General features: G+C 71.7%; 37 protein-coding genes, 2 tRNA genes and 1 rRNA gene. 30 read left to right on the forward strand and 10 right to left on the reverse strand.

Translation table 11 applies throughout. The features are described from left to right. The first annotated feature begins 59 nt into the window (after positions 1–59). The 6 genes from HHX31_RS14695 to HHX31_RS14720 all read left to right on the forward strand — a co-directional run bounded on the left by HHX31_RS14695 (position 60) and on the right by HHX31_RS14720 (position 4,766). Complete coding sequence (locus HHX31_RS14695) at positions 60–2,159, forward strand: ATP-dependent DNA helicase UvrD2 (RefSeq protein ID WP_169948804.1); 2,100 nt, start codon at positions 60–62, stop codon at positions 2,157–2,159. Between the two features lie 24 nt (positions 2,160–2,183). Continuing rightward, positions 2,184–3,080 carry an acyl-CoA thioesterase II gene (locus HHX31_RS14700; RefSeq protein ID WP_169948880.1) on the forward strand — a complete coding sequence of 299 codons (897 nt, stop codon included), beginning with the start codon at positions 2,184–2,186 and terminating at the stop codon, positions 3,078–3,080. Between the two features lie 112 nt (positions 3,081–3,192). Beyond that, complete coding sequence (locus HHX31_RS14705) at positions 3,193–3,483, forward strand: hypothetical protein (protein WP_169948805.1); 291 nt, start codon at positions 3,193–3,195, stop codon at positions 3,481–3,483. A gap of 120 nt (positions 3,484–3,603) precedes the next feature. Beyond that, positions 3,604–3,867 carry a WhiB family transcriptional regulator gene (locus HHX31_RS14710; RefSeq protein ID WP_169948806.1) on the forward strand — a complete coding sequence of 88 codons (264 nt, stop codon included), beginning with the start codon at positions 3,604–3,606 and terminating at the stop codon, positions 3,865–3,867. A gap of 38 nt (positions 3,868–3,905) precedes the next feature. Beyond that, on the forward strand, positions 3,906–4,088 hold the full coding sequence (locus HHX31_RS14715) for a hypothetical protein (RefSeq protein ID WP_169948807.1): 183 nt from the start codon (positions 3,906–3,908) through the stop codon (positions 4,086–4,088). Between the two features lie 264 nt (positions 4,089–4,352). Then, positions 4,353–4,766, forward strand: coding sequence for a hypothetical protein (locus HHX31_RS14720; protein ID WP_169948808.1), 414 nt, complete (start codon positions 4,353–4,355; stop codon positions 4,764–4,766). A 30-nt stretch (positions 4,767–4,796) separates the two neighbouring features. Here the strand turns inward: HHX31_RS14720 and HHX31_RS14725 are convergent, their stop codons facing one another. Continuing rightward, positions 4,797–6,140, reverse strand: coding sequence for an AarF/ABC1/UbiB kinase family protein (locus HHX31_RS14725; RefSeq protein WP_169948809.1), 1,344 nt, complete (start codon positions 6,138–6,140; stop codon positions 4,797–4,799). A 131-nt stretch (positions 6,141–6,271) separates the two neighbouring features. Continuing rightward, on the reverse strand, positions 6,272–7,330 hold the full coding sequence (locus HHX31_RS14730; protein ID WP_169948810.1) for a ThiF family adenylyltransferase: 1,059 nt from the start codon (positions 7,328–7,330) through the stop codon (positions 6,272–6,274). Positions 7,331–7,530: 200 nt separating this feature from the next. On the opposite strand from HHX31_RS14730, the gene HHX31_RS14735 reads away from it, so the two are divergent. Next, the gene (locus HHX31_RS14735) at positions 7,531–8,046 is read left to right on the forward strand and encodes a M48 family metallopeptidase (RefSeq protein ID WP_169948881.1); all 516 of its coding nucleotides are present in this window, start codon (positions 7,531–7,533) and stop codon (positions 8,044–8,046) included. Continuing rightward, entirely contained in the window at positions 8,043–8,618 is a 576-nt protein-coding gene (locus HHX31_RS14740) for a hypothetical protein (RefSeq protein WP_211589674.1), read from the forward strand. The genes HHX31_RS14735 and HHX31_RS14740 overlap by 4 nt, the downstream gene beginning before the upstream one ends. A gap of 1 nt (position 8,619) precedes the next feature. On the opposite strand, the gene HHX31_RS14745 is transcribed toward HHX31_RS14740, so the two are convergent. From HHX31_RS14745 to HHX31_RS14755, 3 genes are read right to left on the reverse strand one after another with little or no spacing between them, the layout of a single operon-like run. After that, entirely contained in the window at positions 8,620–9,615 is a 996-nt protein-coding gene (locus tag HHX31_RS14745) for an endonuclease/exonuclease/phosphatase family protein (RefSeq protein ID WP_169948811.1), read from the reverse strand. Between the two features lie 43 nt (positions 9,616–9,658). Then, positions 9,659–10,201: an NUDIX hydrolase gene (locus tag HHX31_RS14750; protein ID WP_169948812.1), complete on the reverse strand. Its 543-nt coding sequence runs from the start codon at positions 10,199–10,201 to the stop codon at positions 9,659–9,661. Between the two features lie 23 nt (positions 10,202–10,224). Next, positions 10,225–11,448, reverse strand: coding sequence for a zinc-dependent metalloprotease (locus HHX31_RS14755; RefSeq protein ID WP_169948813.1), 1,224 nt, complete (start codon positions 11,446–11,448; stop codon positions 10,225–10,227). Between the two features lie 133 nt (positions 11,449–11,581). Here HHX31_RS14755 and HHX31_RS14760 point away from each other — a divergent pair, with 133 nt between their 5' ends. The 6 genes from HHX31_RS14760 (at position 11,582) to HHX31_RS14785 (ending at position 18,381) form a co-directional block, all read left to right on the forward strand. Continuing rightward, positions 11,582–12,652, forward strand: coding sequence for an NAD-dependent epimerase/dehydratase family protein (locus tag HHX31_RS14760; RefSeq protein WP_311931788.1), 1,071 nt, complete (start codon positions 11,582–11,584; stop codon positions 12,650–12,652). A 26-nt stretch (positions 12,653–12,678) separates the two neighbouring features. Then, positions 12,679–13,104 carry a molybdenum cofactor biosynthesis protein MoaE gene (locus tag HHX31_RS14765; RefSeq protein ID WP_169948814.1) on the forward strand — a complete coding sequence of 142 codons (426 nt, stop codon included), beginning with the start codon at positions 12,679–12,681 and terminating at the stop codon, positions 13,102–13,104. Positions 13,105–13,132: 28 nt separating this feature from the next. Then, on the forward strand, positions 13,133–14,179 hold the full coding sequence (locus tag HHX31_RS14770) for a PDZ domain-containing protein (RefSeq protein ID WP_169948815.1): 1,047 nt from the start codon (positions 13,133–13,135) through the stop codon (positions 14,177–14,179). 205 nt (positions 14,180–14,384) lie between these two features. Beyond that, entirely contained in the window at positions 14,385–17,363 is a 2,979-nt protein-coding gene (locus HHX31_RS14775) for a UPF0182 family protein (RefSeq protein WP_311931789.1), read from the forward strand. An 83-nt stretch (positions 17,364–17,446) separates the two neighbouring features. After that, positions 17,447–17,523 (forward strand) — tRNA-Met (locus HHX31_RS14780). 225 nt (positions 17,524–17,748) lie between these two features. Next, positions 17,749–18,381 carry a DUF433 domain-containing protein gene (locus HHX31_RS14785; RefSeq protein WP_169948817.1) on the forward strand — a complete coding sequence of 211 codons (633 nt, stop codon included), beginning with the start codon at positions 17,749–17,751 and terminating at the stop codon, positions 18,379–18,381. A gap of 90 nt (positions 18,382–18,471) precedes the next feature. Here the strand turns inward: HHX31_RS14785 and HHX31_RS14790 are convergent, their stop codons facing one another. Both HHX31_RS14790 and HHX31_RS14795 read right to left on the reverse strand, forming a co-directional pair. Then, positions 18,472–18,678 (reverse strand): DUF397 domain-containing protein, encoded by a 207-nt coding sequence (locus tag HHX31_RS14790; RefSeq protein ID WP_169948818.1) that lies wholly within the window; start codon positions 18,676–18,678, stop codon positions 18,472–18,474. Beyond that, entirely contained in the window at positions 18,669–19,496 is an 828-nt protein-coding gene (locus HHX31_RS14795) for a helix-turn-helix transcriptional regulator (protein ID WP_169948819.1), read from the reverse strand. The genes HHX31_RS14790 and HHX31_RS14795 overlap by 10 nt, the downstream gene beginning before the upstream one ends. A 281-nt stretch (positions 19,497–19,777) precedes the next feature. On the opposite strand from HHX31_RS14795, the gene HHX31_RS14800 reads away from it, so the two are divergent. From HHX31_RS14800 to HHX31_RS14865, 14 genes are all read left to right on the forward strand, one after another. Beyond that, the gene (locus HHX31_RS14800) at positions 19,778–20,209 is read left to right on the forward strand and encodes an ATP-binding protein (RefSeq protein WP_169948820.1); all 432 of its coding nucleotides are present in this window, start codon (positions 19,778–19,780) and stop codon (positions 20,207–20,209) included. A 97-nt stretch (positions 20,210–20,306) separates the two neighbouring features. Next, positions 20,307–20,383, forward strand: a tRNA-Met gene (locus tag HHX31_RS14805). Positions 20,384–20,493: 110 nt separating this feature from the next. Then, positions 20,494–22,023, forward strand: a complete 1,530-nt coding sequence (locus tag HHX31_RS14810; protein ID WP_169948821.1) for a CdaR family transcriptional regulator — start codon at positions 20,494–20,496, stop codon at positions 22,021–22,023. Positions 22,024–22,141: 118 nt separating this feature from the next. Further along, complete coding sequence (locus HHX31_RS14815) at positions 22,142–23,401, forward strand: FAD-binding oxidoreductase (RefSeq protein ID WP_169948822.1); 1,260 nt, start codon at positions 22,142–22,144, stop codon at positions 23,399–23,401. 87 nt (positions 23,402–23,488) lie between these two features. Continuing rightward, complete coding sequence (locus HHX31_RS14820) at positions 23,489–24,556, forward strand: DUF917 domain-containing protein (RefSeq protein WP_169948823.1); 1,068 nt, start codon at positions 23,489–23,491, stop codon at positions 24,554–24,556. Then, positions 24,553–26,100, forward strand: coding sequence for a hydantoinase/oxoprolinase N-terminal domain-containing protein (locus HHX31_RS14825; RefSeq protein ID WP_169948824.1), 1,548 nt, complete (start codon positions 24,553–24,555; stop codon positions 26,098–26,100). Before HHX31_RS14820 ends, HHX31_RS14825 begins: the two co-directional genes overlap by 4 nt. Positions 26,101–26,118: 18 nt before the next feature. After that, the gene (locus tag HHX31_RS14830) at positions 26,119–27,750 is read left to right on the forward strand and encodes an ABC transporter substrate-binding protein (RefSeq protein ID WP_169948825.1); all 1,632 of its coding nucleotides are present in this window, start codon (positions 26,119–26,121) and stop codon (positions 27,748–27,750) included. Between the two features lie 2 nt (positions 27,751–27,752). Then, positions 27,753–28,769, forward strand: a complete 1,017-nt coding sequence (locus HHX31_RS14835) for an ABC transporter permease (protein ID WP_169948826.1) — start codon at positions 27,753–27,755, stop codon at positions 28,767–28,769. Next, complete coding sequence (locus HHX31_RS14840) at positions 28,766–29,623, forward strand: ABC transporter permease (RefSeq protein ID WP_169948827.1); 858 nt, start codon at positions 28,766–28,768, stop codon at positions 29,621–29,623. Before HHX31_RS14835 ends, HHX31_RS14840 begins: the two co-directional genes overlap by 4 nt. Before the next feature lie 64 nt (positions 29,624–29,687). Further along, positions 29,688–30,464: an ATP-binding cassette domain-containing protein gene (locus HHX31_RS14845; RefSeq protein WP_211589676.1), complete on the forward strand. Its 777-nt coding sequence runs from the start codon at positions 29,688–29,690 to the stop codon at positions 30,462–30,464. Next, complete coding sequence (locus HHX31_RS14850) at positions 30,461–31,441, forward strand: ABC transporter ATP-binding protein (protein ID WP_169948829.1); 981 nt, start codon at positions 30,461–30,463, stop codon at positions 31,439–31,441. The genes HHX31_RS14845 and HHX31_RS14850 overlap by 4 nt, the downstream gene beginning before the upstream one ends. Further along, a complete protein-coding gene (locus HHX31_RS14855) occupies positions 31,425–32,882 on the forward strand; it encodes a helix-turn-helix domain-containing protein (protein ID WP_169948830.1) in 1,458 nt (485 codons plus the stop codon). The genes HHX31_RS14850 and HHX31_RS14855 overlap by 17 nt, the downstream gene beginning before the upstream one ends. A 43-nt stretch (positions 32,883–32,925) precedes the next feature. Continuing rightward, positions 32,926–34,926, forward strand: coding sequence for a hydantoinase/oxoprolinase family protein (locus tag HHX31_RS14860; protein WP_169948831.1), 2,001 nt, complete (start codon positions 32,926–32,928; stop codon positions 34,924–34,926). Beyond that, the gene (locus tag HHX31_RS14865) at positions 34,923–36,632 is read left to right on the forward strand and encodes a hydantoinase B/oxoprolinase family protein (protein WP_169948832.1); all 1,710 of its coding nucleotides are present in this window, start codon (positions 34,923–34,925) and stop codon (positions 36,630–36,632) included. Before HHX31_RS14860 ends, HHX31_RS14865 begins: the two co-directional genes overlap by 4 nt. Before the next feature lie 32 nt (positions 36,633–36,664). Here HHX31_RS14865 and HHX31_RS14870 read toward each other — a convergent pair whose 3' ends face one another. Both HHX31_RS14870 and HHX31_RS14875 read right to left on the reverse strand, forming a co-directional pair. Further along, the gene (locus tag HHX31_RS14870; RefSeq protein WP_311931790.1) at positions 36,665–37,036 is read right to left on the reverse strand and encodes a DUF742 domain-containing protein; all 372 of its coding nucleotides are present in this window, start codon (positions 37,034–37,036) and stop codon (positions 36,665–36,667) included. Then, entirely contained in the window at positions 37,033–39,045 is a 2,013-nt protein-coding gene (locus tag HHX31_RS14875; RefSeq protein ID WP_169948833.1) for a nitrate- and nitrite sensing domain-containing protein, read from the reverse strand. Before HHX31_RS14875 ends, HHX31_RS14870 begins: the two co-directional genes overlap by 4 nt. A gap of 175 nt (positions 39,046–39,220) precedes the next feature. Here HHX31_RS14875 and HHX31_RS14880 point away from each other — a divergent pair, with 175 nt between their 5' ends. Next, entirely contained in the window at positions 39,221–40,816 is a 1,596-nt protein-coding gene (locus HHX31_RS14880) for an ABC transporter substrate-binding protein (RefSeq protein ID WP_169948834.1), read from the forward strand. Positions 40,817–40,848: 32 nt separating this feature from the next. On the opposite strand, the gene HHX31_RS14885 is transcribed toward HHX31_RS14880, so the two are convergent. After that, positions 40,849–41,241 (reverse strand): hypothetical protein, encoded by a 393-nt coding sequence (locus tag HHX31_RS14885; RefSeq protein WP_169948835.1) that lies wholly within the window; start codon positions 41,239–41,241, stop codon positions 40,849–40,851. Positions 41,242–42,194: 953 nt separating this feature from the next. Here HHX31_RS14885 and HHX31_RS14890 point away from each other — a divergent pair. Beyond that, positions 42,195–42,279 (forward strand): 16S ribosomal RNA (locus HHX31_RS14890); the annotation flags it as partial.

Here is a 42,279-nt window from a genome sequence, read left to right on the forward strand (position 1 = left end):
ATGTAGCGTCGTGCGCCGACCGGTCGCCGGGACACGCCCGCTCGGCTGCTGGAAGGATGATGCCAGTAACAACGTCCGCAACGCATGTCAGGAGCCGCTCCTTGGACGTCCTGGACGGTCTGGATCCCGAGCAGCGCGAGGTCGCGCAGGCGGTGCGCGGACCGGTGTGCGTGCTCGCGGGGGCGGGGACGGGCAAGACCCGCGCCATCACGCACCGCGTCGCGTACGCCGTGCACACGGGGGTGGTCGAGCCGACGGGCGTGCTCGCCGTGACCTTCACGACCCGCGCGGCGGCCGAGCTGAAGCAGCGGCTGCGCGGCCTCGGGGCGCCCGGCGTGCAGGCCCGCACGTTCCACGCCGCGGCCCTGCGGCAGCTCAGCTACTTCTGGCCGAGGGTGATCGGCGGCGACCCGCCGCAGGTCGTCGAGTCGAAGCTGCCGCTGCTCGTGGAGGCGGCCAGGCGCCTGCGCAGGAACCCCGACCGCGGCGAGTTGCGCGACGTCGCGAGCGAGATCGAGTGGGCGAAGGTCACCCAGGTCGGCCCGGAGGACTACCCGGCAGCCGCCGCCAAGGCCCGCCGCACCCCGCCGATCGCGCCCGAGGAGGTGGCGCGGCTGTACGAGGGGTACGAGGCCCTGCGCCGCCAGCGGAACCTGATCGACTTCGAGACGATCCTGGAGCTCACGGCGGCGGTGATGACCGAGCACCGCGAGGTCGCGGCGCAGATCCGCCAGCAGTACCGCTACTTCGTGGTCGACGAGTTCCAGGACGTCAACCCGCTGCAGAAGCTGCTGCTCGACACCTGGCTCGGCGGGCGCGACGACGTGTGCGTGGTGGGCGACCCCAACCAGACCATCTACTCGTTCACCGGCGCGACCCCCCACTATCTGACCAACTTCGCCGTCGAGCACCCGTCGGCGGCCGTGATCAGGCTCGTGCGCGACTACCGCTCGACCCCGCAGGTGGTCTCGCTGGCCAACCGCGTCATGGCGCGCTCGCCCCACCGGCTGGAACTGGTTGCCCAGCGGCCGGAGGGGCCCGAGCCGGTCTTCACCGAGTACGACGACGAGCAGGCCGAGGCGCTCGGCGTCGCGCTCACGGTCAAGAAGCTCATGGCGGACGGCGTGCCCACCCGCGAGATCGCGGTGCTGTTCCGGATCAACGCCCAGTCGGAGGCGTACGAGCAGGCCTTCACCGACGCCGGCGTGCCGTACCTGCTGCGGGGGGTGGAGCGGTTCTTCGAGCGTCCCGAGGTGCGCCAGGCCGTGGTGCTGCTGCGCGGCGCGGCACGGTCGGCGGGCGACGAGCCGCTCGCGCCCGCCGTGCACGCGATCCTGTCGGGGATCGGGCTGACCGCGGAGCCTCCTGGGGGCGGCAAGGCCAGGGAGAAGTGGGAGTCGCTCAAGGCGCTCGCCGACCTGGCCGAGGACATGGCGGCGGAGGGCGCGGATCTCCCCCGGTTCGTCGCGGAGCTGGAGCGCCGGGCGATGGAGCAGCACGCGCCGCCGGTCGAGGGCGTGACGCTCGCGTCCCTGCACGCCGCCAAGGGCCTGGAGTGGGACGCGGTCTTCCTCGTCGGGCTCACCGACGGCATGGTCCCGATCGTCTACGCGGAGACGCCGGACCAGGTGGAGGAGGAGCGGCGGCTGATGTACGTGGGGATCACCCGGGCTCGTGAGCACCTGCACCTGTCGTGGGCGCTGGCCCGCTCGCCGGGGGGCCGCCGCGCCCGGAAGCCGTCGCGCTTCCTCGACGGGCTGTCCCCCCGCACTTCGGGCCCGGCCAGATCCGAGCGGCCAGCGGGAGGCTCGGGTGGACGGGCGAAGCGGTCGGCGGCGCCGCTGCACTGCCGGATCTGCGGCCGGACCCTCGCCGCCGCGGCGGAGCAGAAGCTGGGCCGCTGCGCGACCTGCCCGGCGGACTACGACGAGGCGCTGCTCGAACGGCTGAAGACCTGGCGCAGCGCGGCGGCGAAGGAGGCGAAGGTGCCGGCGTACGTCGTCTTCACCGACGTCACCCTCCAGGCCATCGCCGAGCGGGTGCCCACATCCGAGGAGGATCTCCTCTCGATCGCCGGGATCGGACGCGTCAAACTTGAGCGGTACGGCGACCCGGTCCTCGAACTCTGCCGTGGCGCCGATAGTGTTACCGACCAGTAATATCCGCCCGTGCTGGAGGCCCGCGTGAACTCGGCCCTGAAGGAGCTGCTGGACCTGCTCGACCTCGAGCAGATCGAGCTGGACATCTTCCGCGGGCGCAGCCCCGAGGAGCGCATCCAGCGGGTCTTCGGCGGACAGGTGGCGGCGCAGGCGCTCGTGGCGGCCGGCCGTACGGTGCCGTCCGACCGGATGGTCCACTCGCTGCACGCCTACTTCATCAGGCCGGGCGACCCTGCCGTCCCGATCGTCTACAACGTGGAGCGGGTGCGCGACGGGCGGTCGTTCGCCACCCGGCGGATCACGGCCATCCAGCACGGCAAGGCGATCTTCTCGATGTCCGCGTCGTTCCACGTCCAGGAGCCGGGCGTGAGCCACCAGGCCGCGCGCATGCCGGAGGTGCCGGACCCGGAGACGCTGCCGACCTTCCAGCGGCGCATGCTCGACGTCGTGGGCGAGGATCCGGGCTGGCGCGAACTGCTGTCCAGGCCGCGCCCGGTCGACGCGCGCTACGTGAACGCGCTAACCTGGGAGGCCGCACACGACCCCGCCCTGGTCAGCGCGGAGAACAACGTCTGGTTCCGGTACGACGCCGACCTGCCGGACGACCCGCTGCTGCACGTCGTGCTCGCGGCCTACGCCAGCGACTTCACGCTGGTGGACACGGTGCTCCTGGCCCACGGCCTCGCCTGGGGGTCTTCCGCGGTGTCCGGCGCGTCGCTGGACCATGCCATGTGGTTCCACCGGCCCTTCCGGGCGGACGAGTGGCTGCTCTACGCCCAGGAGTCGCCCTGGTCCGGAGCGGCGCGCGGGCTCGCCCGCGGGCAGATGTTCACCGCGGCCGGAGACCTGGCCGTCTCGGTGGTACAGGAATGCTTGGTCCGGGTGTCGCCCGCGCTCCACTCCGATGTCACGAAGTCGTGAAAATCGCAGGTAGAAAATAGGTTGCCCGCCCTGCCGCCGCGGTTTAGGGTCTTGCACAAGTCAGCCGGACGGTCAGGTCCGGCACGATCACGCTGAAACGGAGGTGAGTCCAGTGAGGAACAAGACGACGTCCCGCACGCTGTGGCTCGCTTCCGCACGCCCGGCCGCCATTGTCATGCCGGTCAAACTGCGGCGCGGCGAGGCCGCCCCGGCCCTGGCTCTGATCAACGGAGCCGCGGGCTCGGCCGCCTTCGGCGTGTCCACCCGCCCGGCCAACTACGGCCACCCCGCCCCTCGTCCGGTCCACGTGAACCGGCCGATGGGTGATGAGCAGCTCAGCACCGCCGCTCGCGGCGGTGCGCAGGGTCCGCACGATGCCCGGAGACGACCAGTCATACCCTGACCGGTCTCCATCTCCGGGCCGCGGATCCGCACCAGGATCCGCGGCCTTTCTGTTTGTCCGGCCACGAATCCACCCCACAACGAGGACAGCCAGACCAAACCATTCGAAGAGGTGACGCAGATGGCGGCCCCGGTCATGGACCTGATCGAAGCCGAAATCCCCTGTCGTACCGACCCAGACCTGTGGTTCGCCGAGTCCCCCGAGGACGTGGAGTTCGCCAAGGCGCTCTGCGGTGGCTGCCCGATCCAGAAGGCCTGCCTGGCCCGCGCGCTGGAGCGCGAGGAGCCGTGGGGCGTCTGGGGCGGGGAGCTCGTCCTGAGGGGGGTCGTCGTGCCCCGCAAGCGGCCGCGCGGGCGTCCCCGCAAGACTCCCGTCGCCGCCTGACCAAAGATCCAGAGTTTCTCCGGAAGGAACCGATCCAGATGAGCATCTCCCCGATCAGCGCCTTGTATCTGAACCAAGAACTGGCGCATGAGCGAATACGAACCCTGCACGAGGAGGCGGCGCAGGAGCGGCTGGCCGGCCGGATCAGGAGCGTGCGGAAGGCACGCCGGCAGGCCGAGCGCGCGTCCAGGCGACTGAGTGCCGCACTGGCGCGCGTGTGACGCGAGTCCACCGCGCCGATCGGCGCAGGTAGTGGCGATGGGCGGTCCCAGGCGGGGCCGCCCATCGTCGTCCGAGCCAGGGCGTCCTCGTAAAGAAGCGATCATCGGACGCACAGGAGATCGCCCGCGGCGGGAGACCACCGCGACCGCGGGGTATGAGCCGGAGCGCCCCGGCCGTACGCCCGGACGGGATGCAGGCGAAGCGACGCGTGAGCGGTGGGTGGGACTTGGATGGGCGACCGGACATCAGGTGCGCTTGATCTCGTGGCGGGTGCGCGAAGACTCGCCCTCACCGGGCTTGTCGCCGGGCTCGTCACCGGACTGTGGGGTCCGGTCGTGCCGCTGGCGGAGGCCGCGCAGGCGCCGACGGGACTTCTTGTCGCCCGGCACGGCCACGGCAACGGCGGCGGTCGCGGCGGGGGAGCGACCCAGGCGACCGGGGGGACCAACACCTCGAACTCGCCCACCATCCTGAGCCCGCCCAAGCAGATCTCCGCTGGGCGGCGCAACGTGAACGCCCCCGCTGCCAACAGCGCCGTCACGTTCGCCGGCATCCAGCAGATATCGAGCGTCAGCGTCTTCACCAACACCCTCAACGGCAACTGCAGGAGCGGGATCAACCGCTGCGTCATCAACCAGAACCTGCGGTCGGTCGAGAGCCGGGGCCGCGGCAGATAGCCCGCCCGCCTGGGCCCGCGCGTCCGCGGCTCAGGTCAGGGCGAGCGCGCTGTCCTCCGACTCGCCCGTCTCGTCGCCGAAGCCGGGCACCCAGCGCACGACCTCGGCGCGGAAGCGGGCGGTCGCGCCGAGCTGGCAGAGCACGCCGACGCCGGCCGCGTGCACCCGGTGGATCAGCACGTATGAGGCGGGCAGGTTGAGCTGGCGGACCACGTTGTTCTGCCGCAGGTCCGTGACGGTCGCCGCCTGCTCGCGCAGCCACTCCCTGCTGAAGGCGAACTCGTCGACCCGGGTCGGCTCGACGTACGGCGCGAGGAAGGCGCGCAGGGCGTCGGGGTCGATCTCGATGTGCGGGCGGATGAACCCCTCCGCGCGCAGTCCGCGGATGACCGTGTCCATGTCGCCCTGGTTGAAGATGCGCGTGAGCCTGCCGAAGACGAGGGGATAGCCGCCGGGCATCCGGTTGACCGCGCCGAAGTCCAGCACGCCGAGCCGCCCGTCCTCCATCAGCCGGAAGTTGCCGGGGTGGGGGTCGGCGTGCAGCATCCCGACCCGGGCCGGGGAGCAGAACAGGAAACGGACGAACAGCAGGCCGGCGTGGTTGCGCTCCTCCTGGGTGCCCTCCGCGATGATCCTGGACAGCGGGGTGCCGGTCAGCCACTCGGTGACCAGGACCTGCTCGTTGGCCGCGATCACGGCGGGCACGTGGAAGTCCGGATCGTCGCGGAACTCCTCGGCGAACGCGTGCTGGGCCTCGGCCTCCTTGAGGTAATCGAGCTCCTCCGCGACCCGCTCCTTCAGCTCGGCCAGGACCGGCTTGATGTCCAGGCCGGGCAGCATGGCGCCGAAGAGCTTGCCGAGCCGCGCGAGCTGGTTGAAGTCGGAGATCAGGGCCTTGCCCGCCCCCGGATACTGGATCTTCACGGCGACCGGCCTGCCGTCGTGCCAGATGGCGCGGTGCACCTGCCCGATGGAGGCCGCGGCGCTCGGCTTGTCGTCGAACTCCAGGAAGTTCTCCCGCCAGTCGTCGCCCAGCTGCTCGGTCAGGACCCGGTGGACCGTGGCGGTGGGAAGCGGCGGCGCGGCGTCCTGCAGACGCGTCAGCGTCGCCCGATAGGGCCCGGCGATCTCGGGCGGCAGCGCGGCCTCGAAGATCGACAAAGCCTGGCCGAGCTTCATGGCCCCGCCCTTGAGCTCACCGAGCACCTTGAAGATCTGGTCGGCCGTACGCCGCTGGATCTCCTGTGTGACGATCTCGGCGGAGGCGCCACCGAGCCGCTTGCCCAGTCCGAGCGCGGTGCGGCCGGCGAACCCCAGAGGGAGCGTGGCGAGCTTGGCCGAGCGGGTAACGGCGCGGTGGGGAAGGTCACTCACTCACCCATTCTTAGCGATGACGGGGGCTTTCGACCACAATTCACCGTTCCGATCCCCACGAGGTGGGCGGGGATGTCAACGGGAGCCGGGCATTGCGTCAAGTGTGTTCTTCCTCACACCACCGCCCGCCCTCACGCGGTGAGGCCGGACACGTCCCCTGGCAGGCAGCCGCACCGGTCGTGGGCGTCCAGGCGGCGGTGCCGCCAGCGCCAGCCTGGCGAGACTTCGAGCAGGCCCTCCGGCACGCGTCCCTCGTCGAGATAGGCCAGGGCCTGACCGGCCGCCTGCGCGGCCACCAGGCAGGACAACACGACGTCGCAGGCGATCTCGCCCGCCGGATAACCCCCGAGCCGGGCGCCCACGAGAGGCCAGGACGGGTCCCGGTCGCGGCGGGTGAGATCGAGGCAGCGCAGGCAGGGGGTGAGGCCCGGGACGACGAAGGGCCCCACGGAGCCGTGTCCCTCGAACGCGCAGACGAGCACGTGCGCCACGCCCTCGGTGACGATCTCGTGGACCAGCGTGGCGTCGAGCGGGGCGGTGGGCGCGAGGACCACGAGGTCCGGGCGCACGCCGCCGTCGGACAGGCGGGAGGCGGCGCGGCCTGGCCAGGCGTTGACGGCGGGCGAGATCCGCAGGGCCGCGAGCACGGCGGCCTCCTCGCGGGTCATCCCCGTCTCCGTACGGCCGATCCCGCCGGGAACCACGTCGCCCGCGGTGGCCGTGCCGGGATCGACCACGCAGATGTGGCCGACTCCTGCGGCGGCGAGCAGGCCGACGACCCGGGCGCCGACCCGGCCCGCGCCGTAGACGCGGACCCGCGCCGCCCTGCGCGCGGACAGGGCGGCCATGCCGCCGTCGGTGGCGGTCAGCGACAGCCTGTCCAGGTCGGGACGGAGGCGGTCCCGATCGGCCAGGGGCAGGTCCGCGATCGGCTCGGGACGGGCCGCGGCGTCCTCGATCAGGCCGTGCGCGGCGAGCCGGGCGACCACCTCCTGGGCCGCCGCCTCGTCGAGGCCGCTCCCGGCCACCGCCTGCCGGAGGGTGCGGGTGCCGTCCAGGCCGTCGATCAGGCGGCGCACCGGCGGCTCGACTCCGGTCAGCACGACGGCGCCGAGCGGATGGACGCCGAACTGCAGCGTGCGGCCGTCTCGTTCGACCCGGCGCAGGACCGGCTTCAGGCGAGGTCTCATAGTCGCCAGACCATGCCACACGCCGGCAGGCCGCGGCGTCGCAACCTGCGGGGCTGTGGATAATTACCGGGGTGATCGTGGTTGGTGAATATCCGCAACCCCGTAGTTTTCACGCCCGCAAGGTCACGTTCGCCCGATTGACCAGGGAGAACGTGTATCACCCCCTGTGGAATTCGGCGCGTGTCGGCTACCTTTCATATGTGCCCCCCGAGACAGTCGAGGTTCGTCGGAGCGCACGACGGCGGCGAACCGTTTCCGCGTACCGCGATGGAGACAAGACCATCGTGTTGCTTCCGGCTGGTCTGAGCACGACCGACGAGGAGCAATGGGTACGCCGCATGCTCGACCGCCTTGCCGCGAAGGAGCAGCGAAGACGCCCCAGCGACGACGATCTGCTAGAGCGGGCGATGGAGCTTTCCGCCCGCTATCTCGACGGCAGGGCCGTGCCCGTGAGCGTGCGCTGGGTGGAGAACCAGCTCCACAGATGGGGCTCGTGCACGCCCGACCAGGGCACGATCAGGCTGTCGGCCCGGCTGCGCGGCATGCCGGCCTGGGTCGTCGATTACGTCATCATGCACGAGCTCGTCCACCTGCTCGTGCCGAGTCACGGCCCGCGGTTCTGGGCCCTCGTCGAGCGCTATCCCCGGGCCGAACGCGCGAGAGGCTTCCTTGAGGGCTTCTCGATGGCGGCCAGCAGCGCCCCGGAGGAGTGTTGACCCGGATCGCCGCGGTGCTGGTCACGCCCGGCATGGCGGACGCGGCTCCGCCCGGCGTCGATCCCGCCGCGTTCCTGACGGCGGTCGCCGAGGACACCTACGAGATGGTCGCCGGGCTCGAACTCGTGCGGCCGGTGATCCTGTCGGCCGGTGTTCCGGGGCTCGACGACATCGCCTGGCCGGGCACGCCCGTCCTGACGATCGCCTCTCCCGCCGACGCCTTCGCGGCGCTTCCGCAGGGAGACGAGGCGGTGGTCGTCAGCGCAGACGCCCCCGACCTGCCGCCCCTGCTGATCGGGAAGCTGTTCAGAGAGCTCGGCCGGGCGCATCTCGCGGTCTGCCCGGCGGAGGGCGGCGGCGCCGTCGCCGTCGCGGCGCGGCTGCCGGTCCCCGGCTGGGCGGCGCCGGACCTCGACGAGCCCGACGTCGTCGCCGCGCTGCGCCGTCAGGCGCCCGGCCCCCGCATGGTCGCCACGGGCCCCGGCTGGCACCGGCTCAGGAAGCCGCAGGACGTGGCCCGCCTCGACCCCGGTCTCGAAGGCTGGGACAACACCCGGGCCCTGCTGACCTGACTCACCCGCGTCCCGGCAGGCGGAGCTCGGCGAACAACGCCAGATGATCGCTGCCGGGGACGGCGTGCACCCCGGTCCGCACGGCGGACGCCCTCCGGTCGTACAGCACGTGGTCGATCGTGATCAACGGGGGATGCCTCCGGCCCGCAGGCCAGGTGCTGGTCAGGCCGTCGCCGGTCGCGTCGGCCGCGTCCGCGTATCCCCGCCCGAGCACCGCGCGCAGCGCCGAATGGTCGAGACTTGCGTTGAAGTCGCCCGCCAGCACGCGTACGGCGCCGGGGGACGCGGCGGGGAGCGCCGCCAGTTCGGCGGTCCACTGGGAGACGTAGCCGGTGTTCAGCGGCGCGAGCGTGTGCACGTCGACGATCTCCACGGGCGGAGCGGACGGCAGCGCGAGACTGGCCCTCGGCATGTTGTGACCGCCCTCCGGCGCGAAGCCCGGCATTTCCGTCAGGGGATGGCGCGCGTAGATCCCGCTGCCCGAGGGCCCCGGTCCGTCCTCCAGATGCCGGTACGGCAGGAGCCTCCCCAGGCCGGCCGCGTCCAGCGCCTCGACGGCCTCGGGAGTGAGCTCCTGCGTGGTGAGCACGTCCGGTTCTAGCCGGCGTACGAGGTCCACCACGGCCGCGGGGTCGCCGCGGCCGTAGAAGAGGTTGACCGTGAGGATCCGCAGCGTAGGCCCGGTGGCCGTGGGGGCCGAGCCGACCGCGCGGGGCAGGACCACGGCCGCGAGGAGTGCCGACGACGCCGCCGCCACCGCGATCACGGCTGGCCTGCGGGCGGCCACCGCGACCAGGACCGCCACGAGCGACGCGGCCGCGACGTACGGCGTGCCCGTCGCCAGCGCGATGGCGACTCCTCCGGCGCGGTCGGCGCCGGCGAGCCTGCCCGCCGCCCAGACCGCGAACGGGGTCACCGCGATCCACGCCAGGCGTGGGGAGACCCGGAGCGTGCGGCGCGGGGGAGAGACGATCTCGCCGCCCACATCGGTCGTCATGGGGCGGCCCTGGCCTTCGCGTGCCCGGTCTCCGCGCGCCCGGTCAGGCGCCGCACAGGGAACGGGCGCGGCGGGCCAGGCGCCGGGTGGCCTCGTCGCTCAGCTCCGGGATCTCCTCCACCGGGAACCAGCGCAGGTCGAGAGACTCGTCGCTGATCACCGCCTCCGCCCCCGGCGGCGCGACCGCGCCGTACTCGACGTCGAGATGCCAGCTGTGCGGCGGGTGACACCAGACCTTGTGCCTGTCGAGGGCGAGCGGGCCGTCCAGCAGGACCAGGCCGGGGATGCCCGACTCCTCGGTGGCCTCCCGCAGGGCGGCCTGCGCGAGAGTGGCGTCGGATCTCTCGCAGTGCCCGCCCATGGGCAGCCACATCCCGGCCTTCGCGTGCAGGGTCAGCAGCACCCGTTCGCCGTCGTGCGACAGGACGGCCGTCGTCGCCGTGAGATGGCCGGGAACGCACTCCCGCCACATCGCGTCCTCGTGGCCCCGCAGGTGCGTCAGGAACTCCTCGCGGAGTCGCTCCTCCTCGGGGGTGGGCGCGACCCATCCGGACAGTACGGCATGCGCGTCACGGTGCAGGCTCACCGGCGCAGCCTACCGAAAAGCTCTTATCTGCCGGTCTCCCCGGTCTCCCCGGGCTCTTCCGGCTTGCGGGGCTCGTCCAGACCGGACAGGTCGAACTCGGCCTCGCCCTTCACGAACGACTCCGGGTTCTCCAGGTCGTCCGCCGTGGGCATCAGGTCGGGGTGACCCCAGATCGCGTCCCGGCCGTCGATCCCGCGCTCGCCGCCCAGGGCCTTCCACAGGGCGGCCGCCTCACGCAGCCGTCTCGGCCGCAGTTCGAGGCCCACCAGCGTGGCGAAGGTCCGCTCGGCCGGGCCGCCCGTGGCGCGACGCCGCCGCAGGGTCTCGGCCAGGGCCGAGGCGGACGGGAGCTTGCCCTCGGCCGCGGCGTCGACCACCGTGGACACCCAGCCCTCGACCAGCGCGAGCGCGGTCTCCAGGCGGACGAGCGCGGCCTTCTGCCGTTCGGTCTCCTCGGGCTTGAGCAGTTCGCCGCCGCCGAGGACCTCCTGGATCCGCTCCGGGTCGCTGAGATCGAGCCCCTGCAGCTTGTCCTGCAGGGCGGACACGTCGACGGTGATCCCCTGGGCGTACTCCTCGACCGCGCCGAGCAGGTGCGCCCGCAGCCACGGGACGTGCTGGAAGAGCCGGTGGTGCGCCGCCTCGCGCAGCGCCAGGTACAGCCGGATCTCGTCCGCCGGCGTCTCCAGGCCGCTGCTGAAGGCGGCGACGCCGCCGGGCAGCAGGGCTGCGGTGTCCGACAGGGGCAGGCCGATGTCGGAGGAGCCCACCACCTCACCGGCGAGAGAGCCGAGGGCCTGGCCGAGTTGCTGGCCGACCATCATGCTGCCCATCTGCCTGAGCATGCCCATGAGCGGCCCGGCCATCGCCTGCGCCTCGGGCGGCAGCCCCGACCCGCCGAGCGTGCCGCCCATCGTCTCCACCATCTGGGCGGCGACGGGATCGCACAGCTGCTTCCACACCGGGACCGTCTTCTCGATCCACTCCGACCGGCTCCAGGCCTGGGGGACCGTCACGCCGCCGGGCAGCGTGGTCACCTCGTTGAGCCACAGGTCGGCCAGGTTGAGGGCCTCGACGATCTGGCGCCGCTCGCCCTCCATGACGCTCGGGTCGCCCCCGGCGACCACGGCGTGCCGTGCGATGTTCTTCGCCATGTCCCAGTTGACCGGTCCGGCCTCCGGCGAGGAGGACAGCATGTCGGCGAACTGCCGCATGGCCGCGGCGATCTGCTCCGCGCTGCCGAACATGGCGAAAGGATTGTCGTTGGGGTCGTTTTCGCGACCTGGCAGGTCAGTCACCGCGCCACCTCGTGCAGGATGGAGGAGTCCACATCCGCCACGTTATCCGCCGTGGGGCGGATCAGTGCAAAGTGAGGACCTCGTGCCTACCTCGAAACGCCTGCGTCCCCCCGTCGTCGCCGTCACCGGCGCCGCCTCCGGTCTCGGCCGGGCGTTCCTCGCGAAGGTGGCCTCGTCTGCGGAATTCCGCCGTGTGGTGGCCATCGACGAGCAACGCGGCGACATCCCCGATGTCACCTGGCGAGTCCTCGACATCCGAGATCCGCTCTTGGCGAACCGGATCTCCGACGTGGACGTCCTGGTGCATCTCGGCACGGACGAGTCGCTCGACACCGATCCCGCCGAGCGCCGCCGCTACAACCTGCGCGCCGCCCAGACCGTGCTCACGGCCTGCGCCGCGGCCCGGGTGCGGCGGGTCGTGCTGGTGACGAGCGCGATGGTGTACGGCGCCGCCGCCGACAACCCGGTGCCCCTGCCCGAGGACGCCCCGGTGGCGGCCGAGCCGGACACCGGCCTGGTGGGCGACCACCTGGAGATCGAGGCCCTCGTACGGCGGTCGCTGCGGTCCCACCCCGGCCTGGAGGTGACCGTGCTACGGCCCGCCGCCCTGGTGGGGCCGGGCGTCGACACGGTCATCACGCGCCACTTCGAGGCGCCCAGGCTGCTCGTGGTGAAGGGCTGCCTGCCGCGCTGGCAGTTCTGCCACGTCGAGGACCTGGTCTCCGCGCTGGAGGTCGCCGCCCTCGGCAGGGTCGGCGGGGTCGTGGCGGTCGGCTCGGAGGGCTGGCTGGAGATGGAGCAGGTCGAGGAGATCTCCGGCCTGAAGCGGTTCGAGCTGCCGGCGGGTGTGACGTTCGGCACAGCCCAGAGGCTGCACCGGCTCGGCATCACGCCGACCGCCGCGACCGACCTGCACTACGTGGTCTACCCCTGGGTGGTCGACGGCGTGGCGCTGCGGGAGGCGGGCTGGAAACCGGCCTGGACCAACGACGCGGTCCTGCGTGAGCTGCTCGAACTGTCCGCGGGACGGCACGCCGTCGTCGGCCGCCGCCTCTCGGGCAAGGAGGCCACGATCACGGCCGCCGGCGCGACCGTCGCGGTCATCGGCACGGCCGCCATCGTCCGCGCCGCCCGGCGCAAGCGCCGCACCTGAGCGGGTCCAGGCACTAACCTCTGACCGTGGACGTCATCCGATTGCTGGGCATTCGCGACACCCCGCTGTCCGTGGACGAGGTGCTGCGCGCGGTCGAGGACCACGCCGCGGGCGGCACGGCGGTGTTCGTCGGCACGGTGCGCGAGCAGGACGGCGGCAGGCCGGTGACGCTGCTGTCGTACTCGGCGCACCCGTCCGCGGAGGAGCGGCTGCGCGGGGTCGCGGAGAAAGTGGCTGCCGACCACAAGGTGACCGCGCTGGCCGCCGTGCACAGGGTGGGCGACCTGCGCCTGGGGGAGATCGCGGTCGTCGTGGCGGCGGCCTGCCCGCACCGGGGCGAGGCGTTCGAGGCCTGCCGCAGGCTGATCGACGACCTCAAGCGCGAGGTGCCCATCTGGAAGCACCAGGTGTTCGCCGACGGGGACGCCGAGTGGGTCGGGGCCTGCGATTAGCGCCTCGCGGAACGCATAGAGTTCGTCCATGTCCCGACGCGCTCTGACCCTTCTGGTCGCGGGTTTCCTCGCGCTCGCGTTGGCCGTGATCGGTGCGATGCTCCCGGTGCCGTACGTCGTGCTGAGCCCGGGTCCCACCGAGAACACGATCGGGGACGTCAAGGGCAAACCGGTCATCGCGATCTCGGGTCACGAGACGTATCCCACGCAGGGCAGGCTGAGCCTGGTCACCGTGGCCTACCAGGGCGGGCCGGACAACCGCCTCGATCTGCTCACCGCGCTGCGCGGCTGGCTCGACCCGTCGATCGCCGTGGTGCCGGAGGAGACGCTCTTCCCGAAGTCGACCTCGGCCAAGCAGGTCGAGGAGCAGAACGTCCAGGAGATGACCGACTCCCAGCAGTCGGCCACCGCCGCCGCGCTGAACGCGCTGAAGATCCCCATCGAGAAGGTGGTCACGGTCGCGCAGACCGACAAGGGGACGCCGGCGGAAGGGAAGCTCAAGCCGGGAGACGAGATCACGGCGGTGGACGGCGCCGCGGTGGGCGAGCTCGGGTCCGTCGCCGCCGCCGTGCAGGGCCACAAGCCGGGAGAGCAGGTGACGTTCACCGTGCGGCGCGGCGGCACCTCGTCCGAGGTCCAGGTCGGCACGGTGGCGGGCAAGGACGGCAAGGCCAGGGTCGGCGTGCAGATGCGGTCGAGCTACCGGTTCCCGTTCAAGGTCGACATCAGCGTCGGCGAGGTCGGCGGGCCGAGCGCCGGGCTGATGTTCTCGCTCGGCATCTACGACAAGCTCACGCCGGGGGCGCTCACCGGAGGCATGTCGATCGCCGGCACCGGGACGATCGACCCGGCGGGCAACGTCGGCCCGATCGGCGGGATCGAGCAGAAGATGGTCGGCGCCCGCAAGGCCGGCGCCACGGTGTTCCTCACGCCCGCGGGCAACTGCTCGGCCGCCGTCAAGGCCGTGCCCGCCGGGTTGCGCTTGGTGCGGGTCGAGACGCTGGACGGAGCGATCAAGGCGATCGACTCCCTGCGCGGCAACTCGGGACAGGTCCCGTCCTGCCCGGCCGGCTGATCGTTCGCCGGGGGCGCGAGGCCCTTGACCTGCCGGTCTTCGCCTGAGCGGCAGCATGATAACGATCAGGCCCGGCACCACGACCACGCTCATCGCAGTGTAGGTTTCCTAGCACGGACCGTTGCCCTCTGACAATCCTGGCCCTAGACAATCCGAGACAAGGGGTTGAGCGTTGAGCTTCCGGAGCCCCGGAGCCGGACGGGCGGTGCGCTTGCCCCGACGGCCGCGCCTTCTGATACCCGTACTGATCGCCGTCGTGGCGATCGCCGTGTTACTACTGATCTTCTCGGGGATCTACACCGACTACCTCTGGTACGACTCGGTGAGCTTCTCCTCGGTGTTCTCCACGATGCTGCTCACCCAGGTGGTGCTGTTCGTCGTGGGCGCCGCCCTGATGATCGCCATCGTGGGCGGCAACATGGTGCTCGCGCACCGCACCCGGCCGATGTTCGGGCCGGGCATGTTCGGGGCGCCACAGGGCGCCGACCGCTACCGGGTCGCACTCGATCCCCACCGGCGGATGGTCTTCCTGGTCGGCATGGGCGTGCTGGCCCTGTTCACCGGGTCGTCCACGGCGGGGCAGTGGAAGACCTGGATGCTGTTCGTGAACCGCACGCCGTTCGGGCAGAAGGACGCGCAGTTCCACCTGGACCTGTCGTTCTTCATGTTCACGTATCCGTTCCTGCGGCTGATGCTGAACTTCCTGTTCACGGCCGTGGTGCTGTCGATCATCGCGGCCGTGATCGTGCACTACCTGTACGGCGGCTTCCGGATCTCCTCGCCCGGCGGGGTGCACGCCACCCGGGCCGCCCGGACCCACCTGTCGGTGCTGCTGGGCGTCTTCGTGCTGCTCAAGGCCCTGGCGTACTGGCTGGACATGTACGGCCTCGTCTTCTCCGACCGCGGCAAGGCGTTCGGCGCGTCGTACACCGACGTGCACGCCGTGCTCCCGGCCAAGGGCATCCTCGCGGTCATCTCCCTCATCTGCGCGCTGATCTTCTTCGCCGGCGTCATCCGCCCCGGCGGGATGTTCCCCGGCGTGGCGTTCGGGCTGCTCGTGCTGTCGGCCGTCCTGATCGGCACCGTGTATCCCTCGCTGGTCGAGCAGTTCCAGGTCAAGCCGAACCAGCAGAGCAAGGAGCAGGCGTACATCCAGCGCAACATCGACGCGACTCGAAAAGCGTACGGAGTCGATACGGCGAAGGTCACGGAGTACAGCGCCAAGACCGACGCCGACGCCTCCGTGCTGCAGACCGAGGCGTCGGCCATCCCCGGCATGCGCCTGCTCGACCCCAGCCTGCTGTCGCCGACGTTCCAGCAGAAGCAGCAGATCCGCGGCTACTACCAGTTCCCCGAGCAGCTCGACATCGACAGGTACCCCGTCGACGGCAAGCCGCGCGACACGGTGGTGGCGGTCCGCGAGATCGGCCGCCCGCCGGACGGGCAGCGCAACTGGATCAACGACCACCTGGTCTACACGCACGGCTTCGGCTTCGTCGCCGCGCCGGGCAACAAGGTGGACAACAGCGGCCTGCCGGAGTTCAGCGAGCGCGACATCCCGCCGGTCGGCGACCTCGGCGACTACGAGCCCCGCATCTACTTCGGTGAGAACTCGCCCGACTACTCGATCGTGGGCGGGCCCCAGTCGGCCAGGCCCATCGAGCTGGACTACCCCCAGCAGGGCCAGGCGGGCGCCGAGCAGCAGAACAACACCGGCCAGGTCAACAACACCTACGAGGGCAAGGGCGGCGTCTCCGTCGGGAACTTCTTCCGCCGGCTGCTCTACGCGGTGAAGTACGGCGAGACCAACCTGCTGCTGAACTCGAACATCAACGATGAGTCCCGCATCCTCTACAACCGCGAGCCGGTGCAGCGCATCCAGCAGGTCGCGCCGTTCCTCACGCTGGACCGCGACCCGTACCCGTCCGTGGTGGACGGGCGGATCGTGTGGATCGTGGACGCGTACACGACCTCCGACTCCTACCCCTACTCGGAGCGCAGGAGCCTCGAGTCGCTGACCACCGACATCCAGAGCAGCAGGCTCGGCATCCCGCAGGTGCCGAGGGATGAGGTCAACTACATCCGCAACTCGGTGAAGGCGACCGTGGACGCCTACGACGGCACGGTCACCCTGTACGCCTGGGACGAGTCCGACCCGGTGCTGAAGACCTGGCAGAAGGCCTTCGGCGGCATCGTCAAGCCGGCCTCGCAGATCAGCGAGGGGCTGCGCGACCACCTGCGCTACCCGGCCGACCTGTTCAAGGCGCAGCGGGAGATCCTCACCTCCTACCACGTCACCGACGCCAACGCGTTCTTCGGCGGCCAGGACTTCTGGAAGGTCCCGGAGGACCCGGCGACCGGCAAGAGCAAGCAGCCGCCGTACTACGTGACGATGAAGATGCCGGGCAGCGACACCGAGCGCTTCTCGCTCACGACCACGTTCGTGCCGAACCAGCGGCAGAACATGGCGGCGTTCATGGCGGTCGACGCGACGGCCACCACGCCGAACCCGCCACTGGAGATCCTCCAGTTGCCGAGCACGACAGCCATCCAGGGTCCGCCACAGGCGCAGAACCTGTTCGAGTCGAACACCACGGTGTCGACCGAGCTGAACCTGCTGCGCGGCGGCGGCACCGACGTGCTGTACGGCAACCTGCTCACGCTGCCCTTCGGCGGCGGTCTCCTGTACGTCGAGCCGGTCTACATCCAGCCGCGCGCTGAGACCTCGGGCAAGTACCCGACCCTGCGCCGGGTGCTCGTGCTGTACGGCGAGAAGGTCGGCTTCGGCGCGACGCTGAGCGACGCGCTGGAGCAGGTCTTCGGCGGCACCGTGGCCACGCCTCCGGAACAGAAGCCCGACCAGACGGCCAACCAGCCGCCGGAACAGGTGACGCCGCCGGAGAACACCACGGCGCTGACGTCGGCCCTCGACCGGGCACAGAAGGCGTACGAGGACTCGCAGAAGGCGCTGTCGGCGGACCCGCCGGACTGGAAGGCGTACGGCGACGCGCAGACCTCGCTCAAGAAGGCGCTGGACGACCTGGCGAAGGCGAAGGACCAGACCCCCGCCTCGTCGGCCTCCACCGGCCCGAGCGCGAGTCCGAGCGCGGGCGCCAGTCCGGGCGCGAGCCCGGGCGGGAGTCCACCTCCCAGTGCGAATCCCAGCCCCGCCCCGAGCGGCTGAGTGATCCAGGAGCTCCGCGCCACACCCGGCGCGGGGCTCCGGTTTGCCTCCCGTCCGATGCCGGGATAGTCTCGTAGAGCCGACGCGGGGTGGAGCAGCTCGGTAGCTCGCTGGGCTCATAACCCAGAGGTCGCAGGTTCAAATCCTGTCCCCGCTACCAATGCGGTGTCGCAAGACATCGAAAACCCTCGAACCTACGGGTTCGGGGGTTTTTTGTTTCCCGAAGCGGCCATCGGGCCGTGATGTCACACCGTTCACGGCCTCAACGCACTTGATCAGTCCCGCCTCGACGTCCCTTGCCCGGTGCCGAAAAGAGCATGAACGCCGAAGCGGCCTTTGCGAGCATGGCCGGGTCATGTGTGCCGCTGTGGAGGAGGTGAGGTGGATGTCCTACAGTCCGAAGCTCGCCGCGGCGCTGTCGGGTGCCACGCTTCGCCGGCTCGCCCACTGGCGCAAGGCCGGCTCAGGTCGTGGGGCCGTGCTGGTTCCCGAGATCTCCGCAGTCCGCCCGGTCCTGTACTCGTTCCGAGACGTGATGGCACTGCGAACCTGCGTCAAGCTGCGCGACGACGCTTCCCTGCAGAAGATCAGAAGGGCGTTTGACACGCTCCGCGACGATCTGGGAGAATGTGATCTCCCGGTGTACCGTCTGGTGGCCGATGGCGACACCGTCTCCCTGGTGGCGCCCGATCAGGCGATCGACCTGGTCCACAGGAAGGCCGACTTTGTCATCCACAAGATGGGGGACGTCCTACGGCCCTTCTGGCACGACGGTCGTCATGTCCCTGACCTCCTGCGGCCCCGAGATCATGTGACGGTCGATCCAGCGGTCCGTGGCGGAATTCCGGTGGTCGATGGCACGCGGGTGCCCTATGACGAGGTCGCCGCGCTTCTCCGAGACGGCGTTCCCGCTGATCGGATCCCCGGCTATTACCCGAGCGTCACGGCGACAGCCGCGCTGGAGGCCGCGGACTTCGCGGACTACGTCGACAGTTACGACCCCCAGAGGACCGCGTGAGGCTGCTGCTGGATGAGAACGTCCCCAATGACGCACGTTCGCGGTCGGTGGCGGTGGCGTGACAGAGCTGCTCTGAACGGGCGGTGGAGATCAGGTCAGGGAGTCGAACTCGCCGGCCTTCACGCCGCCGATGAAGGCCCGCCACTCGGCGGGGTTGAAGATCAGCTTGGGGCCGTCCGGGTCCTTGCTGTCGCGTACGGCCACCACCCCGGGCAGGTTGGCGGCCACTTCCACACACTGACCGCCGTTGTCCCCGGAAAGCGACGACTTTCGCCATACCGCAGCGCTCAGGTCCATTCCCGTCTCGCTTCCTCGATCATCTTGGTGGATACCGGCTCAGGATAGGCCCACCGTCGAATCGCCTCGTAGCGCTTCCAGATCGCACGCACGGTGTCATCTTCTGTGGTGACCTGTCCTGTTGCGGAAGAGTCCACGTGGACGGCGTCCGGTTGCCCGTCCGGCAGTTCGGCGATCATAAATGCGCCCAGCAGGCCCGCCAGGCAGTCCGAATCCACGACCTGGATGTATACGGTCGGCCTTCGCGTGATTTCCAATAGGTGATCGAGTTGGTCGCGCATCACCGCGGCCCCACCGACCTTGCGGCGCAGCACTCCCGGGTCGATGAGCACGAGGATGAGCGGGGGTGTGTCCCGGTCGAGGATCCGCTTGCGCTGTATGCGGGCCTGGACGCGTTCTTCGACCTCATCGAGAGTGATCTGCGGGGCCTGACTGAACAGATGCCTGGCGTACGCCTCGGTCTGGAGGAGGCCGGGGATCAGGAGGGGGTCCCAGGAGCGGAGGACGCGGGCGGTGGGCTCGATCTCCTCGACCCAGCTGCGGAACCAGACAGGGCCGCCGGGCTGGGCGACGATGCGCTGGTAGAGCCGGGTGAAGGAGACCCCGTCGGCTGTGTGGAAGAGCCGGTCGAGCCGTTCCGCGTCGGACCTCGACGGGGTCCTGGTGGCCTTCTCCAGGCGGCTCACCTGAGTCTGCGTACAGCCGAGCCGGGCGGCCACCGCGGCCTGTGAGAGCTGCGCGGCCTCCCGAAGCCGCCGAAGTTCGGCGCCGAAGCGCACTCTCGGGGACCCGGGATCGAGAGACGGCACAATGTGCATCGCATTTCCTCCCGACTCAGACAAATCAACCAGGTATTCGTTTCGCCATTCCCCGCCAAGCCCACGCCAGACCAGATGGTGTCATGACCTGCGCTGTTTCGGGCTTCCGAACCTCTCGCCGGCCCGATATCGGAAAGGCAGTCTAGGCGCGGGGCTTCCATTCGGAAAAGCCCAGGGTGAGGCGAATTTTCGATTCTTCCGGCGATTCCCTGTGCCGATCGCGGGCGAATGCGGCAAATCCGCCCTGTGGGGTGCCGGGTCCGGAGACTGGAGGGCGATCGGTGGCAGCGAGCGAGCAGGGGTTCGTTCACCTGAACGGCACCTGGCGGCGGGAGTTCCCCGGAGTGGACAGGTCCGTCCCGGTGGCCCGCGAGTGGGCGCGCGGACTGCTGACCGGACTGGTCGCCGCCCCGGTCCTCGACGACGTGCTGCTCCTGCTGAGCGAGGTGGTCACCAACGCGGTCGCGCACTCCGACTCGGGCCGTACGGCGGACGGGCGGGTGGTGGTGTGGCTGGTCCGCACTCCGGTGGCCGTCCACGTGGAGGTGGCCGACGGCGGGTCGGCCAACAGCGCCCCTGCCGTACGCGTGCCGGACGCCGAGGCCGGCGGCGGGCGCGGCCTCTGGCTGGTGGATCTGCTCGCCACCGCCTGGGGCGCGCATCAGGACGGCGCCGGCGGATCGGTCTGGTTCCGGGTGGCCGCGTCCTCATGACCCTGCCGCGCGATTGCGGACCGCCCGCCGACCGTGGGGTCCGGGAAACCGATTTGGCACCGGTCCCCGGCGGGGGGTAGTGTTACAGACACAACGACGCGGGGTGGAGCAGTTCGGTAGCTCGCTGGGCTCATAACCCAGAGGTCGCAGGTTCAAATCCTGTCCCCGCTACCAAGAGACGAAGGCCTGGCCTCCGGTAAACGGAGACCGGGCCTTCGTCGTTTCTCCCGGAAGCCGCGTGCGGTGACAGGGCACCGCCGCAGGGTCTCGTACAGGGGTGGCGCATGATCACTCTGGATCGCCTGGTCAACGTGCTGGGCGCGTACGGCGTGCGGCTGTGCGGCCGGCCCGAGAGGCGTACGGCGCGGCTGCGGAGCGTGGCGATACCGGACGCCACCGACGGCCGGGTCACCGGGGACGTGCTGCTGGCCGTGGGGGCGGGGTCGGTGACCGAGGCGGTGCGGTGGGCGGCCGCGGCGCAGGCCAAGGTGGTCCTGGTGCGGGCGGACGCGGGGATCGAGCGCGAGGCCGCCGCGGCGGGCGAGAGCGTGGACGTCGCCGTGATGCTGGTCGACCCCGCGGTCTCGTGGAGTCACCTGGTGGGCGTGGTCTACGGACTGGTGCTGGAAGGCAGGGAGACCGAGTCGGGCCGGGGTCCCACGGACCTGTTCGCGCTGGCGGACAACCTGGCCGAGGCGGTCGGCGGCGCCGTGACGATCGAGGACCCGCTCTCGCGGGTGCTCGCGTACTCCCGCTCGCAGCAGGCGGGCGACCCGGCCAGGCTGGAGACGATCCTGGTGCGGCAGGTCCCGGAGCGGCTGCGGGAGGTCTTCCGCGAGCGCGGGGTGTTCGCCCGCATGGCGGCGACGGACGAGCCGATCTTCGTCGAGCCGGACGCGCGGCACGGCATGACCGGGCGGATGGCGGTGGCGGTGCGAGCCGGCCGCGAACTGCTCGGGTCGGTGTGGGTGACGTGCGGCAGCCCCCTGACGGGGACGCGGCAGGCCGCGCTGGCGAACGGCGCGCGTGCCGTCGCGCTGCACCTGCTCCGTTCCCGGGCGAGCGCGGACCTGGAACGGCAGGTCGAGTCCGACCTGGTCGTACGACTGCTGGAGGGCACCGCCGACGCCGCGACCGTGGTCAGCCGGCTGGGGCTGCCCGCGGGGGAGATGCGGGTCGTGGCGGTGCGCACCCACACCACAGAGGAGCCGCACGCCATGCTCCTGCTGGCCTTCGAGCGGGCCACCACCGGTTTCGGCTGGTCGAGGCCGGGGAGAAGCGCGCTGCTCGGCGACACGCTCTACACGGTCCTGCCGGACGCGGGGGCGGCGGCGGCACGGGAGTGGGTGGACACACTGGCGGCCGGCCTGCCGTCACGGGTGCGCGTCGTGGCAGGGATCGGCGCGGCGGCCCAGCCGGCGGATCTGCCCGCCGGCCGTCAGGAGGCGGAGGAGTGCCTGGCGCTGCACGAGAGGGGCGCCCCGCAGGCCGGTCCGCCCGCCTACGACGAGTCGTGGGACGACATCCTGCTCCAGCGGTTGCGTGCGGCGGCCCGCGCGGGCCGCACCCCGGCCCGGGGGCCGGTGAGCGCGCTGCGCCGCCACGACGCCGTCCACGACACGCACTACGTGGCGACGTTGCGGGCGTGGCTGGAGGCCCAGGGCGATCTCGCCCTCGCCGCCGAACGGCTCGGCGTGCACGTCAACACCGTGCGCAACCGGCTGCGCAGGATGAGCGAGGTGACGCCGCTGCACCTCGACGACCCGCGCAAGCGCCTCGCCATGGTCATCACGCTCGCCGCGGAGGACGACTGAAGGGTTGTCCGCAGCCCACAACGGCGGCGCCTCGATTGTGGCTGCGGTACAACGGTCCGCGCCCCACCTCGGGTCATCCTGTGCCGGAGAGAGCAGTCATCCGGTATGGAGGTGGGATATGTCCGGCACCGAGCGCGTCAACGACTGGCCGGAATCGGTGGTCGTGGTGGGGGCGGGGATCGTGGGCCTGTCCACCGCGTGGTTCCTGCAGGAGCGCGGGGTGGCGGTGACCGTGGTCGACCGCAAAGGCGTCGCCGCGGGCGCGTCGTGGGGCAACGCGGGCTGGGTCGCGCCCGGCCTGGCCATCCCGCTGAACGAGCCGTCCGTGCTGCGATACGGCCTGCGCTCGCTGCTGAACCCGGCCGCGCCGCTGCACGTCCCGGCGACCGTCGACCCGGGGCTGTGGGCGTTCCTGACCCGGTTCGCCGCCAACTGCCGGTGGTCGTCGTGGACCCGGGCCGTGCGGGCCAACCTGCAGCTCAACGACGAGTCCGTCGAGGCGTACGAGGTGCTCGCCTCGAGCGGCGTGGCCGCCCCGGTCGAGGACGCGCCGATCATCGCCGGGTTCCGCACGCCGCGCCAGGCCGCGGGCCTGCTCCACGAACTGCGCAGGATGGCCGAGGCAGGGCAGTCGGTCGACCACACCGCGCTGGACGCCCGGCGGCTGGCCGAGGCGATGCCGCTCGCTTCGCAGGCCCTGACCGCGGGTGTGCGGATCGACGGGCAGCGCTACGTCGACCCCGGCCGCTTCGTGCACGCGCTGGGAGAGGCCGTCGTGGCCAGGGGCGCCACCGTGGAGACCTTCGAGGTCGTGGACGTGCGCACCGACCGCAAGAAGGTCGTCGTGGTGGGCCGGGACGGCGCCGTCCTGTCCGCGGACTCGGTGGTGCTGGCCACGGGCGCCTGGCTGTCCAGGCTGGCGGGCCGCTGGGGCGTACGCGTCCCGGTGCGGGCCGGCCGCGGCTACTCGTTCACGGTGCCGGTGGAGCACCCGGTTCCCGGCCCGATCTACCTGCCGGACGTGCGGGTGGCCTGCACGCCGTACCAGGGCGGGCTCCGGGTGGCGGGCACGATGGAGTTCCGCAGCCCCGACGCCCCGGCCGCCGAGGCCCGGGTGCGGTCGATCGTCGAGTCCACCCGTCCCCTCTTCCGGGGTGTGCGCTGGGAGGACCGCACCGACGTCTGGGTCGGCCCCCGGCCGGTCACGCCTGACGGGCGTCCGCTGATCGGCGCGACCGGCACTCCGGGGATCTACGTGGCCGGCGGGCACGGCATGTGGGGTCTGGCCCAGGGCCCGGCCACCGGACGGCTCCTCGCCGAGCAGATCACCACGGGCAAGCAGCCCGCCGCTTTGCGGGGATTCGACCCGCTACGGTGATGGCTTGTTACGACAGCACAAGAATTTGCCCATTACTGTCGTAACGCGACATTGAGGGACGGTTGTCCGGTAGTGAAAGCTCCCAGCATGCAAGCCCGCATCACATCGGAGGACGTCGCGGCGCTGGCCCGCGGCTGCGCCGTGCTCGGCACCGGCGGCGGCGGGGACGTGCGCCCCGGGGCCATCGCCGCCCGGCGCGCGATACGCGAGCACGGCGACGTGCCACTCGTCACGTTGGAGGAACTGCCGGACGACGCCCTCGTGCTGCCGCTGTCCGGGATCGGCGCCCCGACCGTCAGCAACGAGATGGTCCACGGCGAGGACGAGCCCGCGAGGATCGCCGAGGAGGTCGAGCGGATCTTCGGCAGGCCGCCCGCCGCGGTGATGTCCTCCGAGATCGGCGGCGGCAACGGCGTGGCGCCGGTGGCCTGGGCGGCCAGGCTCGGGCTGCCGTTGCTCGACGCCGACGCGATGGGCCGGGCCTTCCCCGAGGTCCAGATGGTCTCCATGTACGTGGCCGGACTCCCCGCCAACGTCGTCGTCATGGCGGACGTCGTCGGCAACGTGGTGACGATCAGGCCGGTCGACGGCCTGTGGTCGGAGCGGATCGCCCGCGCGGTCTGCGTGGCGGCGGGGTCGAGCGCGCTGATGGCCGACTACGTGCTGACCGCGCGGGAGTGCGCGGGCGCGGTGATCGAGGGCACGGTGAGCCGGGCGATCGCGGTGGGGCGGGCGACCGAGGGCGCCGCCGACCCCCTCGCCGCGCTGATCGCCGAGCTCGGCGCGGTGCGGCTGATCGACGGCAAGCTGACCGACCTGGAGCGCAGGACCACCGGAGGCTTCGCCAGGGGCACGGCGACGATCGAGGGCACCGGCGCGGACCGGGGCAGGACGCTGACGCTGGAGATCCAGAACGAGAACCTCGTCGCCGTCGAGGACGGCCGGGTCAGGGCCATGGTGCCCGACCTGATCACGGTGGTCGACACGCAGACGGCCACGGCGATCCAGACCGAGGGGCTGCGGTACGGCCAGCGGGTGACCGTGCTCGCCTGGCCCTGCGACCCCCTGTGGCGCACGCCGAAGGGCCTGGAGACGGCGGGCCCGCGCGCGTTCGGCTACGACATGGACTACCAGCCCGTGGAGAAGATGGCATGAGCTCGACCTTGCGGGTCGGCATCGACGTGGGCGGCACCAACACCGACGCGGTGGTGCTGGACGACGACGACCGGGTGCTGGCCACCACTAAGCGGCCCACCAGCGCTGACGTGACCGAAGGGCTGCGTGCGGCGCTCGACGCGGTGCTCGCCGAGTTGCCGGAGCCCGGCCTGGAGAAGCGGGTGAGGCGGGTCATGCTCGGCACGACCCACGCGACCAACGCCATCCTGGAGCGGCGCGCGCTCGGCCGGGTGGCCGTGCTGCGCCTCGGCGCCCCTGCGACCACGTCCGTGCCGCCGCTGAGCGAGTGGCCGGACGACCTGCGCGACACCGTGGCGGCGGGCACCGCGATCGTCCGCGGCGGATACTTCGTCGACGGCCGTGAGATCGCGCCCCTCGACGTGGACGCGGTCAGGAGGTTCGCGGCCACCACGCCCGCCGACGCCATCGCCGTCACCGGCGTCTTCAGCCCGGCGAGCGCCGACCAGGAGAACGAGGTCGCTGAGATCATCCGGGCCGAGATCGGCGACGTGCCGATCAGCCTGAGCCACGAGATCGGCTCGCTTGGCCTGCTCGAACGCGAGAACGCGACCGTGCTCAACGCCGCGTTGTACGGCGTGGCGCGCGACGTCACCGCCGCGCTGCACCAGGCCCTGGCGGCGAGGGGCCTGGATGTCGAGACGTACTTCGCGCAGAACGACGGCACGCTGATGGCCGTCGACTACGCGGCCCGCTACCCGGTGCTGACCATCGGCTCGGGACCGGCCAACTCGCTGCGCGGCGCGGCGTACCTGTCCGGAGTGACGGACGCGATCGTCGCGGACGTCGGCGGCACCTCGACCGACCTCGGCGTGCTCGTGGGCGGTTTCCCCAGGGAGTCGGCCGCGGCGGTCGAGATCGGCGGGGTCGCGACCAACTTCCGGATGCCCGACATCCTGTCCATCGCGCTCGGCGGCGGCACGATCGTCGGGGCGGAGCCGCGCTCGGTCGGCTACCGGATCGCCAGGGAGGCGCTCGTCTTCGGCGGCTCCACCCCCACGATGACCGACGCGGCCGTGGCGGCCGGCCGGGGAGTCGTCGGCGCCAAGCCGGTGCCCGAGGAGTGGCGCGAACGGCTGGCCGCGGCCCTGCGGAGGGCGGACGAGGCGGTGGCCGACGCGGTGGACCGCGTGGCGCTGGGCCGGGCGGACCGCCCGCTCGTGGCGGTCGGCGGCGGCGCGTTCATCCTGCCCGGTCAGGTGGCGGGTGCGCGCGAGGTGATCCGCCCCGCGCACGCGGAGGTGGCCAACGCGGTGGGCGCGGCGATCGCGCTCGCGGGCGGCAGGCTGGAAACCATCGTTCCCGCTTCTGGAGACGGAAGCTCCAGGGCTAGATTGATCGACAACGCCAAGGAGGAGGCGGCCGCACGGGCCGTCGCCGCCGGGGCGGACCCCGCTTCCGTTCAGATCGTCGAGCTCAGCGAGATCCCCCTCAGCTATCTTCCTGAGCCCGCGGTGCGCCTGCACGTCAAGGCCGCCGGCCCCCTCGCCCGGCAGGCCGGATAGGAAAGGAACCCCCTCACAATGCGCTGGCACAAGCGTCTGCTCGCCGCGGGAGCCGTGGCCGCCGTGACCCTCACCGCCGCGGCGTGCGCCGGCGGGAAGGTCCGCGGCGCGGAAGACTCCCCCCAATCGGGCTCGTCGGCGGCCCCCGCCGGGGGCGCGGCGGACAGCACGTTCGTCTACGTCCCCAACCTGGACGTCGTCACCGACTGGGACCCCGCGAGCTCGTACTCCAACGAGATCATCGCGATGCAGAACATCTACGAGTCGCTGACCCGCTACAACCCCCAGACGAAGAAGACCGAGCCGCGGCTCGCCTCCTCGTGGACCTCCTCGTCCGACGGCAAGAAGTGGACGTTCACGCTCCGCGAGGGCGCGAAGTTCCACACCGGCAAGCCCGTGGACGCCGCTGCGGCCAAGGCCGCGATCGAGCGGACGATGAAGGAGGGCCAGGGCGCGGCCTACATCTGGAGCGCGGTCGACAAGATCGAGGCCAAGGACCCCGCGACGCTGGAGTTCACGCTCAAGTACCCCGCCCCGCTCGACCTGATCTCCTCGGCCGGCTACGCGTCGTACATCTACGACACGACGGCCGCCTCCGGCGACCTGAAGAAGTGGTTCAACGAGGGGCACGACGCGGGCTCCGGGCCGTACACGATCGAGAGCTGGCAGAAGGGCAAGGAGACCGAGCTCACGCTCAAGGCGTTCGACGACTACTGGGGCGGCTGGGACGGCCAGCACTACAAGAAGGTCGCCTTCCGGGTCGCGCCCGAGCTGACCACCGCCTGGCAGCTCCTGCAGCGTGGTGAGGTGTCGTTCGTCCAGCGGCTCAACGCGCAGCTGTTCGCCCAGGCGGGCTCCACGGACACGGTGCAGACCTCGCAGACGCCGTCGTTCCAGAACCTGCTCGTGCTGCTCAACACCGCCGACGGCCCGCTCAAGGACGTGAAGCTGCGCCAGGCCATGCAGAAGGCGATCGACTACGACGGCCTCGTGGCGGCGCTCAAGGGCGCGGGCGTGGCGGCCAGCGGGCTGGTCCCCGAGGGACTGCTCGGCGCGGCCGCGGGCCAGACGCCCAAGCAGGACCTCGCCGGCGCGGAGGCGCTGCTCAAGGAGGCCGGCTACGGCCCCGGCGGCAAGCGGCTCGAACTGACGCTGACCTACGCCCAGGGCGACGCCGACCAGGAACTGCTGGTCACGCTGCTGTCCTCGGCGCTGGACAAGCTCAACGTCAAGCTGGCGGCCAAGCCGCTGCAGTGGACCACGCAGTGGGACCAGGGCAAGGCGAAGGACCCGTCGAAGCGCCAGGACATCTTCGTCATGTACTGGTTCCCTGACTACGCCGACGCCTACTCCTGGTTCGTCAACGTCTTCCGCAGCGAGAAGGACCCGCAGTTCAACCTCTCCTACCTGAAGGACGAGGTGATCGACAAGGAGATCGACGAGCTGCCCGCGCTGACCGCGACCGACCAGGCCGGCGCCGAGAAGGCGTACGCGGACCTGCAGAACAAGATCATCAACGAGCAGGCCGCGGTGGCGGTGCCGTACGTGCAGAACTACCAGCGCGCCTACTCGAAGACGGTCCAGGGCTACGTGGACAACCCGGCGTACCCGAACGTGGTGTTCGTCTACGACCTGAAGCCCGGCGCCTGACCATGCCGAAGTACCTGATCCGCCGGCTCGGCCAGGCTGTCCTGGTCGTGGCCGGCGTGATCGTCCTCACCTTCGCCATCATGCGCCTGGTTCCAGGCGACCCGGCCGTCGCGTACGCCGGGCCGAAGGCGACGGCGGCCGAGCTGGCAGAGGCCCGGCAGCGGTTCGGTCTCGACGACCCGCTGCCGGTCCAGCTCTGGAACTACGTGCGCGACCTGCTGGGCGGCGACTGGGGGACCAGCCTGCACACCCGGCAGCCGGTCCGCGACGACCTGCTCCAGGCGTTCCCCGCCTCGCTGGAGCTCGTGGGCGCCGCGCTGATCATCGCGCTGGTCGTGGGCATCCCGCTGGGGATCGCCGCCGCGCGGTACAAGGGCCGCCTGCCCGACCTGACGGTGCGGCTGTCGTCGATGCTGGCCGTGTCGGTGCCGGTGTTCTGGCTGGCGCTGGCCCTGCAGACGGTCTTCGCCAGCGGGCTCGGCTGGTTCCCCGTGGCCGGGGAGTACGACGCGTCGCTCGACCAGACCAGCCCGCTGAGCCTCTACACCAACATCACGGCGGTGGACGCGCTGATCGGCGGCAACTGGCCGATCCTCACGAGCACGCTGTCGCATCTGGTGCTGCCCGCGCTGGTCATCGCGGCGTACCCGGCGGGGGTCGTGGCCCAGATGACCAGGGCGGCCCTCATCGAGGAGTCGTCGCGCGACCACGCCAGGCTGGAGCGCGCGCTCGGCTTCGGGGAGACCGCGGTGCTCACCAGGTTCGCCCTGCGGCCCGCGCTGAACCCGGTGCTGTCGCTGATCGCGCTCGTCTTCGCGTACTCGATCGTGAACGGCTTCCTCGTGGAGGCCGTGTTCAACTGGCCGGGCCTCGGGCGGTACGCCGCCGACTCGATCCGCTCGCTCGACACCCCCGCCATCGCCGGGGTGACGCTGCTGGTCGCCGTGCTGTACGTGGTCGCCAACCTCGCCGTGGACCTCGTCCAGGGGCTGGTCGACCCGAGGGTGAGGGCCCGATGACCGCGCCGGCCCTGCCCGCGTTCCGCCGTACGCCGCTGCGGCGCCTGGCCGGCGTGGACCGCCTCGCGGTGGCGGGGGCCGTGCTGCTGGCGCTCATCGTGCTGGCGGCGCTGCTCGCGCCGTGGATCGCCCCCTATCCGGAGGACGGCGGTTCCGCCACCCATCCGCTGGAGGCGCTGCTGCCGCCGAGCGGCGCCCACTGGTTCGGCACCGACCAGGTCGGCCGCGACGTGCTCAGCCGCGTCCTGTTCGGCGCTCGCACCTCGCTGCTGATCGCGGTCGCGGTGCTGGCGGTCTCCGGGGTGGCCGGCGTCCTGCTCGGCGTCGTCGCCGGGTACGCCGGCGGCTGGGTCCGCGACGTGATCATGCGGGTCACCGACATCTTCCTCGCCTTCCCCGCGCTGCTGCTGTCGCTGGCGCTCGCCGTGGTCCTGCAGCCCAGCGTGACCACCGTGATCGTGGCGATCGCCGTCACCTGGTGGCCGTGGTACGCCCGGCTCACGGCGTCGGTCGCCGCGTCGGTGTCCACCCGGGGCTTCGTCGACTCCGCGCGCTGCCTCGGCGTGCCCGCCCCGCTCATCGTGCTGCGGCACGTGCTGCCGAACTCGCTCACGCCGGTGCTGGTCCAGTTGTCGCTGGACGGCGGCGGGGTCATCCTCACCGCCGCCGCGCTGTCGTACCTCGGCCTCGGCGCCCACGAGCCGACCCCGGAATGGGGCCTGATGGTCCAGCAGGGCCAGTCGCTGTTCACCACCGACTGGTGGGTGGTGACCTTCCCCGGTCTCGCCATCCTGCTCACCGCGTTCGCGTTCAACGTGCTCGGCGAGGGACTGAGGGCGAGGTTGTCGCGATGAGCGGGCGGATCAGTGAGCGCGGCGTCCGGCGAACGCCCCCGCTCGCCGAAGGCGAGGAGTGCGCATGAGCCTCATCAGTGTGCGGGACCTCGTCGTGCGGATCGGCGACCGCGTGATCGCGTCGGTCCCCGAACTCGACGTCGCCGCGGGGGAGTGCGTGGCGCTCGTCGGCGAGAGCGGGTCGGGCAAGACCACGACCCTGCTCGCCACGCTCGGCCTCGTCCGCGGCGCGGACGTCTCCGGGAAGATCACCGTGGGCGACGTGGACGTGCTCGCGGCGAGCCCCGCCCGGCTGCGGGAGATCCGCGGCTCGCGCGCCGCCCTGGTCATGCAGAGCCCGCAGGCCGCACTCAACCCCACCATGCGCCTGGGCACGCTCATGCGCCGGGCGCTCGCCAGGCACGGCGTCAAGGGCGCCGCCGCGCGCGAGCGGGCGCGGGAGGCGGTCCGCGCCGTGCTGCTCGACCCGGAGATCCTGCGCCGCTATCCCCATCAGGTGTCCGGCGGCCAGGCGCAGCGCTTCGCCATCGCGCTGGCCCTGGCACTCGGCGCGCAGGTGGTGCTGGCCGACGAGCCGACCAGCGCGCTCGACGTGACCGTGCAGGCAGAGGTGGTCGCGGTGCTGCGCCGGCTGCGCGACGAGCGCGGGCTCGCCATGCTGCTGGTCTCGCACGACCTCGCGCTCGTCTCCACGATCGCCGACCGGGTCGTGGTGATGCGCGACGGCGCCGTGGTGGAGAGCGGCTCCGCCGCCGACGTGTTCGGCCGGCCGCGCGACCCCTACACCCGAGAACTGATCGCCGCGGTGCCCGCACTGCCAGAGTCCGCGGAGGAGCGATGACGCTGCTCGCCGCCGAGGGGGTCACCCTCGCCTACGGCGCCACGGCCGTGGTCCACGACGTGAGCCTCGCCATGGACGAGGGCGGGGTGGGTCTGATCGGGGAGAGCGGCTCGGGCAAGACCACGCTCGCCCGCGCCCTGCTCGGCCTCGTGCGCCCCCGCTCCGGCGTCGTCCGGTACGGCTCACGCGACCTGGCCGCGCTCGGCAGGTCGGGCCGGGCGGAGTTCCGCCGGGCCGTGCAGCCGGTCTTCCAGGACGGCAGCGAGGCGCTCGACCCCCGCATGACGGCCGGGGCCTCGATCACCGAGGCGCTGACGACGCACCACCGCATGTCGCGGGCCGCGCGGCGCGACCGGGTGGAGGCGCTGCTGGCCGACGTGGGGCTCGCCCCCGCGATCGCCGCCCGCAGGCCCCACGAGATGTCCGGCGGCCAGCGGCAGCGGGTGGCGATCGCTCGCGCGCTGGCCGTGGAGCCGCGACTGCTGGTGCTCGACGAGCCCACGAGCGCGCTCGACGTGACCGTGCAGGCGAGGATCCTGGAACTGCTGGAGAGGCTGGCCGCGGAACACGGGCTCGGCTATCTGCTCATCACGCACAACCTCGGCGTCGTCGGGCGGCTGTGCCGTACGTCGTCGGTGCTCTTCGCCGGGCGGGTCGTCGAGTCGGGCCCGACCGGGGAACTGCTCACGCGGCCGGTCCATCCCTACACCAGGGCCCTGCGCGACGCGGTGCCACGCCTGGGCGGAGAGCCCCCGGCCACGACCGGGCGGACCGAGGCGGCGCCGGCCCCGTCCGGCTGCCCGTTCCGGCTGCGCTGTCCCCTCGCCGTGGACCGCTGCCGGGACGAGGCGCCGCTGCCGCGCGAGGTCGAGGGGCGCAAGGTGGCGTGTCACCGCGCGGAGGAGGTGCTGAGCGGTCTCCCGGCCTCCTCCACGTCTCGCGCCGGAGGTGAGGCGTCGGGTGCGCCGCGTCAGTGACCTGCTCAGGACGCCCGCCGGCCGCAGGCTGACACTCGTCGCGGGCCCGTGGGACGCCCGCGAGGTCGACGGCGTCGTCCTCGTCGAGGAGATGCGCGAACTGGCGACGGCCGCCCCCGGCGCGCTGGCGATCCTGTCCCGCCACGCCATGCGGTCGTGCGACGTGCTCGACGCGCTGCGCCTGGCGGGGCGCGCCCGCCTGGCCGGGATCGTGCTGCCGGGTCCGGCGGGCACGACGCCCGAGATCGTGGAGCTGGCCAGGCGGGAGGGGGTCGCCCTGCTCGCCGGGGCCTCCGACCACTCGCTGTCGGACGCCGTGCTCGGCCTCAGCGCGGCCGTACGCGCCGATCCCGGGCTGCTGCTGCGCCGTACGAGGGAGGCGATCGACGGGCTCGGCGCGATGGAGGGCGCGGGCGAGACCGACATCCTGCGGGCGGCGTCGGCCTCCATCGGGGTCGTGTACACGGTCGCCGACCTGGCCGACTCCGCGGCGAACTCGACCGTGATCCGGGTCGGCGGCCGGCCGGACGGCTACGTGTGCTGGGACGGCGAGGACCCGGCGGCGGCGATCGTCGCCCAGGTCGTCGCGACCACGCTCGGCCGGGTGCGGGCGACCGCCCGGGAGGCGGAGGCGGCCCGCGAACGCGCGCTGCTCGGCCTGCTCGGCGCCAAGGACACCAGGGCCGCCGCCCGCCGTGCCCGCCACGAGGGCGTGCCTGTGGACGGCTGGCACGTCGCGGTCTTCCTGCGCGATCCCGCCCCGGATCCGGCTACCGACGCCGTGCGGGGCTCCCCGGGCGCCGGGGTGGCCGATCCCGTGCTGCGTCAGGTGCGCAGGACGGTCGCCTCCCTTCTGCCGGGCCTGCCTGATCTGCCGGACCTGTCCGGGCCGCCGCTGGTCACCCGATGGCAGGACGGCGTGCTCGTGGTCCTCACCAGCGACGAGCGGACGGCGCCGGGCGCCCCGGGCGCCCCGGTCACGGGCATGGCCGTGGGCGTCGGCACCTGCCAGGCGGGCCCCGACGGGCTGCGCCGTACGGCCTCGCAGGCCCGCGCCGCCGCCGCGGGCGCCGCGCCGGGGGAGATCGTCAGCTTCGACCGGCTCGGCGTCCACGCGATCCTCGCGGAGCTGGCCGGCAGCGAGAGCGCACTGGTCGCCGCCCGCGACATGCTCGCCCCGCTGGACCACCTCGGGGCGCTCAGCACGCACGCCGTGCCCACGCTGAAGGCGTACCTGGACTGCTGGGGCTCCCGGACCAGGGCGGCCGAGCTGCTCAGCCTGCATCCCAACGCGGTGGCCCACCGGATCAGGCGCATCGGCCAGGCGCTCGGCGCCGACCTGTCCGACCCGCAGACCCGCTTCGCGCTCCAGCTCGCCTGCCACGTGGTGCTCGGCCACGACTGTCTCCCGGGCACAACAAGGCCGATCACATCGTTGTGAGGGCACATCGACGCCGCTCCCGGCCCGATCTACGTTGCCAGGCATGACAACGGTCATCGGAGTGGACGTCGGCGGCACCTTCACCGACCTCGTCCTGCACGACGCCGCGACCGGCGAGATCAGGGTCGCCAAACAGCCCACCACGCCGTCCGCGCCGGAGCGCGGGGTCCTCGCGGCGGTCGACGCGGCCGTGCCGCGCGACCTGCTCGCCCGGTGCCGCCACTTCGTGCACGGCACCACCGTCGGCCTCAACGCGCTGCTCGAACGGCGCGGCGCGAGCGTCGGCCTGATCACCACGGCGGGCTTCCGCGACGTGCTGGAGATCCGCAGGGGCGACCGCGACGACCCCTACGACCTGTCCTGGACGCCGCCGCCGCCGCTCGTGCCGCGCCGGCTGCGCCTGGAGGTGGCAGAACGGGTGGCCGCCGACGGCTCGGTCGTGCGCGAGCTCGACCCCGACGGCGTACGGCGGGCCGCCGAGACGTTCGCGGCCGAGGGCGTGGACGCCGTCGCGATCGTGCTGATGAACTCCTACGCCAACCCCGCGCACGAGACGAGGGTGGCCGAGCTGCTCGCCGAGGCCGGGTTCGCCGGGCCTGTCTCGCTGTCGCACGAGGTCTCGGGGGAGTACCGGGAGTACGAGCGCACCTGCACCACGGTCGTGGACGCGTTCGTCCGCCACCGGATGGGCCCCTACCTGCACAACCTCGACCACGAGCTGCGGGAGAGGGGTTTCGTCGGCGAGCTGCTCGTGACGCGGTCGGGCGGCGGCGCGCTGGCGCTGGCCGAGGCCGCGGCCCGGCCGTTCGAGACGATCCTGTCCGGCCCGGTGGCCGGGGCCGCCGCGACCGCGCGCCTGGCCGCGTCCCTCGGGCTCGGCACGGCCGTCGCCGCCGACGTGGGCGGCACCAGCTTCGACACCGCGCTCATCGAGGACGGGCGGCTTCCGCTGCTGTACCAGGGCGAGGTCGTCGGCCTGCCGCTGCAGAGCCCTTGGGTGGACGTGCGGTCGGTCGGCGCGGGCGGCGGATCGATCGCGTACGCCGACGCGGGCGGCCTGCTGCGGGTCGGCCCGCGCAGCTCGGGCGCCGACCCGGGGCCCGCCTGCTACGGGCGCGGCGGGACCGAGCCCACGGTGACCGACGCCGCCCTGCACCTCGGCATGATCCCCCGCGGGCGCATCTCCGGCGGCATCGAGCTGTCGGCGGCGGACGCGGCCCGCGCGCTGGCGCCGCTGGCCGGCCTGACCGGCATCGACGGCGTGGACGCCGTCGCGGTCGGCGTCATCAGGATCGCCGCCGCGCACATGGCCCAGGCCGTGCGCGGCGTGACGGTGGAGCGGGGCGTCGACCCGCGCGGCTCGGCCGTCGTCGCCTTCGGCGGCGCCGGGCCGGTGTTCGGCTGCCTGCTCGCCGACGAGCTCGACGTGGACACCGTGGTGGTGCCGCCCAACGCGGGCAACTTCTCCGCCGTCGGGCTGGTGCAGGCCGACATCGTGCGCTCGGCCGCCCGCACGATGGTGCGCCCCCTGGACGACGCGGCGCTGACGGCGGTCGGCGACGTGGCACGGTCGCTGTTCGAACGGCTCGCGCGGCCGGGAGCCGTGCGCGAGGTGGACCTCGACCTGCGCCACCGGGGCCAGGAGCACACGCTGACGATCCCGGTGCGGCTCGGGGAGGACGACCCGGCGGCCGTGTCCGCGCGGTTCGCCGAGGCATACCACCGGGCCTTCGGCCACACCCTGCCCGACCCGCTGGAGATCGTCACCGTACGGGCGACCAGCCGGGTCGTGCTCGACGACGAGCGCCCGCTGGTGCCCGCTCCGCCCTCGGGCGGTGGCGGGGCGGGGACGACCCGGCTGTGGTCGTTCCGCCGGGGCGCCTGGACCGAGGCCCCGGTCGTACGGCGGGAGGACCTGACCGGGGTGGCCGAGGGCCCGCTGCTGGTGCTGGAGCCGACCGCGACCGCCTACGTGGACGCCGGCTTCGCGGTGGAGGCCCACGAGAGCGGCTGCCTCCTGATCACAAGGAAGGACCGGCCATGACGATCGTCCGCACCCGATACTCGGAGGCGCACCCCGGGCTGGGCGACGGCGCGGACCCGGTGACCACCGAGATCATCCGGCAGGGGCTGAACGCCGCCGCCGACCAGATGAAGCAGTCGCTGATCCGCACCGCGTTCTCGCCGATCATCTACGAGGCGCTGGACTTCGCCGTCGCCTTCTACGACGCCGACATGTGCATGCTGGCGCAGGCCCCGACGCTGCCGGCGTTCATGGGCACGCTCGGCTTCTGCGTGCACGAGGCCGTCGAGGGCGTCGGCGGCCCCGCCGCGCTCAGCCCCGGCGACGTGATCCTCTACAACGACCCGTACGGCACGGGCTCCCATCCCCAGGACGCGGCGATGGTGGTGCCGATCTTCCACGACGACGTGCTCGTCGGCTACTCGGCGATCAAGGCTCACTGGCTCGACATCGGCGGCAAGGACCCCTACTGCACCGACACCGTCGACGTGCACCAGGAGGGCACGATCTTCCCCGGGGTCAAGCTGTACGACGCCGGGCGGCTGGTCAGCGACGTCTACCGGATGATCCTGGCCAACAGCCGGATGCCCGAGATGGTCATCGGGGACATCAACGCCATGGTGGCCGGGGCGCGGACCGGCGCCGAGGCGCTCGCCGCGCTGGTGCGGCGGCACGGCCTCGACACCTTCCGCCGCTGCGTGGCCCGCATGTACGCCCACGGCGAGGCGCTGGTGCGCGGCTGGTTCGACCAACTGCCCGACGGCGTCTACCGGGCGTCGAGCGTCATCGACTCCGACGGGGTGAACGGCACGCCGATCCCGTTCGGCGTCGAGGTCGTCGTGGACGGCTCGTCGGTGACGGTCGACCTGACCGACTGCCCCGACCAGGTCGGCGGGCCGGTCAACTGCCCGCTGCCGTCCACCGTGGCGGCCGTCAGGATCGCGGTGTCCTTCCTCGCGGGCGCGGGAGAGCAGCCCAACGAGGGCCACTTCCGGCCGCTCGAACTGGTCACCCGGCTCGGCTCGCTGTTCCACCCCGTACGGCCCGCGCCCTGCTTCATGTACGGCATCCCATCCGACCACGCCATCGAGCTGATCCTCAGGGCGCTGGCCGAGGCCGTGCCCGAGTCGGTGCCGGCCGCCAGCGGCGGAGACATCAACGCGCTGGTGTGGTGGGGCAACCGCGAGGCGACCGGCGAGCCGTGGGCGGATGGCGCGCCGCACCCGGTGGGTCAGGGCGCGTCACGGTCGGCCGACGGCGCGAGCGCGCTGATGTACATCTCGGAGTCGGCCACGCGCTTCACCCCCGCCGAGGTGTGGGAGGCGCGCAACCCCTGGCGGATCGAGCGGCTCGCCCTGGCCGAGGACTCCGGCGGCCCCGGCCGTCACCGTGGCGGCCTGGGACTCGACCTGTCCTTCCGGGTGCTTGAGGACCAGTACCTCACTTCGGGCCTGGCGAGGACCGCGCTGGCGCCCTGGGGCATGGAGGGCGGACTGCCGGGCCGGCCCAACCGGCTCACCGTGGAGTATCCCGACGGGCGCGTGGAGGACTTCTCGCTGAAGACGCGGATCTTCCTGCCCAAGGGCGCGGTCGTGCACCTGCGCACCGGCTCGGGCGGCGGGTACGGCTCACCGGGGGAGCGCGACCCCGAGGCCGTGCGCGCCGACCTGCGGGAGGGCTACATCACCCACGAGCACGCCCGGCGCCACTATCCCCACGCCCTGTGATCGAGCCCTGTGAGCACGCCATGGGGACGCGCTCACAGGGCACGCAGGCCGCTGATCACCTCGCCGAGGAGCTTCTCGGTGGGGAAGCGCGCGACGTTCGCGGGCGGGCGCACCTTCACGAGACCCTGCTCGTGGAGGTCGCCCACCAGCACCCGTACGACGCCGAGCGGCAGGTCGATGGCCGCGGCGATGTCCGCGAGCGACGCCGGGCGGGCGCACAGACTGAGGATCATCCACTGCTCGGGGCCGAGGCTCACCGGCGTCGGCCCGCCGACCGCGGTGACGATGGCGACGAGGTCGATCTCCTGGCTGGATGGCCGCACGCGTCCGCGGGTGAGAGCGTAGGCCGGCACGATCGGCCCGGCCTCCTCGTCCAACCACTGGTCCTGCATGCGCTCCCTCACGTCTCGTCCTCCTCGCCGGTGTTCTCTTTGTCCTGTGGCCCCCGTTTCAGCGAGGCGAGGATGATGTCCTCCGGGGTCACCTCTCCCGCGGCGAGACGGGCGAGGTCAGGGTCTTTCGGGCCGACCATGAGCGTGGATGGGAGCAGCACGATGGCGGTCGTTCCTCCATAGGGCGAGGGCCGCAGCGTCACCCGGATGTCCCGCCGCGCGGCCAGGCGCGCGACGACGAACAGTCCCATGCGCTCGGTGTCCGCGATGTCGAACTCCGGCGGAGCGGCCAGACGCTCGTTCAGCTCGGCGAGCCGCTCCTTGGTCATGCCGAGCCCGCGGTCCTCGATCTCGACCGTGAAGCCCGTGCCGACGAGTTCGCCGCGTACCGTCACCGACGTGTGCGGCGGCGAGAAGATGGTGGCGTTCTCGATCAGTTCGGCGATGAGGTGGATGACGTCGGCCACCGCCGCGCCGTCGAGCCCGTGGTCTTCCATGGGCAGCACGGTCACCCGGGCGTAGTCCTCCACCTCGGCCGCCGCCCCGCGTACGACGTCGTACATCGGGACGGGTTTGCGCCAGGCGCGGCCGGGGGCGTTGCCCGACAGGATGATCAGGCCTTCGGCGTGGCGGCGCATGCGGGTGGTCAGGTGATCGAGCCGGAACAGCTCCTCCAGCATGTCCGGGTCGGTCGTGTGCCGCTGCATGCCGTGCAGCTGGGTCCGCTGCCGGTGCAGGAGCGTCTGGCTGCGCCGGGCGAGGTTGAGGAAGACCTGGCTGACGCCCCGCTGCAGCCGGGCCTGCCCGATGGCGGCCTCCACCGCGGTCTTCTGGACGGTGGAGAAGGCCCGCCCCACGTCCTGGATCTCGGCTGTCCCGCCCGCGGTCTGGATCGCCGGCGCCTCCGTGGCCACGTCCACGTCGTCGCCCCGCTTGAGCTTGGCCAGCACCCCCGGCAGCCGCTGGTTGGCCAGGTCGAGCGCGGCCTGCCGCAGGTCGGCCAGCTCACGGGCGAGACGCCCGCCGACCCGTAGCGAGATCAGGATCGAGGCCACGACCGCCAGCAGACCGAAGCCTCCGACCAGCACGGCCCGCCGCAGGATCGAGTCGGCGATCGGCGCGGCGCGCTGGGCGAGCAGGGCCGCCGCCTCGCTCTGCGCCTTCTGGAAGGAGTCGGCCAGGTCGTCGGAGGTCGACTGCCACACCCGCTGCGTACGCGCGGAGAGCGTGGGCGCCGCGATGATCTGCTCCTCCTGGAGCCGCAGACGCTGGTAGAGCGGAGTGGTGATCAGGTTGACGTGGAGCTGCCGCAGGCCGGCGTCCAGCTCGGGCAGTCCCTGGTCGATGAGGAACCGGCGGTTGCCCACGAGCTGGGTGAACAGCTTGCGCTCCTCGTCGGTGAGGCCGCCGGACGCGCCCGCGGCCGCCGCCAGCGCCTGCTCCCTGGTCAGCAGCTCCTTGGCGTACCCGAGCGAGATCACCACACGCGACTGCTGGTAGATCGGGATGTCGTCGATCAGGGCCAGGCTGTAGTGCATGCGGTAGATCGCGTCGCTCACCAGGTTGTAGGTCTCGATGGCGTACAGCCGCTCGGAGAGCCCTTCGTCGATCTCCGCGCGGATCTCGTCGATCCGGCCGAGCCCGGCCAGCATCTCGTCGACCTGCGTGCGCATGGCGGCGGTGGTGGCCGACCGGGAGGAGTCGGACAGGGCCAGCGTGCGGACCTTGTCCCTGGCCGCGTTGGTGCGCTGCCGCTGCCCGCTCATCACCGCGAGGTCGTCGGCCCGGTGTGACCCCAGGTAGCGGGCCGTCGCCAGCCGCTCCGCCTGGAGCTCGACGATCAGGGAGTCCGCGGGCCGCCGCAGCGTCGCCCACAAGGTGTTGTACGTGCGCAGGCTGAGGCTCTCGCCGATGGTGACGCCGGCGGTGACCACCCAGAGAACGACCAGTGAGAAGAGGGGTACGAGGAGCAGGCCGATGAGTCGCGACCTGATCGGCCGGTCACGCCCGCGCGGACTCATGGCACCTCGCCCAGTGAGGACAAGCCTCACATAAGACCTTTTTGAGACAGAGCTAGAGACTAGCAGTGGGGGTGGTCGTCAGGAGACCCCTGTGATCGATTGGCGGGAGATATCGTCTCTAATCGTGATCTTGCAGTAGCGTCGATCATGGGAGATACGGAAAGGACCCGCACGTATGCGCCGTTTCCTCGTGCTGGGAGTGCTGGCCGTGCTGGCCCTGGCGGGTTGCGGCGGAGGTGAGGTCCGCGAGATCTCGTCCGTGAACCTCCCGTCGGCGAAGGACTCCACCTTCGTCTACGTGCACCATCTCGACATCGTCACCGACTGGGACCCGGCGAGCTCGTATTCCAACGAGGTCGTGGCGATGGAGAACATCTACGACTCGCTGACGAAGTACAACCCGAGGACGCGGCGCGCGGGGCCGCGCCTCGCCGAGCGCTGGCAGACGTCGCCCGACGGCAAGGTCTGGACGTTCACCCTGCGCGCCGGCGTGGTCTTCCACACCGGACGCCCGGTGGACGCCGCCGCGGTGAAGGCGTCGATCGAGCGCACCAAGCGGATGGGCGCCGGCGCGGCCTACATCTGGGACCCCGTGCAGCAGATCACGGTCGTCGACCCGCTCACCGTGGAGTTCCGGCTCAATTACGCCGCCCCGCTCGACCTGATCGCCTCCGCGGGCTACGCGGCGTACGTCTACGACACCCAGGCGGCGGGCTCGGGCGACCTGAAGAAGTGGTTCCAGGCCGGCCGTGACGCCGGCTCGGGGCCGTACACGGTGGCGAGCTGGAAGAAGGGCAGGGAGAAGGAACTCGTGCTGCGCGCCTTCGACCGCTACTGGGGCGGATGGGAAGGCCCGCACTACCGGAGCATCGAGTTCCGCGTCGTCCCCGACCCCGACGAGGCGTACCGGCTGGTGCTGCGGGGCGAGGCGAGCTACGTGCAGCGGCTGAACTCCAAGCTGTTCCAGCGGGCCCGCGCGACCGCGGGCGTGCGGACCCTGCAGGTGCCGTCGTTCCAGAACCTGCTCGTGCTGTTCAACACCGCCTCCGGACCACTCACCGACATACGGCTGCGCAAGGCGGTGCAGAAGGCCATCGACTACGACGGCCTGGTCGACGCGCTCAAGGGCGCGGCGGCGCCCGCGTCGGGCCTGGTGCCGGAGGGCCTGCTCGGTCACACGCGCGGCATGGTCCAGAAGCAGGACCTCGCCCGCGCCGCCGAACTGCTCGCCGATGCCGGATACGGCCCGGGCGGCGAGCCGCTGCGCCTGACGCTGACCTACGCGCAGGGGGACGACGACGAGGCCCTGCTGGTGCGCAGGCTCACGCAGACGCTCGCCGAGCTGAACGTGCAGCTCGACGCCGAGGCCATGCAGTGGACCGACCAGTGGGACCGGGGCAAGTCGGCGGACCCGGCCAAGCGCCAGGACATCTTCGTCATGTACTGGTATCCCGACTACGGCGACGCCTACTCGTGGCTCCTCAACGTCTTCCACAGCGCGGAGCCGGTGTCCTTCAACCTCACCTACCTCAAGAACAAGGACCTCGACGCCAAGATCGACAGGCTGCCCTCACTGGGGACGAACGACCGCGCGGCCGCCGAGAAGGCGTACGCCGAGCTCCAGCGCATCCTCATCGAGGACAAGGCGGTGGTGGCCGTGCCGTGGGTGACGAACTACCAGCGGGCCTATCTGGGCAACGTCCAGGGCTTCACCGACAACCCCGCCTATCCCAACGTCGTCTTCGTGCACGAGCTCATCCCCGGCGGCTGAGCCGTGCCCGCGCGGGGCGCGGGCACGCGCGGTCAGCCCCGCAGCCTGCGGCTCAACCCGCCGCAGTGAGGCCCGCGCACCTGGCGGGGCCGCCGCGACGCGGGCTCGTCGAGCTGGGCGAGCATGGCCTGCGCGGCGGCGGCGTCGGCCAGGATCCGCTCCGCCTGCTCACCGTCGGGAAGCTGTCCGTGCTCGGCCAGCTCGTGCTGGAGGAAGGCGAGCGGCGCCGGATGGCCGGCGGCGTCCGCGGCCACTGAGGCGCGAGCGGCGGTCAGCAACGCGAGATAGTGCGACCGCAGGATCGCCTCACGCGTACGCAACAGCTCCAGGTCGTCGAGCAGGGAGTGTGCGAGCTCGAGCAGGTCGCCCGGGCGCGGCTGCTCGGCGGTGATGTGGGCGCGGATGTCGTCGAACTCCGACCGCATGATGATGGCCACCTCCAGCGACGGAAGTCCGGGCGGCCGGGTTGGCGCCGTACGGGGACTTCCGCATCGTGTTCGTAGCGCGGGGCGATTGCGAGCGGCTTGACGTTCGGTTGCGTGGGGACAGGACGACTCGTCAGAGCCGTGGAGGAGCACGCGGACGACGGCCACCCATGGCGTTCGTCCCGCACCTCGTACCTCCCCGAGTAGTCCGCGCCATGCCGGCTGCTCGCCGCGGCCCTAAGTAGATGCTTGAGAGCGGGATCTGGTTGTCCCTGCCTGCTCGCACGTTTTGCCGGGTGCCGGAGGCGGGGGAGGCATCGGCCTGTGACCTGCGGGAACCCCGGCCGGCGGCCGGATCCTCGTACGAGTGCCCGCACGACCATCCGGCGGGCGCGGCGGGGAATAGCTCCATGGCCGGGGGCGTTGTTCTCCTATTGGGTCATGGCGGTGCCGGACCCTGGTAATCTTGTGGTGTCGGCGCGGTTCGGCGCACTCCTCTTCAGTCGCTTCGGTGGTTGTGTTGGGTGTGCGCGGGCCGGTGGTCGGTGTTCTCTCGTGGTCTTGCTGGGGTTGCTGGTCCGGTTTTGCGTCGGGCTGGGGGTTCGGGTAAGTTCGAGGGGTTGTCCCGGAAACGGGGCGGTCGAATTCCTGTCGATTGGCGGGTTTCTGGTCAAGTTGGTCCCGGCGGGGCGGATTTGACAAGGAACTGCGGGTCGGGAAGGATTAAGACATAACGAACGAAGCGAAACGCCCCGGAGCGTGGGACCTGGTTGACGGGTTTCGGGTGATGGTGGTCGCGTCCGTTTCTTGAGAACTCAACAGTGTGCTAAAAGCCAGTGCATGAATCATGCATGACCCCGTCATATCGGTGGTTTCACCGGTGACGGATTCCTTTGAACGGCATCCTTTCCTTTGCTGGGGGGTGCCTGCCGGAGTGATTTCTTTTCAAGCATTGTTTGGAGAGTTTGATCCTGGCTCAGGACGAACGCTGGCGGCGTGCTTAACACATGCAAGTCGAGCGGAAAGGCCCTTCGGGGT

Source organism: Microbispora sp. H11081, assembly GCF_012999535.1.
GTDB lineage: Bacteria > Actinomycetota > Actinomycetes > Streptosporangiales > Streptosporangiaceae > Microbispora.

What these genes read in the sequence shown, in the direction of transcription:
- HHX31_RS14695 (WP_169948804.1), top strand. Translation starts at nt 60, where the DNA reads ATGCCAGTAACAACGTCCGCAACGCATGTCAGGAGCCGCTCCTTGGAC.
- HHX31_RS14710 (WP_169948806.1), top strand. Translation starts at nt 3,604, where the DNA reads ATGGCGGCCCCGGTCATGGACCTGATCGAAGCCGAAATCCCCTGTCGT.
- HHX31_RS14715 (WP_169948807.1), top strand. Translation starts at nt 3,906, where the DNA reads ATGAGCATCTCCCCGATCAGCGCCTTGTATCTGAACCAAGAACTGGCG.
- HHX31_RS14730 (WP_169948810.1), bottom strand. Translation starts at nt 7,330, where the DNA reads ATGAGACCTCGCCTGAAGCCGGTCCTGCGCCGGGTCGAACGAGACGGC.
- HHX31_RS14745 (WP_169948811.1), bottom strand. Translation starts at nt 9,615, where the DNA reads ATGACGACCGATGTGGGCGGCGAGATCGTCTCTCCCCCGCGCCGCACG.
- HHX31_RS14755 (WP_169948813.1), bottom strand. Translation starts at nt 11,448, where the DNA reads ATGTTCGGCAGCGCGGAGCAGATCGCCGCGGCCATGCGGCAGTTCGCC.
- HHX31_RS14770 (WP_169948815.1), top strand. Translation starts at nt 13,133, where the DNA reads ATGTCCCGACGCGCTCTGACCCTTCTGGTCGCGGGTTTCCTCGCGCTC.
- HHX31_RS14785 (WP_169948817.1), top strand. Translation starts at nt 17,749, where the DNA reads ATGTCCTACAGTCCGAAGCTCGCCGCGGCGCTGTCGGGTGCCACGCTT.
- HHX31_RS14790 (WP_169948818.1), bottom strand. Translation starts at nt 18,678, where the DNA reads ATGGACCTGAGCGCTGCGGTATGGCGAAAGTCGTCGCTTTCCGGGGAC.
- HHX31_RS14795 (WP_169948819.1), bottom strand. Translation starts at nt 19,496, where the DNA reads ATGCACATTGTGCCGTCTCTCGATCCCGGGTCCCCGAGAGTGCGCTTC.
- HHX31_RS14810 (WP_169948821.1), top strand. Translation starts at nt 20,494, where the DNA reads ATGATCACTCTGGATCGCCTGGTCAACGTGCTGGGCGCGTACGGCGTG.
- HHX31_RS14815 (WP_169948822.1), top strand. Translation starts at nt 22,142, where the DNA reads ATGTCCGGCACCGAGCGCGTCAACGACTGGCCGGAATCGGTGGTCGTG.
- HHX31_RS14820 (WP_169948823.1), top strand. Translation starts at nt 23,489, where the DNA reads ATGCAAGCCCGCATCACATCGGAGGACGTCGCGGCGCTGGCCCGCGGC.
- HHX31_RS14825 (WP_169948824.1), top strand. Translation starts at nt 24,553, where the DNA reads ATGAGCTCGACCTTGCGGGTCGGCATCGACGTGGGCGGCACCAACACC.
- HHX31_RS14830 (WP_169948825.1), top strand. Translation starts at nt 26,119, where the DNA reads ATGCGCTGGCACAAGCGTCTGCTCGCCGCGGGAGCCGTGGCCGCCGTG.
- HHX31_RS14835 (WP_169948826.1), top strand. Translation starts at nt 27,753, where the DNA reads ATGCCGAAGTACCTGATCCGCCGGCTCGGCCAGGCTGTCCTGGTCGTG.
- HHX31_RS14840 (WP_169948827.1), top strand. Translation starts at nt 28,766, where the DNA reads ATGACCGCGCCGGCCCTGCCCGCGTTCCGCCGTACGCCGCTGCGGCGC.
- HHX31_RS14845 (WP_211589676.1), top strand. Translation starts at nt 29,688, where the DNA reads ATGAGCCTCATCAGTGTGCGGGACCTCGTCGTGCGGATCGGCGACCGC.
- HHX31_RS14850 (WP_169948829.1), top strand. Translation starts at nt 30,461, where the DNA reads ATGACGCTGCTCGCCGCCGAGGGGGTCACCCTCGCCTACGGCGCCACG.
- HHX31_RS14860 (WP_169948831.1), top strand. Translation starts at nt 32,926, where the DNA reads ATGACAACGGTCATCGGAGTGGACGTCGGCGGCACCTTCACCGACCTC.
- HHX31_RS14865 (WP_169948832.1), top strand. Translation starts at nt 34,923, where the DNA reads ATGACGATCGTCCGCACCCGATACTCGGAGGCGCACCCCGGGCTGGGC.
- HHX31_RS14875 (WP_169948833.1), bottom strand. Translation starts at nt 39,045, where the DNA reads ATGAGTCCGCGCGGGCGTGACCGGCCGATCAGGTCGCGACTCATCGGC.
- HHX31_RS14880 (WP_169948834.1), top strand. Translation starts at nt 39,221, where the DNA reads ATGCGCCGTTTCCTCGTGCTGGGAGTGCTGGCCGTGCTGGCCCTGGCG.
- HHX31_RS14885 (WP_169948835.1), bottom strand. Translation starts at nt 41,241, where the DNA reads ATGCGGTCGGAGTTCGACGACATCCGCGCCCACATCACCGCCGAGCAG.